Here is a 54,525-nt window from a genome sequence, read left to right as displayed (position 1 = left end):
TCCAAACACAGAGAAAAATGACTCACAGCATACAATGATTCCGGTTCTAAACAAAACCGGATTTCCATTTTTTTCTGTGTTTTCAACCGGAAAACAGCATCCGGAAGAATTATTCGGACTAAAATTTAATCCCAATAATAACCTAAAAAAACGCGACTTATCGCGTGAGCTGTCGATACTTGTATCGTTGCCTTACGTGACGTCGCATCAGCCAACGCGACAAGTCGCGTTTTTTAAGCCAACAAAGACCTTCTACAAGCCTCTAAAAAGTCATATCATCTAAAACGAAAAAGGTTTTCGAAAGATCTATTCGATCCATCGAAAACCTCCACTTGATTCGAAAAAACAATCAATTATAATTTTAATACTAATGCCTCAACCAAAGTTCAGGATTCAACTTATTGACCTCTTTACGTAACTGGAAATGAAGTACCGTATTTCCATCTTTATCAGTATGCACTTCCCCAATCATATCACCTGTTTTCAGCTGGCTACCCTTACGTATCAAGACAGAAGACAAATTACAATATACCGAAATATAATTACCATGACGCACCAACACATTCGCCAATCCGTTATACTGGAAAATAGCAGAAACCTCTCCATTGAATACGGCACGTGCCATTGCCCCTTTCTTTCCCTTAATATCAATACCTTTATTATCAAGACGTACATTCCGTAAACCACTCACTTGATACTGACCATAATGACCAACTATTACATACGCACCAGTAATAGGAACAGGCAGTTTTCCCTTATTCTGTTCGAACGTACCCGACAAACGTCGATCCTCTGAATCAATCTTATAAGCATCAATCTTACCTTTCGCAAGCGTTTTTTGGTCTTTATCCGATGATTCTGCCGATTTTTTCGAAGCTTTACCAGACTGTTTTGCTTCCGCCTCTGCCTTACGACGTGCTTCTTCTTCAGCACGCTTACGTGCTTTCTCTATTTCCTGTTCAATCAAGAAATCAATTTGTGCATTCAACTTATCGGCTGAGCGACGCTTCTTAGACAATTCCGACTGAATACTACGTTGCTTCTTTTTCAACGTACTCAATAACTGCTGTCTCTCCTTTTCTTGCTTTTCCAGCTTCAGTTTTTCTTCCTCGCCCTGTTTCAACAACTCCTCTTTCGCCTTCCGACTATCCACTAATGTCTTATGCTTAGCATTAACCTCTTCTTGTTTCTTCTGCAGTTGTATTCCCTGCACACGCTGATAATCGGCATATTCCCGTACATAACGAAGTCGACGATACATCTGACTCAGATTATCGGCCGAAAAAACAAACATCAGTTTTTCCTGCACCGACTTATTCCGATACATATAATTGACAGACTGTTCATACTTCTCACGTTTATCTGCCAATTCTTTTTGCAAGCGCTTCAACTCTACCTGCAAACGATTTATTTCCCTTTGAATTGTTTCTACATCTTTTTCTATGGTAGCAAGATAACGTTTACGCTCATCTATTTGTCCAGACAACAATGCCAAGTTATTCAACTGACTATTTACATCCTTCTTAGTGGACTGCAACAACGTCTCCGATTCGGAAATCTGCTTACGAAGCTCATTCCGTTCTTTTTCCAGTTCACGAATCTTTCGTGTACTCTGTGCCACCAACGGAAGACACATGCACACACAGAATATACCTAGCCACAGAATACGTTTCATCATTTGAGTAACATTTTCACTAATTCTTCTACTTCTATCTTCTTATATCTAGATGGAATATTCGTATGCGATTCCCAGCCGTTATCAACCGATAAACGAGAAAGTTTCATATCCAATGCCACTTCCGGTTTCACACCTCCTATCGTCAATCCCATATGCTGAGGGAAAGGACGTGCATCCAATCGTTGAAAATCATCATACTTCCAATTCAACGTATACCCTGTACCTTTCACACCAATGCGGCTCTCCTGCAACAAACCACTATCGGCAGAAGTACGGAAACTGTATGTCAATACTTTCGAAGACTTAGCCTCCAACAAAGCATTATCCCCTTCTACCGAGATACGGAACAATGAAGCATCATCAGCCGTCAGTTGAGTCCGATCCGGTAAAAACAACTCGTTAAAAAACAACGACTGCAACACATGAAAACTTAAATCCGTACGCGCCCAATTATTTACCTGTTCAAACGAAGCCTGCACATAGCGCTTATTCAACCTGTCAAGCACCAAAATACCTTGTGGCGATATCTCCATACGTACCACTTCTATACCTAAAAGTGGTGCTACCGAAAACTGAATCACTTCCCCCCGCTTCATACGAAGTGTGGCATTGACCTTTGTAGTACCTTTTGCGCCCATATCCAGCGCAAGCGCCACCTTTCCCGTCACACACTCCCAGTTGGGAGAAAGTTCAATTACCTTCTCTGTATATGCTTTTCCAGACAGTCCACCCACTCTCGGCGATCTTTCCATCCAACGGTTTGAACCACACGAAGCAAGCAGTAAGGTCACAACAACTACAAAAGTAAGTTTCAGTATATGTTTCATTCCGCAATATATTTCTTTAATGCAATTTTACGTTTCAAACGATTCAACTCCTCCTTAGTACGAGGAGTAGAGCCATCTTCTTCCTTATCATCCATCGAAGCAGATTGTTTCCAATACTCCAAAGCTTTCTCTTTTTCACCCAGCATATAATAAATATCCCCACAATGCTCGACAATGAGCGGACTCTTCTTTCCTTCCTCACTTCGCATTGCCTGGTCAATATAGATGCGGGCTTCAGTATATTTACCCTTTTCGAACAAAATCCATGCATACGTATCCAGATAAGTTGCATTCTCCGGCTCTGCCTTTACCGTACGATAACTCATTTCCTCTGCCTTATCCAAATTCTTCCGTTCCAATGATAAATAATACGCATAGTTATTTAATGAACCGATGTTATCCGGATTGTACACCAACGAAGAGTCATAAGCTGCATAAGCTTCTGCCTGCATCTTTTTAGTATGATACAAATCTCCTAAAATCGCATAAAAGTCGGATACAATATTCTTATCGCTTTTTTCGTTTACCTGCTTCACCCCCTTCGAAAACACTTCCAAAGCCTTATCGGTTTCTTTCTTCTGGAAATGCGCCAGTCCTAAGTAATAATAAAACTCCAATGCATCCGGATTATACTCCAGTGCAGGAGTCGCAATATGAATAACCTCATCCAGGTTATTGTCACGAATTGCATAGCTTAGCAACTGCAAGCGTGCCGGTTTATTCTCCGGATCGAGCTGCAGTACCTGATTCAATACCGGCACCGATTCTTTTTCCATCCGTTTCGTAATCATATACTGTGCACAAAGCATAGCCAAATCAGCATTCTGCTGTGGACATTTCAATATATTACGAAACAGATTCACAATCTGCGTACTATCTTTTGTCGTCTGCTCCGACTGCAAAATAAGCTGTCGCATAATTTCCATCTTGGTATCCGACTGCACATCACCATTCAGCAAAATCGTATCAAGCTGTACCTGATACAGGCTATCCTGCCCCATTTTTTTATAATACGAAGCCATCGAAAGCAAAGCTGGTGCATATCCCGGTTCTTCTTTCAGAATACGCTGATACGTATCGTAAGCTTCCTGTGGCTTATCATTCTCCAGATACACATCTCCCAAGATAGTCTGATAACGCATATCATAAGGATACTCCTTCGAAAGGCTCACAATCTCATTAAATGCCTGATCTTTTTGTCCCAGAAGAAGATACATACGAAACTTCTCCATACTAATCTGTTCTGACTTGCCATCAAGTTCCTCAAGACGATTCAATGTCTTCACCACCTCTCCATAACTCTGCGTCTGCGTATACAAATCAACTAAAGACATCAGCGGTTCAAGACGAGACGGGAACAAATTGGCCATATCTTCATACACCGCTATAGCCTTTGCCCACTCTCTCTTCTGCTGATAATACATAGCCAATGTCTGTTTATACCAGAAATTAGATTCATCGGAGTGTACCGCCTGCTTTAAAGCCTGCTCTCCTTTTTCCGGCAAATTCAGGAACATATAAAACTGTGATATTTCGTACAATGCCGCAGCCGACTGAGGATAGATGTCCAAACAATGCTTATACAATTCGAAAGCCGCATCATACTCTCCTTTCTGCTTCATGCGTACCGCTTCAAGGAAATAATAATCGTACTTACGGCGCTGTTCGGGAGTAAGCGGGTCTTGCTCCACAGTAGTCTGCAATGTTGATTTTCCAGTCTGCTTACCCAACGAGCCACATCCCGTGAGCCATGCAGCTCCACAGACCAGTAAAATATAGAGCCAATTTTTCATCATGTCATTCTACCTATTAATTAAACAGTTCCGGTATGACCGAACCCTCCGGCCCCCCGTTCTGTTTCATCCAACACTTCTACCGGTTGCCAGTCGATTTTCTCGTAACGTGCAATAACCATCTGAGCTATACGTTCTCCATCCTCGATAGTAAAAGGCTCTTCCGAAAGATTGACCATAATCACTCCGATTTCTCCACGATAATCTGCGTCAATCGTTCCCGGTGTATTAAGCAAAGTCACCCCCTTTTTCAATGCCAGACCGCTTCGCGGACGAATCTGTGCTTCATACCCTTCGGGCAATGCGATGTACAATCCGGTAGGCACCAAACAACGCTGTAACGGTTTCAGTACGATAGGTTCCTCCAAATTAGCACGAAGATCCATTCCAGCAGAAAGAGGAGTGGCATACTGCGGTAAACTATGTTTCGATTTATTGATAATCTGTATTTTCATTGTGTTTTTAGGTTCTAATTCATTATAAGTTGCGAATTTACATATTTCACCGAATATATAAAGGAGTTTACCATTTTTTAAATCTCAACAAACAGGCATCTTCTTTTTTAATAAAGTTTGGCATCAAAGAAAAACTTTATCTACGACCATTCTACTCCATATGATATAACAAACACAAAGCCGGACGATTTTCACAAACAGTCCGGCTTTACTACGTATTCAATAAAAAAATTAGAGTTTTTTTATCTTATGAATAACAGCTCTCTATATTTTGGAAGAGTCCACATCTGATCATCTACAATTAATTCCAGTTTATCAATATGATAACGTATCTGCTCCAACATCGGGGCTATGGTATCATGATAAGCAATAGCTTTATCACGCTCGCTCAAACATTTATTAGCCACTTTACGTGCTTCCACCATTGCATCTACATGCTCCTTGATATAGCTGGTATGCGCTGCGATTTTACGGATAATAGCCATATTTTCGGCAGAAAGCGACATTGCTTCTTCACCCAATAACGCTTTCATCTTGCAAACATTATCAAGTAACTTAGTCTGATATTCAATAGCAACCGGAACAATATGATTCATTACCAAATCTCCCAGCACCCGGGATTCAATCTGGATTTTCTTTGCATAAGTTTCCCACTTCACCTCATTGCGTGCCTCCAATTCCTTTCGAGTCATAACTCCCATATTCTCAAACATCCGGATACTTTCTGCAGCCAGATAATTATCGAAAATCAACGGGCAACTTGTTTCACAATCCAATCCACGTTTTTGTGCCTCCTGTTTCCATTCTTCACTATATCCATTGCCATCGAAACGAATAGGTTTACATTCCTTAATATATTTACGAATGACCTGAATAATAGCTGAAACTTTAGCTTCTCCAGCTTCTATCAGCGCATCCACATCCTGTTTAAAGACAGTCAACTGTTCAGCAACTGCTGTATTCAAGGCAATCATGGCACTGGCACAGTTCGCTTCAGAACCCACAGCTCTAAACTCAAAACGGTTTCCGGTAAAAGCAAAAGGAGAAGTACGGTTACGGTCTGTATTATCAATCAACAGTTCCGGAATCTGAGGGATGTCCAACTTCATACCATGCTTTCCACCCAATGTAACCAGTTCGTCAGTCGAACTTTCCTCCATATGATCTAGTACCTTGTTCAGTTGAGAACCTAAAAACGATGAAATAATGGCAGGAGGAGCTTCATTGGCACCCAAACGATGCGCGTTTGTAGCACTCATGATAGAAGCCTTAAGCAATCCATTATGTCGATATACTGCCATCAATGTATTCACCACAAAAGTAATGAAACGTAAATTCTCTTCAGAAGTTTTACCCGGTGCCATCAACAAGACTCCTGTATCTGTTCCCAAAGACCAGTTATTATGCTTTCCCGAACCATTTACACCTTTGAACGGTTTTTCGTGCAGCAAAACACGGAACCCATGATTTCGAGCCACTTTACGCATCAACGACATAATCAGCATATTATGGTCTACAGCCAAGTTACACTCCTCAAAAATAGGAGCCAACTCAAACTGATTAGGTGCAACCTCATTATGTCTTGTCTTAACCGGTATACCTAATTCCAAAGCCTGTATTTCCAAATCTTTCATAAAGGCGGCAACCCGAGTTGGAATTGCCCCGAAATAATGGTCTTCCAACTGCTGATTTTTCGAAGCTTCATGCCCCATCAAAGTACGGCCAGTGAGCAGTAAATCCGGACGAGCCGCATAAAGCCCTTCATCGACAAGAAAATATTCCTGTTCCCAGCCTAGGTATGCACATACCTTTTTTACATTCGAATCAAAATAGTGACAAACTTCTACCGCAGCCTTATCTACTGCGCGTAAAGCCTTCAGCAAGGGAGCCTTATAGTCCAGTGCTTCACCTGTATATGCAATAAAAACAGTAGGAATACACAGCGTATCATCCACAACAAACACAGGAGATGAAGGATCCCATGCCGAATATCCACGTGCTTCAAACGTATTACGGATACCTCCGTTAGGAAAAGAAGAAGCATCAGGTTCCTGTTGTACCAACAACTTGCCGGAAAACTCTTCTACCATTCCTCCTTTACCGTCATACTCTACAAACGCATCATGTTTTTCTGCAGTACCTTCTGTCAGAGGTTGAAACCAATGGGTATAATGGGTAGCCCCCATTTCTTTAGCCCATCGCTTCATACCTTCCGCCACCTGATCTGCTGCTTCCCGATCAAGAGCCGCCCCATGATCCATTGCATCTACCAACTTATGATATACTTCTGTAGGCAGATACTTAAACATTTTCTCTCGATTAAATACATATTTGGCAAAATAGCCACTCGCACACGTAGAAGGAGCCTTAACCTCCTTTGGCTTAGCTTGAAAAGCCTTTTCTACTACATTAAATCTCAATTCAGACATAAAGCTTCTCTTTTATCAACAATTAAATTTATACTTCTACTTTAACGATTATATGCAGACTCACCGTGCTCATAAATATCCAAGCCTTCCTCTTCAATACGTCCAGCTACGCGAAGTCCAAAAATCTTATCTAAAACTTTAAACAAAATATATCCCATCAAAGCAGCCCATCCACCTACTACCAATGAAGCAAAGACCTGAGCTGTCAGTAGATTCCAACTGCCTCCATACAAGACTCCTCCATCTACAGCAAATAAGCCTACCAAAACTGTTCCCAATGTACCACAAACACCATGTACAGAAGCTGCTCCTACCGGATCGTCAATCTTCAACTTTCGGTCTATAAAATCTACCGCATAAATCATTGCCGCTCCGCAAATAAGTCCTATTAACAAGGCACCCAAAGGAGAAACGACATCACATCCAGCAGTTACTCCTACCAAACCAGCCAGGATACCATTCAAAGTCAGAGAAAGCGAGGGTTTACCATACCTCATCCAACTCATAAACAATGCCATCACACCTCCTGCACAAGCAGATAAATTAGTATTGAGAAAAACTAAAGAAATAATTTTTTGGTCAGTTCCTGTCGCAGCAGCCAATTGAGAACCAGGATTAAATCCAAACCAACCAAACCACAAAATGAACACACCCAAACAAGCTAATGTCAAGCTATGCCCCGGAATAGCTTTTGATACTCCGTCTTTACCGTATTTCCCTATTCTTGGACCTAAAATCGCAGCACCAACCAATGCAATCCATCCACCTACAGAATGCACCACCATAGAACCTGCAAAATCATGACTTGCACTGCCAAAAACTTTCATCATCCACGAATCAGAAGAGCCATTCATAAGCCAGCCTCCTCCCCATGTCCAATGACCGGAAATAGGATAAATCAATACACTAATGAACAAAGTATAAACCAAATACATAGAAAACTTGGTACGTTCTGCCATGGCTCCAGAAACAATAGTAGCAGAAGTTGCACAAAAAACAGTTTGGAATATCAAGAAACCTTCTATTGGAAGACCATTATTTATATGATTGCCCACAACATCTAAATTCATAAAGTGCGGCATACCCACAAAATCTCCCAGACCAAACATCAACCCAAAACCAACACTCCAAAAGAGTAAAGCTCCAAACATAAAATCAACCAAGTTTTTCATCAAGATATTAGCAGTATTCTTCATTCGCGTAAATCCGGCCTCAACCAGAGCAAATCCCGGCTGCATAAAGAATACTAACATAGCAGCCAACAACATCCAAACAGTATTGAGCCCCACACTCAATTCATTCAGTCTGTCTGTAGTCGACATTTCACCTGTTGTCTGTGCCCACAAAGACATCGGAGTACTTACAATTATACACAAAATACATCTATGCATATACCTTACTAATAACCTATCTACTATCTGTTTCATATCTTGTCTTATTGTATTTGTATTCTGACTGTTCTTATTTCTCCTGTTCTGCATTATAAAGAGCTATATCCCCACGTTCTCCAGTACGTATACGTATAGAATCTTCTACAGGAATAACGAATATACGCCCATCACCAATTTCTCCCGTCCGAGCAGCCTCCATAATGGCCTGCACCGTTTTTTCCACATTCTTATCGCGTACTACTATTGATACTAGTATTCTTTCTATAGAACTTGTATCATAAATCACTCCTCGATAAATACGTCCTTCTCTCGTCTTTCCGACTCCTCTTACATCATAATAAGAGAACCATTCAATATCTACCTTTAAAAGGGCCTCTTTTACATCTTCAAAGCGAGTACGACGAATAATAGCTTCAATCTTTTTCATATGCAAACAGGTTTTAGTTATCCAGTTATATTTGTCTCAATCAAAAAAATGTTATCCTGTTGTTCTTTTTCTCTCCTTAAACAACTAATACCTTATACCTATTGATAAAACGTAATAAAGAACTTTCATACAATAATAAATATGATACAAAATAAACTAATTACACATCTTTATGATATTATCACAACGCAAATATAGAACATTTAGAAATCACTTTTTAAAATATAATATCAAAAAGATACTACAAGTAAATAATATTACAATCAGTTACATAAAAAAACATAATTATAACAATTCATAATACTAAAAGTGTTTTTTATTCCTTTTTATCACATAAGATAAATATTAAATATAAAACTTAATCCTAATAAAAAACCGTCTTACTGCTTTTACTGAATAAGCAGCAGACGGTTTCAACCATAATCAATAATCATCAGGTATATTAAAACTTCCAGCGGCGGATACGCTGCATAGCTTCCTGACAATCCTCTCTCTTACCAAAAGCTGTAAGGCGCAAGTATCCTTCTCCACTTGGTCCAAAACCTACTCCAGGTGTACCTACCACATTTACTTCATACAATAACTTCTCGAAAAAGTTCCAAGAAGTCATGCCCTTTGGAGCCTTCAGCCAAATATAAGGAGCATTTACTCCGCCATAAACTTTGAACCCAGCATCAGTCAAACCTTCCCGCATAATACGGGCATTCTCCATATAGTAATCAATTGTTTGCTTTACCTGCTGCTGCCCTTCAGGTGTATAAATAGCTTCAGCCCCACGTTGAGTAATATAACTTGCTCCATTAAACTTTGTACACTGTCTGCGGTTCCATAAGGAATTCAACGGAATCCTATTCCCTTTAATATCACTAGCTGTCACCTCTTTAGGAACCACAGTATATCCACATCTTACTCCTGTAAAACCCGCTGTTTTTGAGAAACTACGAATTTCAATAGCTACTTTCTTCGCTCCACGTATTTCATAGATAGAATGTGGCACATCAGGCTCTGTAATATAAGCTTCATAAGCAGCATCAAAAACAATTAACGTATCATTTTCCAATGCATAATCCACCCAAAGTTTCAATTGATCGCGTGTAAGGGTAGTGCCTGTCGGGTTATTAGGATAACACAAATAAATAAGATCCACCCGATGGTTAGGCAAAGCTGGTATAAAACCATTTTCCTCCGTACACGACAAATAAGTAACATTACTCCAACGTCCGTTTTCATCCAAAGAGCCGGTACGACCACACATTGTATTACTGTCAACATATACCGGATAAACCGGATCGGTAATAGCCATGCTGTTATCCCAACGAAGAAGCTCTCCAATATTACCCGTATCACTTTTCGCACCATCACTTATAAATACTTCCGAGGGACTGATACTAATGCCTCGTTTTGTAAAATCGTGTTTGATTATTGCATCAATCAAAAAGCCATACCCTTGCTCTGGGCCATATCCGTGAAAAGTAGAAGCATCAGCCAATTCATCTACTGCCCGATGCATCGCTTCAATACAAGCCGGAGGCAATGGACGTGTTACATCACCAATTCCAAGCCGGATAAGTTTGGCTTTAGGATAGACCACATTAAAAGCATGTACTTTCTTTGCAATATCAGAAAACAAATAACTATTAGATAACTTCAAAAAATGTTCGTTTACAAGTGCCATATCATCTATTTTTATCTATCATTGATAAGCCTCCTCGTGGACACCCTTCACCGCGCGTCCACTCGGCTCGTTCATATTCTTAAAAGAAGCATCCCAAGCTAAAGCCTCAGCTGTAGAACACGCTACACTTGGAACGCTCGGTACAGTAAGAGCTGCATTCCTACCAGGAAAATGCTCTTCGAATACAGAGCGATAATAATATTCTTCTTTATTTCTTGGAGGATTTACCGGAAAACGTTCGGCAGCATGAGCCATCTGTTCATCACTCACAGCCTGCGATGTAAACTCCTTCAGTTTATCAATCCAGCTATATCCTACCCCATCACTAAACTGCTCTTTTTGTCTCCAAGCTACACTTTCAGGTAATAAATCTGCAAAAGTTTCTCTTAAAATACGTTTTTCTATCATGCTTCCCGGACACATCTTTTCGGATGGATCAAGACTCATTGCCACATCAAGAAATTCTTTATCGAGGAAAGGAACACGACCTTCTACCCCCCAGGCAGAAAGAGCCTTATTTGCTCTCAAACAATCATACAGATACAGTTTAGACAATTTACGTACTGTTTCTTTATGAAATTCTTCAGCAGACGGAGCCTTATGAAAATAAAGATACCCACCAAAGACTTCATCAGCTCCTTCTCCGCTCAGCACCATCTTGATACCCATACTTTTAATGACACGTGCCAGCAAATACATAGGAGTAGATGCACGTACAGTAGTCACATCATAAGTTTCGATATAATAAATCACATCTTTCAGCGCATCCAGTCCTTCCTGTAGTGTGTAATGGATTTCATGATGCACAGTACCGATATGTTGAGCCACTTCACGCGCCTTCAATAAATCAGGAGCTCCTTCCAAACCTATGGCAAAAGAATGAAGCTGAGGATACCATGCCTCCGTCTTTCCTTCATTCTCCACCCGCCGGGAAGCATACTTCTTCGCCACAGCTGAAATGATAGAACTATCCAGTCCGCCAGAAAGAAGTACTCCATACGGTACATCACTCATCAACTGCCGCTTTACCGCAGCCTCAAGACTTGCTCTCAACAAAACATGTGCATCTCCTTGTGTCGGACCAGGAAGAGCTGTTTGCCATTTCCGATGATACCAGCGAACCATTTTCCCTTCCTTACTGGAATAATAATGCCCTGGCAAGAAAGTCTCATAACGTACACAGAAACCTTCCAGTGCCTTCAGTTCACTAGCACAATACACTCTTTCCTCTTCATCGTAACCTATATACAAAGGAATAACACCAATTGCATCCCTCGCAATAAGAAACTCATCGTGCTCCTTATCATAAAGTGCAAAAGCAAAAATACCATTCAAGTCTTCCAGAAAGTCAAGTCCCTTTTCCTGATACAGCGCCAGAATAACCTCACAATCGCTTCCTGTTTTAAAGGCATAACGATTCCCATACTTCTGTCGAATCTCACGATGATTGTAGATTTCTCCATTTACAGCAAGTACAAGATTTCCATCCGGCGATACCAAAGGCTGTCCTCCACTCTGTGGATCAACAATAGATAAGCGCTCATGTGCCAATATTGCCGATTCTCCACAATAAATACCACTCCAGTCCGGCCCACGATGGCGTATTCTTTTTGCCATAACCAATGCCTTATCTCTCAATTCCGGTGTTTGTTTCCGGATATTAAAAATGCAAGCTATTCCACACATAATACTTCATTCTTATCAGATTCGCGAATAAGTCTGGAAACAGAGTTGAATTACTGTTTTCCACGAAGATAGTCATCTATTTTTTGCGCTACCTTTCTACCACTATCAATACACCGCACAACCAGACTTGGCCCCGTAACCGCATCTCCTGCTACAAAAACATGTTCCGGGAAAGTTGGTAATTCCGGTTTCAGGAAGCCCATAGCCAACAATACCAAATCGGCTTTAATAATTTCTTTCCTTCCAGTAAGATGCATCTGAGGTCGTTCCCCCGGCTTTGCCGGCAACCATTCTACTTCTTCAACCTCTACTCCACACACACGACCGTTTTTTCCAAGAAAACGGGTTGATGACAAATTCCAACGTCGCACACATCCCTCTTCATGACTACTGCTGGTTCTCAAAACCACCGGCCATTGAGGCCAAGGCGTATTCGGATTATCACCAACTGGCGGTTTAGGCATAATTTCAATCTGTATTACATCTATAGCCCCCTGTCTGTGGCTTGTTCCAATACAGTCACTACCTGTATCTCCCCCTCCAATTACCAGCACATGCTTTCCGCGTGCCGAGATACGATCCTTTTCCGCAAAAGTCTGTCCAGCAAGAACCCTATTTTGCTGTGCAAGAAACTCCATTGCAAAATGAATACCTTTCAAATCTCTTCCCGGCACAGCCAAATCACGTGCCTGAGGAGTTCCTACACATACACAATAGGCATCAAAACCATCCGGAAGATGATTCAAATCAATATCTACATTAGTTTTAAACGCAACACCTTCAGCTTCCATAATTTGCAGGCGCCGGTCTATAATCGGTTTATGAAGTTTAAAATTCGGAATACCAAAACGAAGTAATCCACCAATATATTCCTGCTTTTCAAACACTGTTACTTCATATCCCTTACGGTTCAATTGATTGGCCGCAGCCAATCCAGCCGGTCCTGAGCCAACGACCGCCACCTTCATGCCATTGCGGGGATAAGACTGAGGCTGTACATATCCTTCACGGAAAGCCGATTCTATAATAGCAGCTTCATTCTCCCGAATGGTCACAGGAGCATTCAAACTAAGCTTCAAAACACAGCTTTTCTCACACAATGCCGGACAGATTCGTCCGGTAAATTCAGGAAAGTCATTGGTCAAAGTCAATATCTCATAAGCCTCTTTCCATTTTCCCCGAAACAATGCATCCTGAAATTCGGGTGAACGATTTCCCAAAGGGCAAGCCCAATGGCAGAAAGGAACCCCACAATCCATACAACGCGAAGCCTGAAGCTTGCGTTCTCCTGTATTCAGAGTCTGTTCTACCTCACCAAAATCTGCAATTCGGTCGTGTATCGGTCGATATCCCGCCTCCTGACGGGGAATTGTCAAAAACGCTTTCGGATTTCCCATATCTCTATATTCATCTTTTCGAACTCACAGTTCATTTCTTGATAGTTTTTTAATAATCACGCTGTACTTCCGCTATTTTCTCCTGCAGTTTACGCATCTGCTCTTCTGCCAACACCTTTTTATATTCAATAGGAGTCACCTGGATAAACTCATCTGCGTAATGATTCCAGTTATCCAACAAGAGTCGTGCCCGTTCAGACCCCGTATAGAGATAATGACGGCGAATCAGTTCGTGTACTTCTTTTCGTGCAGCCGTATCTTCCAGTAAAGACAATTCCACCATATCCATGTTACAGAAATAATCAAAGTTCTGTTTTCTATCCCACACATAGGCCACTCCGCCACTCATACCAGCTGCAAAGTTGCGTCCGGTTTCACCTAATACTACTACACGGCCTCCGGTCATATACTCACAACAGTGATCTCCTACACCTTCTACTACAGCAATAGCACCCGAGTTGCGTACAGCAAAACGCTCACCTACACATCCGTTGATATACACCTCACCACTTGTAGCACCATACAGCAGCGTATTTCCCGCAATCGTATTATCTTCTGCCACAAAATCACTACGTACAGGAGGATATACGGCAATCCGTCCTCCACTCAGTCCCTTGCCAAGATAATCGTTCGCTTCACCTTCCAAGCGGAAGCTCACTCCCTTTACCAGAAAAGCTCCGAAACTCTGTCCGGCAGAACCCTTGAAGCGAATCTGTATAGTCCGGTCAGGTAAGCCTTCATGTCCATATCGGGCTGCAATCTCACCGGACAACATACTTCCTACCGAACGGTCGGTATTAGCAATGGCATACTCCAACGAAACCTCTTTTTTGTTCTCCAATGCATTTTGAGCTGAAGCAAGGATAGACCGATCCAGCACCTGTTCTATTTCGTGACGCTGTGCGCTGACATTATGCAAGATACCTGCCTTACTGTTTTTATGCAACAAACGAGTAAAATCCAAACAAGCCTCTTTTGTACCCGGTCGGGACGGTGACAGTTCAATCAAATCAGTTCGTCCCACAATGTCCTCCAACTTGGTGAAACCCATATCTGCCAGGTATTCACGTACTTCCTGAGCCAGGAAGCGGAAATAATTCACTACATACTCATGATGGCCACGGAAATGAGCTCGCAAGACCGGATCCTGTGTAGCAACTCCAACTGGACAAGTATTGGCATGACACTTACGCATCATTACACAGCCCAGCACAATCAGCGCTGTAGTACCAAAGGCAAATTCTTCAGCTCCTAAAAGAGCCATACTGATAATATCGTGTCCCGTTTTCAGCTGTCCGTCGGTCTGCAGACGCACCTGTCCACGCAGTCCATTCAGCACCAATGTTTGCTGAGCCTCACTCAAACCGATTTCAGGAGGAATACCAGCATAACGCATGGAAGAAGCCGGTGAAGCTCCTGTACCTCCTTCTGCACCGGAAATCACAATCAAGTCCGCTTTCGCTTTGGCCACACCTGCCGCAATTGTACCCACTCCACTTTCGGCTACCAGTTTCACACTTACCGCAGCTTTCGGATTCACATTCTTCAAGTCGAAAATCAGTTGCGCCAAATCCTCGATTGAATAAATATCATGATGAGGGGGAGGAGAAATCAACGAAATACCCGGAATAGAATGTCTGGTACGGGCAATTACTTCATCCACCTTAAATCCCGGCAACTGTCCTCCTTCTCCAGGCTTAGCCCCTTGTGCCACCTTAATCTGTATTTCTTCGGCATTCACCAGATATTCTGTTGTCACACCAAAACGTCCGGAAGCCACCTGCTTGGTCTTGCTGCACAAAGACACCCCGTCGACCGTCTCATGAAAACGTGTTGCATCTTCTCCACCTTCTCCGGTATTACTACGAGCTCCCAATTTATTCATTGCCAGAGCCAATGCCTCGTGAGCCTCTTTACTGATGGCTCCAAACGAAATAGCTCCTGTCACGAAATGCTTGACAATTTCTTCCACCGGCTCCACCTGCTCTATAGGAATCGGATTCTTTTTAAAACGGAAAAAGTCACGTAAGAAAAGAGGATGCTCTGCCGAATTTGCCAAAGCAGTAAACTCCTTAAATTTAGTATAACTGCCCACCCGGGTAGCCAACTGAAGCAATCGGATTGTATCCGGATTCCAGGCATGACGCTCTCCATCTTTCCGGTATGAGAACTGCCCTACATGAGGCAACAAATCACCCGGTTCTGCAGGCTGGTATCCCGCCTCATGAAAAGCAAGATAATCGTGAGCAATCTCTTCCAGCCCAATTCCTCCTATCGATGAAGATGAAGTACCGAAATACTCTCTCAACAGAGGCTCTCCCAAACCAACTGCTTCGAAAATCTTTGCCCCTCTATACGAACGTATGGTACTGATCCCCATCTTACTCATAATTTTATACAATCCCTTACAGAGAGCTTTGATATAATTTTTCTCTGCCGTTTCATAATTCAGCTGAATTTCTCCCTTTTTTACAAGATCATCCAATACCGCAAAAGCCATATAAGGCACAATTGCACTTGCCCCATAGCCCAACAGCAAAGCCGCATGCATCACTTCCCGGAGCTCTCCACTTTCTACTACCAGCGCAGTCTGCACCCGCTTCTGTACAGCTATCAGATGATGATGAACCGCACTTACAGCCAGTAAAGAAGGAATCGCTGCATGTCCGGCATCCATATCACGGTCGGATAAAACCAGATAGTTCACCCCTTCGGCTACAGCTTCTTCAGCCTTACGGCACAAAGCAGAAAGCGCTTCCTGCAATCCAGTCTTACCCTTTGCCGCATCAAACAGCATAGGCAACTTGACAGTCTTGAATCCTTTATAACGGATATTACACAAAATATCCAGTTGGGTATTCGTTAAAATAGGATGAGGCAAACGCACCATCTTGCAGTGACTTTCGTCTGGCGATAATATATTATTTCCTACCGCTCCCACATATTCTGTCAAAGACATTACCAGTTCCTCACGAATAGGGTCAATAGGCGGATTGGTAACCTGTGCAAACTGCTGTCTGAAATAATTAAACAACAACTGCGGTTTATCCGACAAGACAGCCAAAGGAGTATCATTTCCCATCGAAGCTGTCGGTTCGGAACCTCCTGTACACATCGGAGTTAAAGTCCGTTCCACATCTTCGCGTGTAAATCCGAAAGCACGCAATTTGCGAGTATAGTCCGGAACTGTATTTTCTACTTTTCGTCCACTCTTCAACGTATCCAGTTCAATCCGGTTGACAGACAACCACTGACGATAAGGAAAGGCAGCAGCCAAACTCTCTTTCAACTCCCCATCATAATAAATACGGCCCTCCTGTGTATCCACCAGCAAAATCTTACCCGGTTGCAAGCGTCCCTTCTCACGTACGGTTTCCGGTTCAAAGTCAATCACGCCCGCTTCACTTGCTACTACCATCGTATCATTCTTGGTAATCAGATAACGCGCCGGGCGCAATCCGTTTCTGTCCAGCATACCTCCGGCATAACGTCCGTCGCTGAACAACAATGCCGCAGGGCCATCCCAAGGTTCCATCAAAATAGAATGATATTCATAAAAAGCCTTCAAATCTTCACTAATCGGATTCTTATCGTTGAACGACTCCGGTACCAGCATCGCCATCGCGTGTGGCAAGCTCAAGCCCGACATGACCAAAAACTCCAGCACATTATCCAGCGAAGCACTGTCACTCATATCCGATTGCAAGATAGGAGATATCGATTTCACATCACCCAGCAAAGGAGTTGACAAAACACTCTCCCTTGCTTCCAGCCAACTCCGGTTTCCACGAATCGTATTGATTTCCCCGTTATGGGCCAAGAGACGGAAAGGCTGAGCCAGGCTCCATGTAGGAAATGTATTTGTACTGAAGCGAGAGTGTACAATTGCAATTCCACTGGTAAAATAAGGCTGTGTCAAATCGCAAAAATATTCGCGTACCTGTGTAGAAGAAAGCATACCTTTATAAATAAGGTTTCTGCTCGAAAGAGAAACGATATAGAAATCCTTATGAGAAATACGCTTTTCTATTCTCTTACGAACCAGATACAACATACGCTCCAGGTCGGCATCCTCTTTTCCTCCTGTAATGAATACCTGTTTGATAGCCGGTTCTGTTTCCTGTGCACTCTTTCCAAGGATAGCCGTATTCACCGGTACCGAGCGCAGGTGCATCAGTGAAAGACCTTCCCGCTCAATTTCTTCTATCATAATCTGCAGGATAGATGCCTGTGCACCTTCATCTTTAGGAAGAAATACCAAGCCGGTACCATATCTTCCCTTTTCCGGAACAGGAATACCCTGAAGCAATATAAATTCATGAGGAATCTGTACCATAATCCCGGCACCATCTCCCGTTTTATTATCCGCACCTTCCGCCCCACGATGCTTCATATTTTCAAGCACTTTCAGTGCATCATCTACCAGTTTGTGCGATTTATTACCCCGAATATTCACTATCATACCTACTCCACAAGCATCATGCTCGTTTTCCGGATTATAAAGTCCCCTTGAAAGAGGAAAACTTCCGTCATCTTTGATATTAATACCAGTTTTCATCAGCTTTCATTTTCTTTTTGTATACTTTTACCTCAATATCCATATCATTTTGATTGTAAAAGTAGAAAATTAGCTTCATTTTTATTTAATCAAATAATAAAAAGATTGAAAAATAATTTTATCAAGTTTCAAGATATAAGAAAAACGCTCTATACAGGCCGCCCAAATAACAAATTAAAACAGACAACCCCTATTTTAAGTACAAACTATCACAACCCTTATTCACAAAAACAAAAATATTTCTCATCTTATATATATCCGTTCCACGAAGTCTCAAATTCTGCTTTCACAATACTAATCCTTGTTTTTCCGAGCTATTTCCACCGAATTTCATTAAGTTTGCAAAAACAACCTATTTCTGCATGAACTGGAAACAACTGATATCGAACAAACGCTTCGGACTGGAGTTTCTCCACGAAGCACGGAAAGAAGACCGTACCGAATTCCAACGCGACTACGACCGGCTGATTTTCTCCGCTCCTTTCCGACGTCTGCAAAACAAGACCCAGGTATTTCCCCTTCCGGGAAGCATCTTTGTACACAACCGACTAACGCACAGCCTGGAAGTTTCGTGTGTAGGTCGCTCTTTAGGAAATGAAGTAGCCACAATCCTCCTGCAAAAGCACCCGGAACTGCACGATTCGCATCTGTCCGAAATCGGTTCCATCGTATCGGCTGCCTGCCTTGCACACGACTTGGGCAATCCACCTTTCGGCCATTCGGGAGAAAAAGCCATCGGTACCTATTTTTCCGAAGGCAAGGGACTTACCCTGAAGCCGCTCCTCTCTGCCGCCGAATGGGAAGACCTTACCCACTTTGAAGGGAATGCCAACGCTTTCCGCCTGCTGACGCATCAGTTCCGGGGACGCCGCCCGGGAGGTTTCGTGATGACCTACTCTACATTGGCTTCCATCGTGAAATACCCCTTTTCTTCGCAGCTTGCCGGAAAGAAACAGAAGTTCGGCTTCTTCCTGAGCGAAGAAGACGACTACCGCCGTATTGCCGAAGAATTAGGCATTGTACGCCTGAGCCGGGAAGGAGAACCGGCACGCTATGCCCGTCACCCGTTGGTCTATCTGGTAGAAGCCGCCGACGATATCTGTTATCAGATGATGGATATAGAAGATGCCTACAAGCTGAAAATACTCACTCTACAGGAGACGAAAGACCTGTACTACCGTTTCTTCTCCCCCAAACGTCTGGCACACATCGAGGAAATCTGCCGGATGGTAACCGATGCCAACGAACAAATAGCCTACTTACGCTCCTCGGCCATCGGTGTACTGATAAAAGAATGTACCCGTGTATTTACAGAACACGAAGAAGATATTCTTGCCGGAACGTTCGAAGGAGTACTTATCAAGCACATGGAACCGCAAATCAGAGAAGCCTACGAAAACTGTTCACGTACCGCCTTCGCCAAGATATATCATTCGAAAGATGTGGTGGACATCGAGCTGGCCGGTTTCCAGGTTATCAGCACTCTGATTGACCTGATGGTGGAAGCTGTGCGACATCCCGACAAAGCTTATTCACAGCTGTTGATAAACCGCATTTCAAAACAATACGATGTGGAAGCTCCTACCTTGTACGGCAAGATTCAAGCCGTGCTGGACTACATTTCGGGCATGACCGACGTATATGCGCTCGACCTTTACCGGAAAATAAACGGCAATAGTCTGCCGGCAGTGTAACATACGCTTCACCGGTATATCTTCCTTCAAAAAACGTGACTTGTATCGCAGGCTTGCGATACAAGTATCGATCGCTCACGTGACTTGTATCGTAAGCCTACGATACAAGTCACGTTTTTTCGTTCTTCTTTTCTGCTGCATAACATTCTCTTTTCTTCTTTTATATCGAAAGTTTTCATTAAATTTAAAGCATTAATAACGAAATAGTTAAGACAGGAATATGCAATTCCTATCAGGAATTCCAAAAACGTTTATATAAAAAACTGGTAAATAAAGAATATATCACAATCAACACTTCCATGTATGAAGAATTCTCAGAGGATAAGGTCGTAGAAGTTCCGGAAATCCGCAAATTATACGAGGAAGGAGGAATAGACAAAGTATTATTAAAATATGTACACAACAGAATACTGCCCCATGAAAATCCAACAAGAGCCTACATTGTCTATCCTGCATCTTTACATAATATACTCTTTGGCTGGGATGATGAATGTGGAGATTTCTTTTTGGAATCAACTTATTCTGAGCATTTGGAAAAAATCAAAAGAAACATATCAGATAAATAAGAACAAATATTCCAAACTTCTTTTGACAAAATGAAATATTTCTTCCTCATCTGTATAATATTATTCTGCAGCTGCGGGTATAAAGAACAAAAAACAATCAAGAAATTTCTGAGTTCATTGTTGACTCAACATTGAAACGTAATTATCAAGAATGCAAAGGCTGTTACTTTATGCCCAACAACCACAACGGAAAAGATGTCCAGACTGCAAAAGAAGCTTTCGAACTTGCCCTACCTATTTTATCGGACATGAATAAAGGCAACATCGAGAACTTGATTCCCATCCATATTACATTAGTAGAAGATACAATATGGATACTATACGGATACCCTCACCCCAAAGATAATGAAATTATAATGGGCGGAGGATTATATATAGAAATGTCAAAAAACAATGGAGCCATTCTAAAAGCTATCATTGAAGAATAAAAAACCTCCAAACTTCTTGACTATCCGTCGGGCATATGATACACAGAAAGAAAAAGAGTATAATAACTCACCTAATGGAAATATAGTTTTAATGGGATGATTACTAATTTTAAAAGGTAACTACTAAATATATAAAAGAGAAATGAGAACAGTAATTTACATATTTTTTCCACTCTTTCTGTTTTGTGCAACGAACTTGAATGCTCAGCGTCAAATACAGATTGATACCTTATCATTTTGCTATTTCAATGGAATTACCGGACAAACTCAAACTATCAGCAAATACCAAATAACAAATAAATCAAACGAGGACTATTTAACCTGGATATCATTGCTTTCAATAAACAAAAAATCAAACTCTGAATTGGTGCACGATTTTTTTAAAAAGAAAAAAGGTGATTTCAGTTTTATTGAAATGATGTTTGAAGATTTATCAGACGAACATTTAATGAATGTAGGATACTCATTTATTAAAAAAATTGCACCCGGTAAAACGTTCTCATATTTCATAGCCCAAACAGATAGGAAGTCAAAATTTTATCAAGAAAGAATTGTTCTTATGAGAAAAAGAGAAGTAGAACAATATTTAAGAATACAAATTGATGAAAAATATTTTTTCAAATTACCGAGTATTTTCTTAGTTGAACAATAATACATCGAAGACAAATGGATGTACCATCTATGCATTAGGACGTGTAAACATGTTTTTGATAAACGAAGAGGCAAGAACAGTACGCATCGTGAATGACGAGGCTACCGTTTATGATTGGAATACCGGAGGAGGATTTACGAGAAATTTATTTATCAAGGCAAAAAGACTTCGCACAGGGATAAATGATACACACGGATTTAAAACATTTTATTACGGAATAGGGAGACTGATGAATATTCTAAAATACATACTGACATTCCTGAAATATACGCTGATTTTCATCGTGTCATTCTTTATTGTACTGATTGGATTCTTATTTTATGCAGACTCGTTCATGCCAGAATGGAATGGATCGTATAAATTAGGAAAAGGGCTGTTTCTGATTGAATGGGATTGGAACACCCAAAAAATTGTTTATTCAGGGGAAACAGAAAGTAATGGCTATGGAGGAAGATGCATTATACCACCATTCCCTGACTCTCCTTGGATATGTATGCATGAAGTAAATGCAAATGACCTATGGGTTATCGTAAAAGCTACAACCCTCAAAGGCAACTACCCCCGCTATTATCTGATTGACAAATCTTTCAACATAGAAGGGCTTGACTGGAAAGCCGATAACTGTGACAGCATCATACAAAGTCATATTATTGTTACTTCCGACAGCATAAGGTTTGAAGATATATTAAAAAAGAAAAATGTTGATCTGAGGTTTAATAATATACGTTACAAATATATGTACAGAAGAGAAGAGTGATGCCGAACTGACCTTTGTAGGACATTCCTTGGGAGAAGGATTGGCTGCCGCCAATTCATTAAGGACAAACAGAAATGCCATTACATTCAACCCGGTTGCCCTTACAAAGAAAACCATGAAAAACTTGGGTTTGACACCTTCTACAAGCAAAGGACAAATTATAAACATTGTTATAAAGGGAGAAATAGTATCTGTCTTGCAAAACAGTCTCGGACTGTCTCCTATAGGAGAAACACAGACCATAAGCATATCCCAGATTCCATACTCATTACTTCCATCATGGCTAAATATTCTGCAAAGGACGAGAAACCACTTTATCGATACAATAATCCAGGAATTGGAAAACGGAGGAAACCTGATAGCCATAAACGAATTTATCAGAAAGATAAAAGCAGTAAAAAGGATACAGAAACCATCCGGTAAGTTTCAAAAACGCGACTATTCACGTGAGCTCATGTGAATAGTCACGATAGCCAACGATAATAATAGCGTAAGCTTACGATAATAGTCACGTTTTTTGAGGTATATATTCATGTAAAAAAGGCTTGCCCCATCGCTGCCGGCAAGCCTTTTTATTTCATTTTCATTTTGTAGTTATCCGAGAAGAAAAAAGTCAACAAGAGACTCTGTTCTTTATACATAGCCCACTAAACATCAGACAAATAGATGTATAAAGAGCGTTTTTTAGGGAAGCATGATCAATCTTTCGAAACAACCGGATGAGCACCTGAAGTAAGCTGCAAAGCTTCCGGGTGTTCCTTGATGTACGACTCGATATGACGTACCCGCTTTTCTTCCAGAATCTCATCTACTGCAATCAAGATACCGGTTTCCTCTACATCGCCAAAACCATCGTTGATGGCTGTACCAAACATACGCATCGTAGGCGACAGACTCATATATGCATTAACCAGAGGAGGAATGTTGTAGCCCAACTTGCGTACCTCTGTATTCAGTACCTTGTAATCTTCCTTGAAAGTATCGTTGCAGAAAATCTGCTCCAACACAGCCGGATCGGTTTCTATCTGCAAAGGAATCATCGGAGTAATCAGATTATCTTTATCTGAAAAATGTTTCTTGAGGAAATACAGAATCATATCGCGCCCCAGGCGGCTATAACTGGGATACATGGTCATTTTTCCGAAGAAATACTTCACATTGGGCTTAATCACCGTCAGTGCTCCCAGACCATCCCACAGATTATCGAGTGCAAACAGTCCTTTCGAACCGGCACGGGTGGACTGATATTCCAGTGTCACAAACGAACGTCCCAATTCTATGGTTGTAGGCAGATATTCTTTCAGAAACTTTTCAGAGAAATTGAACATATGAGCTGTTGCCAATACCGGCTTTCCATGCTCGTCGAACTCCACTTCATTTCCCAACAGATAACGGTAGCCACCCAAAATTTCTTCAGCATCGGGATTCCATACTACCAGCTGCTTGTAGGGATTCTCCATCAAATCGTATTCATCCAAATCGAGTGATTTTCCGGTACCTCCTCCAGCCGCACGGAATGCAATTTCACGTAAGCGACCTATCTCCTTCAATACATTAGGGGCATTCTTCCAGGTAACCACATAGATTTCATTATTACTTCTGTTGGTGAACCGTAAACGCTTATCCTCAGTGAGTTCGGCTTTCAAGACCTCCCTATCAATCGGTGCAATAACATCTTCCATATATCTAAATTCAATCTTCTACTCAAAGTTTATATACCAACTCTTTCACATACTCAGCCCACTCTGCCGGAGTCTTCGACTTGTCGAAGGTTTGCCACGGAATAGGTTTGCCAATAGTGACCTTAAATGTTTTATGACGGTTTTTGAACATCTCGTCGGCCAAATACAACATGGCTATGTTGAACTTGATACCCAAGAACTTGCAAACATTGGCCAATCTGTAGAAAAAGTCTGAATTTCTTCCCTCGAAATGAATAGGAACCACATAGCGATGAGTTTCCACACTCTTTGTCACGAAGGTTTTCTTCCATGCCAAGTCTTTAATAACGCCATTCCGACGACGGGAACACAAACCGGCAGGAAACATAATAATGTGACTGTCCGAACAGAAACCGGCTTCTACCATACGGGGAAAATCTCTGGACTGCGAACCAGTTTTATTGATTGGAATACACAAAGGAGCCAAACCATGCAGATTCATCAGCAAATCATTGACCAAATACTTGATACGTCCGTCATAGTGTTTTCCAAGCAAATAACCTAAAGCGACTCCATCTTGTCCGCCCAACGGATGATTGGACACAAACGTACACAAGCCATCGGCCGGAAGATTTTCCATCCCCTCCACTTCCAGCTTCATATCCAGAAATTCTACACAAGCTTCCAGAAAGTCGACACCGGTCTTATCGTTTACGCTTTTCAGAAAGGCATTGATTTCCTCCTGATGCACAATGTGTTTCAAATAAGACACAAAGAAACGGGGAATACGCGCAGCCTTCTTTCCGGCTTTCTCCCGTAGAATTTTATCTATGTCAATCAAAAATATAGAATCGGCGGCCATTCTTCACTTTATGTTTTGCCTGCAAATGTAACGTATCTTTTGAAATATTGCTTACTAATACCGAAAAAAATGGCCGTTTTCTACTCAAAAAGATAGAAGTAACACAAATGAAAAAGAAATATTGCACAAGATGTAATACTGTGTGCAGAGGCTTCAATCCATACGCACAGTTTTCGCTAAAGCTGTTGATAACTTCTTCAAACATTTTTATTCAATCATACCCCCGTTTGTGAGGAAAGTTGTAATTTTACAGCTCAATTGTATATTATAAGGTGTATTATTACTAATTCGAAGAAAAGAATGAACGAAACAGAACAGATTTATCACATACCTGTATTGCTCGACGAAAGCATCAACGGCATGAACCTGAAACCCGGAGGAACATACGTAGACGTTACTTTCGGAGGAGGTGGACACTCGAAAGAAATCTTGCGCCGCATGGATAAAGACAGTCGTCTGTTCAGTTTCGACCAGGACGAGGATGCTGAACGGAACATCGTAAACGACAGTCGTTTTACGTTTGTACGCAGCAACTTCCGTTACTTGCACAATTTCCTGCGTTACTACGATGTAGAAGGAGTGGATGCAATTCTGGCTGATTTGGGCGTATCCTCTCATCATTTCGACGACTCGGAACGTGGTTTTTCTTTCCGCTTTGAAGGAAGCCTGGATATGAGAATGAATAAACGGGCCGGAAAAACGGCAGCAGACATCGTCAACACATACGATGAAGAACAGCTCGCCAATCTGTTTTACCTGTACGGAGAGCTGAAAAACAGCAGGAAACTGGCTTCGGTTCTGGTAAAAGCACGCATGCAAAATCCGATTCAAACCATTGGAGAGTTTCTGGAAATTGTGAAACCGCTTTTCGGACGGGAACGGGAAAAGAAAGAACTGGCCAAAGTCTTTCAGGCACTCCGCATTGAAGTAAATCAGGAAATGGAAGCTCTGAAGGAAATGCTTTATGCAGCTACTGAGGCATTGAATCCAGGAGGACGATTGGTAGTGATTACGTATCACTCGCTGGAAGACCGCATTGTAAAAAACCTGATGAAAACTGGAAATATTGAAGGAAAAGCAGAGCAGGATTTCTTCGGAAATGTACAGACTCCATTCAAGCTGGTCAACAACAAGGTAATTGTACCTACCGACGAAGAACAGACAAGGAATCCACGTTCAAGAAGCGCCAAACTGAGAATTGCAGAAAAGAAATAAGAAGACAATGGAACAGAAAGAACAAGATACACAGGCAACCGCACCGCACATTACACTAAAGAGCATTTTGGGTGGGGACATCTTGGCTCACGATTTTCTAAAGAGGCAGGCCAATCTGCTTATTCTGATTGTGATCTTAACGATTCTATATATCGATAACCGGTATAGCAGCCAACAAGAGCTGATAGAAATCGACCAGTTAAAAAAAGAGCTGATTGATATTAAATACGATGCATTGACCATTTCTTCGGAGCTTACGGAGAAAAGCCGACAGTCACGTATCGAAGAATATATTTCGGCAGAGGGGAATACTCTGGAAACAGCAACAACTCCTCCGTACTTAATCAGAAAGAAATAAAAAGATATGATATCCGGATTGAAAAATATTACATTTCGCTATACTTTCATCGTGGTGATTATGGCTGTTTTGGCAATATTGATTATTGTCAAAGCTGGAATCATTATGTTTGCCGAACGCCAATATTGGAAGGATGTAGCCGACCGCTTTGTGAAAGAGAATGTAGTAATTCGTCCGACACGAGGCAATATCATTTCGGCTGACGGGAAGCTTATGGCAAGTAGTCTGCCGGAGTATAAAATTTACATGGACTTCCGAGTACAGAGTAGCAAGCAAGACACCATGCTAATGAATCATTTGCAGGAAATCTGCAACGGTCTGCATGAAATTTTCCCCGACCGGAGCGCACAGGATTTCCGCAAACATATTTTGAAAGGAAGAAGAGCCAAAAGCCGGCATTTTCTGCTCTACCCCAAACGAATTTCTTATATCCAGTACAAGGAAGTAAAGAAGTTACCTTTGTTCAATCAGAGCAAAAACATAAGCGGCTTGCATGAAGAGGTGTTCAACCAGCGTAAAAAGCCATTCGGTTCACTTGCAATGCGTACTTTGGGAGATATGTTCCCCGATATGGCACAAGGAGCCAAAAATGGTTTGGAATTAACCTACGATTCTCTTCTGAAAGGAGAAAATGGTATCACACACCGTCAGAAGGTTATGAACAAATATCTGAATATTGTAGACAAACCTGCAATAGACGGATATGATGTCATCACAACGATTGACGTGGATATGCAAGATATTGCAGAAAAAGCATTGGTTGACCAACTGAAAAACCTGGATGCCGTATTTGGAGTGGCCGTCGTAATGGATGTGGCAACGGGAGAAGTAAAAGCCAATGTCAACATGACTAAAGCCGGGGACGGTAAATACTACGAAATGAGAAATCTTGCAGTCAGCAATCTGATGGAACCGGGTTCTACCTTTAAAACGGCTTCTATCATGGTAGCTTTGGAAGATAAATATATTACTCCCGACTATAAAGTAGATACCAAAAACGGTATGGTCAATATGTATGGCAGCTGGATGAAAGACTGGAACTGGTATAAGGGAGGATATGGAGAAATTGATGTAACCCGTATTTTGGAAGTATCATCCAATGTGGGAGTATCAAGCATCATCGACAAATTTTATGGGAAAGACCCACAAAAATTCATAGATGGATTAAGGCGGATGAGCATAGACAAGCCTTTGAATCTGGGATTCGTAGGAGAGGCTTCTCCTCGCATAAAAGGGCCTAAGGAACGATATTTTGCCAAGACTACATTACCATGGATGAGTATAGGATACGAAACAATGATTCCTCCTATCTATATGCTAAATTTCTATAATGCCATTGCCAATAATGGAGTGATGGTGAAGCCGAAATTTGTCAAAGCAATCGCACGTAACGGAGAAATAGTTGAAGAATATCCTACGGAAATAGTCAATCCTAAAATTTGCTCAGATGAAACCTTACAGCAAATACAGACGATTTTACGCAAGGTAGTATCGGAAGGATTGGCAAAACCGGCCGGCAGTAAACAGTTCAGCGTTTCCGGTAAAACAGGTACGGCACAAATCTCACAGGGTAAAGCCGGATATAAAGCCAATGGAGTCAGTTATCTGGTTAGCTTCTGCGGGTATTTCCCATCGGAAGCACCTAAATACAGTTGCATTGTCTCTATACAGATTCCACACGGACCGGCTTCGGGAGGTTTGCAAGCAGGTAGTGTTTTCAGCCGAATTGCAGAACGTATCTATGCCAAACATCTGGTAAAGAACATTGCGCAAGCTAAGGACTCTACCGCTGTACTAATTCCGGATGTTGCACAGGGAGATATTACAGAAACAGCATATGTACTGAAACAACTGAACGTAAAAAGCAATAGTGCATCTATTCCTTATTCGTTTAATCCAGTCTGGGGTAAAGCAAAAACCACAGACAGCTATGTAGAATTAAGTACGGCTCAACCTGACAAGAAAAGAGTACCCAATGTTGTCGGTATGGGAGCAAAAGATGCTGTATATTTATTGGAAAGCTACGGCATGAAGGTACACCTTTCTGGAGTCGGTAAGGTACACACCCAAAGTATTCCTTCGGGTAGCATGGTCCGAAAAGGAGAATATATTACATTGACACTCAAAAATTAAGCATATGAAACTAAAAGACATTATACAAGCTGTTGCAGTCAATGAGACTGCAGGCTCGACAGAAAAGGAAATCGCGGGAATCCACATGGACTCTCGATGCATCGAAAAAGACTTTTTATTCGTCGCTGTAAAAGGAACACAGACAGACGGACATGACTATATAGACAAGGCAATAGAAAAAGGTGCTACCGCTGTGGTATGTGAAGTTTTCCCAACTAATATAGTACCGGAAGTGACTTATATCAAAGTAAATAGTACAGAAGACAGTGTGGGCAAATTGGCTACAGCCTTTTATGGAAATCCTACGTCAAAACTGGACCTTATCGGAGTAACTGGAACTAACGGCAAAACAACAATTGCTACCTTATTATATAATATGTTCAGAAGTTTCGGATACAAAGCCGGACTGATTTCTACTGTCTGCAATTATATCGATGGAGAAGCAATTCCAACTGAACATACTACTCCCGATCCGATTACACTGAATAGTCTGTTGGGACGTATGGCTGATGAAGGATGCAAGTATGTATTCATGGAGGTCAGCTCCCACTCTGTAGCTCAAAAACGTATCGGAGGCCTGACATTTGCAGGTGGTATCTTTACTAATCTGACCCGTGACCATTTGGATTATCACAAAACTTTCGAGAATTATCTGAAGGCTAAAAAAACATTCTTCGACAATTTGCCGAAAAATGCTTTTGCTTTAACCAATGCAGATGACAAAAATGGGTTGGTAATGGTACAGAACACAAAAGCAAAAGTATCGACATATTCACTTCGGACTTTATGCGACTTCAAGGGAAAAGTGCTGGAAGATGGATTTGAAGGTATGCTGATGGATATCAATAACCGGGAAGTAAATGTTCAGTTCATCGGACGCTTTAATGCACTTAACCTGCTGGCTGTATATGGAGCAGCTTGTCTGTTGGGTAAACAGCCGGAAGAAGTTCTGATTGCTTTAAGCACACTGCGCCCGGTATCAGGACGATTTGATGCATTGCGTTCGCCGAAAGGATACACTGCCATCGTAGACTATGCACATACTCCTGATGCGCTGACCAATGTGCTGAATGCCATTCATGAAGTATTGAACGGAAGAGGTCAGGTGATTACTGTGGTAGGAGCCGGTGGAAACCGTGATAAGGGGAAACGTCCTATCATGGCACAGGAAGCTGTAAAACAAAGCGACAAGGTAGTAATTACTTCGGATAATCCGCGCTTTGAAGAGCCACAGGATATCATTAACGATATGCTGGCTGGTCTTTCCAAAGAAGATATGAGAAAAGTTGTATCGATTGTAGACCGCAAAGAGGCAATTCGTACAGCTTGCATGCTGGCACAAAATAGCGATGTAATTTTGGTGGCAGGTAAAGGACACGAAAATTATCAGGAAATAAAAGGAGTAAAACATCATTTCGATGACAAAGAGGTATTGAAAGATATTTTTGAATCAGAAAACTAAAACATCACATGTTATATTATTTATTTGATTATCTTGAGCAATTGAACTTCCCCGGAGCGCGCATGTTTGGATATGTATCGTTCCGGTCATTGATGGCAATCATATTGGCTTTGCTGATTTCAGCTATCTTTGGAGAATATTTCATCAATTTACTCAAACGAAAACAAATCACCGAGACGCAAAGAGATGCATCTATTGATCCTTTCAATGTCAATAAGGTAGGTGTACCGACGATGGGAGGAATTATCATCATTGTAGCTATACTGATACCCTGTTTGCTGTTAGGAAAGCTGCACAATGTATACATGATACTGATGCTGATTACTACCATTTGGCTTGGTACACTGGGCTTTTTGGACGATTATATCAAAGTATTCCGAAAAGACAAGGAAGGATTGCACGGAAAATTCAAGATTATCGGCCAGGTAGGTCTTGGGCTGATTGTAGGATTAACCTTGTATCTGAGTCCGAGTGTGGTCATCCGAGAGAATGTGGAAATCCAGAAAAACGGACAGATCATAGAGGTTATACATAAAAGTCAGGATGAGAAGTCTACTAAGACGACCATTCCATTCTTCAAAAACAACAATTTGGATTATGCCGACTTTGTAGGTTTTCTGGGAGACAAGGCACAAAGTATCGGATGGATCGTATTCGTGCTGATTACAATCTTTGTGGTAACAGCCGTATCAAACGGAGCCAATCTGAACGACGGTATGGATGGCATGGCTGCGGGAAACTCCGCGATTATAGGAGTAACACTTGGGATACTGGCTTATGTATCCAGTCATATAGAATATGCCAGCTACTTGAACATTATGTATATACCGGGAAGTGAAGAGTTGGTTATCTTTATCTGTGCCTTTATCGGTGCATTGATTGGTTTTCTCTGGTATAATGCCTTCCCGGCACAAGTGTTTATGGGAGATACCGGAAGTCTTACCATTGGGGGAATCATTGCTGTATTTGCCATCATCATACATAAGGAATTATTGATTCCTATTTTGTGTGGTGTGTTCTTGGTAGAGAATTTGTCTGTAATCTTACAGGTGAAATATTTCCAGAAAGGAAAAAAGAAAGGAGTACGTCAGCGCATTTTCAAACGGACTCCGATTCATGACCATTTCCGTACTACAATGGCACAACTCGACCCGAACTGTACCTATTTAATTACACGACCGGCTAATGTTTTTCATGAATCAAAAATAACCGTACGTTTTTGGATTGTAACCATCGTACTGGCAGCTATCACGATTATTACTTTAAAAATAAGATAAAAAGATCATGGCAAAAAGAATTGTCATTTTAGGAGCTGGCGAAAGTGGTGCGGGAGCAGCTGTGCTGGCAAAGAAAAAAGGTTTTGACACCTTTGTTTCCGATATGTCTTCCATCAAAGACAAATACAAGGAAATGCTGAATGAAAGAAACATCCCCTGGGAAGAGGGTAAACACACAGAGGAGTTGATACTGAATGCAGATGAAGTGATTAAAAGCCCGGGTATCCCTAATGATGCTCCCATGGTTGTTAAACTGAGAGAAAAGGGAACACCTATCATCTCAGAAATTGAATTTGCAGGCCGTTATACCAATGCCAAGATGATTTGTATCACCGGAAGCAATGGAAAGACAACGACCACTTCGTTGATTTATCATATTTTCAAAAAAGCCGGACTGAATGTAGGACTGGCTGGAAACATCGGACAAAGCCTAGCGTATCAGGTAGCTGAATACAACTACGATTATTATGTAATCGAATTGAGTAGTTTCCAGTTGGACAACATGTATAAGTTTCACGCAAACATTGCAGTACTGATGAATATCACTCCTGATCATCTGGACCGATATGAGCATAAAATGCAGAACTACGTTGATGCTAAATTCCGGATCATCCAGAATCAGACGGATGAGGATGCTTTTATTTATTGGAGTGACGATCCTATCATCCAAAGAGAATTACACAAATATGGCATTCACGGACATTATTATCCGTTTGCAGAACATAAGAAAGATGGACTGGCTGCCTTCGTAGACCAGAAGAAGGTTTACTTTACCGAGCCCATCGCTTTCAACATGGAAGAAGAAGAATTGGCTCTGACGGGAACGCATAACCTGTTCAACTCGATGGCTGCAGGTATTTCGGCTAATATCGCCGGCATACGCAAGGAGTGTATCCGCGAAGCACTGAAAGATTTTAAAGGAGTAGAACATCGTCTGGAAAAGGTAGCTCGTGTACGTGGAGTAGATTACATCAACGACTCCAAAGCTACAAACGTCAATTCTTGCTGGTATGCCTTACAAAGCATGAAAACAAAAACAGTGCTGATTTTGGGTGGAAAAGACAAGGGAAATGACTACAGCGAGATAGCCGGATTGGTAAAAGAAAAATGTTCGGGGCTGATTTTCCTTGGACTGCATAATGAAAAACTGCATGATTTCTTTGACGGATTCGGATTGCCTATTGCTGATGTACAAAGTATGAAAGATGCAGTTGATGCAGCTTATCAGATGGCAAAAAAAGGAGAAACTGTTCTTCTGAGTCCTTGCTGTGCCAGCTTCGACCTCTTCCGCAGCTACGAAGACCGAGGCGATCAATTTAAAGAATGTGTGAGAAATTTATAAACAAACATCCAATATGGATTTGCTAAAAAATTTATTCAAAGGCGACAAAGTAATCTGGATTATCTTCTTGTTACTTTGTCTTGTCTCTATCATCGAAGTATTCAGTGCCTCCAGTACCCTGACCTATAAAAGCGGGGATCACTGGAAACCTATAACCAATCATCTGATACTGCTGATGGTAGGTGCTTTCGTTGTATGGGTTACCCACAACATACCTTGCCGTATATTTAAAGCAGGAATTATACTCCTCCCTATTTCATGGATTCTTCTACTCATAGTATTAGGGATGTCGGCAATTAACGGAGCAAGCCGCTGGATAGATTTAGGATTCATTCAGTTCCAGCCTTCCGAAGTTGCTAAGATGGCTACCATCATTACCGTGGCCTTTATTTTGTCTAAACTTCAAGAGGAGGAACAGGCCAGCCGCAAGGCTATGAAATATATCTTGTGGATCACAGGAATTACCTGCGGACTGATAGTTTCGGAAAACTTGTCTACAGCCGTATTACTGGCAGGAAGTGTATTTTTGATGATGTTCATTGGCAGAGTCCCGATGAAACAACTTGGTTTACTTTTGGGGATAGGACTGGCTTCCATGTTCATTGCCTTCACTACCATCAAATACGTTCCGGACAATGCATGGGATAAGGTAGGACTGCATCGTATGGTAACTTGGAAAGAACGTCTGAAAGACCATAATAAGACCAATGTTCCTCCTGCTAAATTTGATATCGATAATGATGCTCAGGTCGCCCATGCCAATATTGCTATTGCAACCAGTAACATTTTGGGAAAAGGTCCAGGAAACAGTGTACAACGTGATTTCCTATCGCAAGCTTTCTCCGACTTTATCTATGCCATTATCATCGAAGAATTAGGACTGATAGGAGGAGCGTTTGTCGCCTTTCTCTATATTCTTCTGTTAATGCGTATAGGGAAAATTGCCCGAAATTGCGACAAGTCTTATTACGCCTTTCTCGTTATGGGAATCGGAATCCTATTAGTTTCTCAAGCCATGTTCAATATGCTTGTTGCTGTAGGAATTCTTCCGGTCACCGGACAGCCTTTACCCCTAATCAGTAAAGGAGGAACATCTACCCTGGTAAACTGTGCCTACATTGGAATCATATTAAGCATCAGTCGGCGCGTGTACGAAATAAAGCAGCAACAAGAGGAAGAAGAGCATAGTAAGCAAGTACAGATTCAAGAAGCCGCCATTGCTCTACTTCAAAATGCAGCACAATTAGGTCAAAACAGTCAAACCTCCGCAACCGAAGATTCGACAACAGAAAAACAACAGGATACACTAAAGTCCGAATGATAAAAAAAGTAAACAATCATTATTTTAAGAGTTTATTCATAACTTTGCAATAAAATAAAGACAATGAAAAAACAATTAAGAATCATTATCAGCGGAGGTGGAACGGGAGGACATATCTTTCCGGCTGTATCTATCGCTAACGCCATAAAAGAACAACATCCTGACGCAGAAATTCTTTTCGTCGGAGCAGAAGGACGTATGGAGATGCAACGTGTCCCCGCTGCAGGTTATAAAATTATCGGTCTTCCTATTGCCGGATTTAACCGAAAGAACCTTCTGAAAAATTTCAGCGTATTGATTAAGATTATACGCAGTCAGCTGAAAGCACGTAAAATCATTAAAGACTTCCAACCGCATGCTGCAGTAGGCGTGGGAGGATATGCCAGTGGTCCCACATTAAAGATGGCAGGAATGATGGGTATTCCAACTCTCATCCAAGAACAGAACTCGTATGCTGGTGTCACTAATAAATTACTGGCTAAAAAAGCCGATAAAATATGTGTGGCATACGAAGGCATGGAACGCTTTTTCGATAAAGAAAAAATCATATTAACAGGAAACCCTGTCCGTCAAGGATTACTGAAGTCCATCAATAAGGAAGAAGCCATCCGTTCATTCGGTCTGGATCCTCAGAAAAAAACAATACTGATTGTAGGTGGAAGCCTGGGAGCACGCACTATCAACAACTGTGTGATGAAAGGATTGGATAAGATCAAACATTCCGACGTACAATTCATCTGGCAGACTGGTAAATTCTACATCGACGAAGCTAGAAAGACAGTCAAACAAGCAGGAGAACTACCGATGCTCTATACTACAGACTTTATCTCAGATATGGCTACAGCCTATAGTGCGGCCGATTTAGTAATCAGTCGTGCAGGTGCCGGTTCCATCTCCGAATTCTGCCTGTTGCAGAAGCCGGTCATTCTGGTACCTTCACCTAATGTAGCCGAAGACCATCAAACCAAAAACGCTCTTGCTCTGGTCAACAAAGAGGCAGCTCTCTACGTTAAAGATGCAGAAGCCGAAAACGAATTGCTGGATTTGGCTATAAAAACAGTACAGCAACCGGAAGTATTGAAGAAGTTAAGTAACCACATTGCTGCATTAGCTTTCAAAGACTCTGCCAATGTCATTGCACAAGAGGTTTGTAAGTTAGCAGAACAATATCAACAGAAACATGAACATTAATACACTATCTGCAGTCTATTTTATAGGAGCCGGAGGAATAGGAATGAGTGCCTTAGTCCGTTACTTTCTGTCGAAAGGCAAGAAAGTAGGAGGTTATGACCGTACTCCAAGTGAACTGACAGAAAAATTGATAAAAGAAGGGGCTGACATTCATTACGAAGAAAATACAGCCCTTATTGCAAGTGATTTCCTAAACCCAGATACCACACTGGTAATTTATACTCCTGCCATACCAGCCACACATCAGGAGTTGGTGTATTTCAAGGAACATGGCTTCGAAATACAGAAACGTGCGCAGGTATTGGGTATGCTTACACAAACCGAAAAAGGCCTGTGTGTAGCTGGTACACATGGAAAGACAACCACCTCGACGATGGCAGCCCACCTGCTTCATCAGTCGCACATTGGTTGCAACGCATTTTTAGGAGGTATTTCCAAGAACTATGGAACCAACCTGCTGTTGTCCGAAAAAAGTGAGTTTGTGGTTATCGAAGCCGACGAATTCGACCGTTCATTCCATTGGCTGACACCGTATGCTACTGTTATCACCGCTACAGACTCCGATCATTTGGACATTTACGGTACTCACGAAGCCTACCTGGAAAGTTTCCGTAAATACACATCTCTGATACGTCCGGATGGTTATCTGATATTGAAAAAAGGATTGGAGCTTGTACCAGACGTGCAACAGGGAGTTACAATATATACCTACTCTACTACAGAAGGCGACTTCCATGCAGAGAACATAAGAATAGAAAATGGAGAAATCTATTTTGACTATGTTTCACCACTTGGAAACATCACAAATATACAGTTGGGAGTACCTGTTTATGTAAACATTGAAAACGGTATTGCTGCAATGGCTTTGGCACAGATTGGCGGAGCAACAGCAGAAGAAATACGCAATGCCATGGCAAGTTTCGGAGGAGTAGATCGTCGTTTCGACTTTAAGTTGAAAAACGAACGAGTTGTTTTACTAAGCGACTATGCACATCATCCGGCAGAAATCAAACAAAGCGTAACTTCTATCCGCACATTGTATCCGAATAGAAAAATCACTGCAGTATTTCAGCCTCATTTGTATACACGCACCCGTGATTTTTATCAGGAATTTGCAGACAGTCTGTCTCTTCTAGACGAAGTCATTCTGCTTGATATCTATCCAGCACGCGAAGCACCTATTCCAGGAGTAACCAGCGAGCTTATTTACAACAGTCTTCGCCCCGATATGCAAAAATGCATCTGCAAAAAAGAAGAGTTAATAGAATTGTTGAAGAACAAGCCCATCGATGTACTTATTACATTGGGAGCCGGCGACATAGATAATTACGTACCTCAAATTTACGATATATTAAAAGACCGATGATAAAACGAATTTTCATACTCTGCATACTTTTACTGATAGCAGCTTACCTCGTGTTGTCTGCTACCGTACTGAACAGCGAACCCAATCAGCGGGCTTGCAAGGGTATGGAATTGAGCATAAAAGACAGCATCGACTATGGTTTTATCACTTCAGATGAAATCAAAAGCATTTTGAAACGTAACAAACTCTTCCCCGAGGGTAAAGAATTGGGCAGTATCAATGTGCGACGTATAGAAGAAACGCTCACCAAACATCCGTTTATCGAAAAAGCAGAATGTTATCTGACCAGTGGAGGAAAAGTTGCCATCGAACTCTATCAACGTGTTCCTATCATCCGTATCCTCAGCAATAATGGAGATAATTATTATCTTGACAGCAAGGGAGAGATTATGACTACTCTTGGTCAACCCGTACATGTGGCGGTAGTAACAGGATTCATAGACCGGAAGTTTGCAAAAGAAGAACTTTATCCATTGGCAAAGTTCCTACAGAGTAATGAATTCTGGAAAGCACAGATAGAACAAATAAATGTGACTCCTAAACTGGAACTGGAATTAGTACCTCGAGTAGGAAAGCACATACTCTTTTTAGGAAAAGGCGGCGATTATAACGAAAAATTCAGTAAATTGCAGACCTTCTATAAGGAGGCTTTAAATCAGGTAGGCTGGAATAAATACGAACGTATCAGTATAGAGTTCAGCAACCAAATTATTTGTACAAAAAAGGAGAATTAAGATATGGCAGTAACAGATTTTATAGTAGCAATCGAGCTGGGATCAACCAAAATCACAGGCGTTGCCGGGAAAAAAAACGCAGACGGAAGCATACAGATTCTTGCCTATGCCAATGAGTATTCTGCCGACTGCATAAAGAAAGGAGTGATTTATAACTTAGACAAAACCACCCAGCGACTGAGCTCAGTCATCAAGCAATTGGAAAGCACTTTACAGGCATCCATCAAGAAAGTGTATGTGGGTATGGGAGGACAGTCTGTACGCAGCATTCATCATACAGAAGTCAAACAACTGGATGAAGATACCAAAATATCACAGGCTTTGATTGATTCTATGATGAAAAGCAACCGTGAAATTGCTTTGCCGGACAAAGAAATACTTGCCGTAGAACCACAAGAATATAAAGTTGGCAACAACTTGACAACCGAACCTGTAGGTATTCCTTCCGATCATATCGAAGGACGTTATCTCAATATCATTGCCCGCAATACTTTAAAAAGCAGCATCGAGCAATGTGTAAGACAAGCAGGATACGAAGTTGCCGAATACTTACTATCTCCTTCAGTCACTGCCGATATCGTTTTAAGCAGCAGTGAAAAGCGCTCAGGATGTGCTCTGATTGACTTCGGAGCGGATACTACCACTGTAGCAGTGTATAAAAGCAATATTCTCCGTCATTTGGCTGTCATTCCTTTGGGCAGTAATGCCATCACAAAGGATATTTGCAGCCTGCAGATTGAAGAAGAAGATGCAGAACATTTGAAGTTACAATATGCCAGTGCTTATACCGATACTGCAGAATACGAAGCAGACCCCAACAAAGAATTCATTATTGACGGGAAATATTCTATCAAGGCACGCAAGTTGGAGGATATTGTAGAAGCACGTGTGAAAGAAATCCTGACAAACGTCTGGAATCAGATCCTTCTTTCAGGCTACAGCGACAAGTTGCTTGCAGGCGTCATTGTAACAGGAGGAGCCTCCAATCTTCCCAATTTCGACAAAGCCTTTGCCCGTCTGACTCATATCGAGAAAATCCGAATCGTCCCAATTGGCGAAGTCAGCTTGACCGGAACTGTTGAAATACCTAAAGACGGTACTCATAATACACTTTTAGGACTGCTTTATGCCGGCAAGGAAAACTGTTGCAAGATAGACCCGCATGGCTACCAGCGTACAATTTTCGAAGACATCGAAGAGCAGAAACGTAAAGCAGAAGAGGCCAGAAAGAAAGCCGAAGAAGAGGAACGTATCCGCAGAGAAAAAGAGGCAGAAGAGCAGAGAAAGCGTGAAAAACTGGAAAACTGTGACAATCTTATCAAAGAAGCCAAACGGTTATTGGGTAAGAAAAACTATAAATCAGCTCTTGCCAAGGCTGAAGAGGCCAAAGCAATTGGTCTGCATGAACGTGCCGATGAAATTGGCGAACTGATAGCCGAAATCAAACGAGAGAAAGATGATAACAATCCGTTCCGTATCTTTATGAAAAAGATTAAGGAAGGGGCCGATGATATCATGAAAGATTAAAATATTCACCACATATAAGAAAAAGAAGCTATGTCTGACGAAACAATTATGCCATTCGATTTTCAAGGTGGAACACCGAGCATCATCAAGGTCATCGGTGTAGGTGGTGGCGGTGGCAACGCAGTCAACCATATGTATAGAGAAGGAATCCACGATGTAACATTCGTGGTTTGCAATACAGATAATCAGGCACTCGACGAATCGCCTGTACCTATCAAACTCCAGTTGGGAAGCGAAGGACTGGGAGCCGGAAACCGTCCCGAACGCGCACGTGCAGCCGCAGAAGAGAGTTTGGAAGATGTAAAGAACATGTTGAACGACGGCTGTAAAATGGCATTCATCACAGCCGGTATGGGTGGAGGAACCGGTACTGGTGCAGCTCCTATCATTGCAAAGACTGCCAAGGATATGGGCATCCTGACTGTAGGGATTGTGACGATTCCATTTGTATTCGAGGGAAATAAGAAAATCGACCAGGCACTCGATGGCGTAGAAGAAATGAGCAAGCACGTAGATGCACTGCTTGTTATCAACAACGAGCGTCTGCGCGATGTGTATTCCGATATCAGTGTATTGAATGCTTTCGGTAAAGCAGACGACACACTTTCTATTGCAGCAAAAAGCATAGCCGAAATCATTACGATACGTGGTAAAATCAACCTCGACTTCAACGACGTGAAAACCGTTTTGAAAGACGGAGGTGTAGCTATCATGAGTACCGGATTCGGCGAAGGGGAAGGCCGTGTAACACAGGCCATCAACGATGCCCTGCACTCTCCGTTGCTGAACAACAATGATATATTCAACTCTAAAAAGATTCTGTTCAATATTTCATACAGCAGCCAGAACGACCTCATGATGGAAGAAATGAACGAAGTTCACGATTTCATGAGCCGTTTTGGAAAAGATGTGGAAACCAAATGGGGTCTTTATATCGATGATGCACTGGAGAACAAAGTAAAGTTTACCATTCTGGCTACCGGATTCGGTATCAAGAATATTCCGGGTATGGACAATCTGCTCAACAAACGTTCGGCAGAAGAACAGCAACGCCTGGAAAAACTGGAAGAAGAAGAACAGCGCCGCGACGAACGCCGTGACGAATACTACGGCGAAAGCATCATCAAGAGCAACAAAGACAAACGCCGCTTCAATATCTATACTTTCTCACAGGAAGATTTGGACAACGACGACATCATCAGCATGGTAGAAGCGAGTCCTACTTATCAGCGTACCAAACTGATTTTGGAAAGTATCAAATCGAAGTCAACCATTGATGCTCCTGTCAGCAACCAACCGGAAACGACTGATACAAACTCAGGCATTATTACATTTTAAACTATATCAATAAAAAATACGACTATGGATTTATTCGATCAAATCAGCAATGATATCAAAGAGGCTATGAAAGCCAAAGACAAGGTAAAACTGGAAACCTTGCGCAATGTAAAGAAATTCTTCCTCGAAGCCAAGACAGCTCCGGGAGCCAACGATACACTGACAGACGATGCTGCACTGAAAATCATGCAGAAACTGGTAAAGCAGGGTAAAGACTCAGCCGCTGTATACGAAGGACAGGGACGTGCCGACCTGGCTGAAGCAGAAATGGCTCAGGTACACGTTATCGAAGCTTACTTGCCCAAACAATTGTCGGCAGAAGAGCTGGAAGCTAAGCTGAAAGAAATCATTGCCCGTACAGGTGCTACAAGTGGCAAAGATATGGGTAAGGTAATGGGTGTTGCCAGCAAAGAACTGGCTGGCCTTGCAGAAGGACGCGCCATCTCTGCCAAAGTAAAAGAACTGTTAGGATAACACTGTTATTCTTACATACTGTGGGAAAAGACAAATCTTCTTCCACACACCATACAAAGGCTCCTGAAAGGAAAACAGAATATTGCTTTCGGGAGCCTTTGCTATATCCGAACTTTTATCTTCCGAAACGGTATCCTATCCCTAACATTAAATTATTCGGATTTTTAAAGTTGTTCAACTGATATCCCACATGAAGAAAAACATGCCGGGTAAGAAAGGTTTTCAAGGCCAATATCTGATAAAAGCCACGTGTATCTTCTCCTGTAAAAAACAAATTGTGTCCGATTCCCACATTTACCGAAAAAATTGGCATATTCAGTTCAGCACGTAAGGATACCCCTACGGCAATCTGTTCACGAAACGGCGGACGATAGAATTTGATATTTTCTCCACTGGTCCCTTCCACGCGAAACTCCCGTAAATTAGCACTTTCATCATACTGTGCATCAAGCGATATACCTGTCCGGAAATATTTGTTTACAATATACATGGGATTAAAGTTAAATCCAGCTACCCCAAACGACCCGGGAATCAATTCACCATGCTCTTCATCCCACATAATCCCTCTTTTACGGGTAGAACCATACACCACAAAATCATAACAGAAACGCTGCCTGCCCGAAAGTTTCTCCCAATGTTCAGACACATGCTGCATCCCTGCTTCCTGCCCCAATGTATGCGACAAGCCGATGCGGGCTCCCACTGTATTGACCCCGGAATTAGGATAATTAGTGTTTCCATTGGAGTAATGTACAAAATCGATACCTGCCGTCAGATTCCATTTTGGAGACAATTGCCAATTCAAGAAAAAACCGGCACTGATATAAGCATTGATGGCCGACCCTACCACATCATTGTATGGATTTGTTTCCCGATTGTATTTTTTCCATCCAAACGAAGCCCCGAAATTCCATTCATAATCCAATGAAAGACGAGAAGAGAAACGGGCTATCCGAGAACCTTGAAATACATAAACAGCAACCGGATTACCCATTTCCGACGTTTGAGGAAAAGTGTTATAAGCCACTCCTACCCCTTGATAAGCATACGGATAAAGTTGTCTGAGACGAGAAGCAGGAGAAAACTGAAAAGAATATCTAAAATGTGCCGCCAGTTGGGTATTCACAGATTTGCCTTTAGCATTGTTTCCGCAGAAAAAGCCATGGGTAGGAAACACATACGCAGGACGCAAATCCATATCGATACGGTGTACCGGTCCGGTATCCAAAGTATCGGGAAGAACAGACCGCCCCCATACAAAGGATACACCTCCTGCCATCATCCCTCCCAGACAAAGTATTCTGAAAATGATATTCCATATTTTATTCGGGAATTGCTTCATAATATAAAGTATAATCTACAGGGTCAAGTCTTTCGCATACCGCATTAATCTGACGTTTTCTTCCGGTACGCGGATGGGTAACATACAGTGTACAGTCAATACTTTTCTCTTCATACCAACATTTGGCCTTAATAGTCATGCTCTGTAAAGGAGGCACCGTAACTTTCTCCGAAACAGATTTCAGCTGTTCGGATATTGCAACCGGAATATATTCACTCGAAAGAGCATACGTTCCATCCGACAGTATAAGCCAGAAGTCCGACGAAACCGGAATATGCACCAAAGGCCGATCGGTACCCAATAAATCCAACGGTTCCCGGCCTAAAGCAGTAAACTTAACCCAGGCTGATGCATTCCGAAAAGGATATATCAGACTCTGAAGAGACTGAGACGAATGGCTGTTACATACCACGACTGTTTCATCTCCGTTTGCAAACGAAAGGCTATCCCGAACTCCATAAGAATAAAGGACATAAGATATACTATCCAGCCGATAAGGCTCTGAGGGTTCTAAAGATAAATTAATAGTACGTGCCTCATACTGATTGCCTACCACAATAAAAAGCGGAAAAGCTACTCCTCCCGGATTTTCCTTTACCGTCAGCAACAGTTCATCAGTACGATTACGTTCCAATACAAAATCCACCATGGGATGACGGCTCACCATACGCACCAGCCCCTCACTACATAAAGGCTTATCTCCCGAAAGCAAATGTCCCTCTAAATCGTAAATATCACCATAAAGAGTTCCTTCATCAGTATATACAGAATTAATACTCCAGTCACCTGTTCCTAAATCGATGCACATCGTACTCCCGTCACTTTGAACACTGCTTCCATTGACCGAAGGTGAAAGCTCGTCAATAAACAGTTCCTGATTACAAGAGAACAGTAATAACTGCATGCAACAGAAAAGGAATAAGGGTATTTTCATATTGATTCTTTCATTAACAGAGAACCAAAAATACAAAATTATTTTTCCCAATTCTCTCTAATACGGGTATTTTTCCACTTTTGTCTTCTATTTGTCCTCTCGCATAAGGGGCTGTATTCCATAAAGAACAAGTTACTTTCATTCAATAGCATCGCTATACAATCCAAGTTATATCCTATCACCGACAACGCCGGATAGAGAGCCGACGGTGCTGAATGTACAGCCAACGACGTCGAATATACAGACATCGTCGCTGAATATAGCGTACTTCCAGAAGAATTTCCATTTACTTTTGTACATATACAAATCTATCCCTAAACATGAAAAAGGCTATATCAGAAAATATCCGATACAGCCTTTTCCATAAATTTATTGTCTTCGCAATATTATTTTTTCATCAACGCCTTAATTTTACGGGCTATTTCATAATTGGCATACTTACCGATAAACTTATTTGCCTGCGGGCCGTAAGTAAATACCGGAAGCATAATCGGTGTATGGTCGTCGGTCACATAAAGAGCCGTCATATATCCCGTTTCATTACTACCGTCTATCAGGGTCAAACCACCGGTTTCATGGTCGCCTGTTACAATTACCAACGTTTCTCCGTTCTTGTCGGCAAACTTCAAGGCTTCAGCCACTGCCATATCAAAACTTAAAGTCTCTACTATCGAACCCGGGAAGCAATTGGAATGTCCGGCATAGTCAATTTTTGCTCCTTCTACCATAAGGAAGAATCCCTCAGGAGAACTCTTGCTCAATTTATCGATAGAACGGGCAGTTGTTTCCGCCAATAAGCCGATGGTCTTTGCTTCTGCCGCTTTTTCCATTTCTTCGTCTATGCAGATGGTTTTCTTTCCGTCGGCCTTGATATCTGCTACTTCTGTAACTACCTGATAACCTTCTTTCTGAAGTTCAGCCAATAAGTCAACTCCGTCTTTTCTGTCTTTGAAGTTACTCATACCACTACCAGCCAGTAAAGAAATCTTTCCTTTCAGCAGTTCACGGGTAATCTCATCGGCATTATCACGCTCAGTAGTATGTCCATAAAATGCCGCCGGTGTAGCATCGGCCACATTTCCCAAAGTCACAACCCCGCACTGTTTTCCCTGTTCTACAAAGAAGTCGGTCAACGAAGGATAAGCCACTCCATCCTCACTCATACTGATATGACGATTATTATTCTGCTCTCCAGTAGCCAATGCACTTCCGGCACCTGCCGAGTCGGTAGTAAAGGCATCTTTTGCTGAAGTGGAAATCAGTCCCAGATGCTGCATATTCAATATGGTCAAGCCTTTGTTTACACGATCTGCAGCTGTAAGTTGTGCCAATCCCATACCATCACCAATAAGGAAAATGACATTCTTCACCGGACGGTCTGTTCCATCGGATTCAAATGAAGGAACATAAGTCTTCACCGGCTCTGCCAACTGCAACTTCTCATTCTTGAATCCCTCAAAATCGTGAGTAGTCTTGTCCAGACGATCTGTCTTGGTTACCCCCTGTACCGACTCTACAGCTTTTGAAGCAATCTCGTAATGCTTGTTATGCCAGTCACTGAAAAAAGCTGTACACTTCTCTACCTTATCCGTATTGATATAATCTACTCCCAACATATGAAAAGTATTCCAGGCAGTCATACCATCGGGAGCTCCCCAAAAGCGGATCTGCTTACCCTGAGCATGTGCCTTTTCAATAGCAGCAACCACTTTTTTCTTGTCTTCTTTTACCAATGAGCCTTTTCCATTCCACTTCGACAAGTCACGGAAATTGGTACTGAATACCCCTACCCGTTCAAGTTGCTTTTCTGTATAGTCTTCTGATAAATTGCCATCGAAAAGAATATAAGAAGTATACTTGTCAAAGTCTTCGGGCTCTGGCACATTACCTGTAATCACAATACGAACCGCATACGGATTGACTGACGGATTGAATACTTCCGGATACTTGTTCAGTTTACGCTGCAATGCTTTCAGAAAAGCGTCAGTATTATCCGACTTGATTTCTACCAGCAACTGCATTTTCTCATCCGATCCCTTCCACGCTCTGCCTTCATTATGACGATACAGCGACAGAATAGGATTCAGATACAAAGCATCGAAGGTTAACTCCGGATTAATATCCTCTTCGTCGTGAGCCACATAAAACTCCTTGCCTTTATAAAACAAATCAACTTCTATCGAATACACTTTCTGTGAATAAGCCTCGTAGAAAGGTACTGTTTGCTTATAATCATTATGCGAATGAATTCTGACCGGATATTGTTGCGCTACTACCGTATTGTGTCCTAATAAAGAAAGACCCGCTACAAATAAAGAAGATACAAGAAAATGTGTTGTCTTCATATGTTTCAGTTTACAGATTAATGTTTGAAAAATAATATAACCGCCAATTCTCAGACGAGCGAAATCCAGAATCGACGGTTACAAAGTTATATTATTTATATCTATTCACTTCTTAATAACCTTTATTTTGCTTCAGTTTACCATTTGAGTTCTTCACCACATCCGAAGGATAAGGGAATACTCTCATATACTGCTCATAAGGCCGTTTGTTGGTATAATCTTCATAATAAGCTTCAGTCCAGGTTGATTCCGGATTTGAACGATCGTCATACTTACGGATACGAGGACGAGCATTCAGTTCTTTTTCTGCCAAAGCCTTGATTTCTGCATTAGAAGACTGAGCCCAACGTTTCAAATCGAACAAATGGTCAGTAAACTCGAATGCCAACTCACAACGACGTTCATGATACAAGTCAGCCATTGTCGGAGTATGATCAAGTGGCTGCAAACCGACACGTTCGCGGATATCATCCAAATCTCCTTTAGCCAAATCAGCACGGTTAGTCATCAGATAAGCCTCAGCACGGAACAGTTTCATTTCTGCAAAACGCATAATCGGGAAATTCATACGTACGGTAGGCCAGTCTCCATTTGCATTCACATATCCATTCTCTACCGGATTTTTATGTTTGAACGGATCCATATACTTATTAATCATAAAGCCGGCTTCATAATCGGATGTAGAATAGAAGACTCTTGACGAACCGAAATATTCGAATTCCTGATTATACTCAAGAATTGAGCGTACAAGACGTTCGTTTCCGGCGCCATCTTTCGCCATTTCTTCGTAGATATCAAGAGTAGGCTTCAACTGTCCCCAGCCATTGTAAACACCCCATCCTTTATTTTCCAATACAGCTCCGGGGAAGTCTATTCCTCCACCAATATTTCCACCATCCGAAGGAATAGTCCAAAGATATTCCTGATTCCAGAAATCAGCATATTCTGAAGAAAACAGCTGAGAGAAAGAAGGATTCAGGTCGCGTCCATAGTCTGTTTCCAGCAAATCAACCATTTTGATTACATTCTCCCACTGAGTAGCATCCCATGTAGCCCAGTAAGCATATACTTTTGCTTTGTAAGCTACAGCTGCTGCCTGATGTGCACGACCTCTGTTATCTGTATCATACTCTTCGAATTTGGGCAGGTAACGGATAGCCTGATCCATATCTTCAATGATATATTGATAGTTATCTTCTACTGATTTCTGCTGAGGAGGAATCGAGTTATCATAATCGCCTGGCAAATCTTCGTAACGCATGAAAGGTACTCCCTGTTCGTCTGTTCCATAACGATAGGCTACATAGAAATGAGCAAAACCTCTCATAAAATAAGCTTCTCCCAAACTTCTCTGCTCTATCTCTGAAAGTCCTTTTTCTTTTTGTTTTTTCAGCAACTGCTGAATAATCCAGTTTGAACGGGAAATATTCTGATAAAGCAATTCGTATGCACTCTTCAAAGGATCTTCATCACCGGTATAAGCCATTGTAGCCAAAGTATTGAAGCTTCTGGAACGTCCCCATACCACATCACATCCGGCTCCCTGTTCCCAGAACAAGTCACGTCCGAACATGGTTTCCTTATGGAAAGGTTTATAAAGTCCGTCTATTGCATCAATGGCTTGTTGGTCGTTGGTAAAATAAGCGTTTGTGATAGGATTTCCTTCAGACTGCACATCCAGAAAATCGCTGCACGAACTAAGCAAGGCAACAGACAACGCTAAAACTGATATATATTTTTTCATGTTCATTCAATTATTAATAAGTAAGTTTAAGACCGAAAGAGAATACTCGAGATACAGGATATTTCAAGGCATCGTATCCACCTGTTTCAGGATCCATACCCGAATAATCTGTAATAGTGAACAGATTTTCACCACTGAGGTATACCATCAGGCTACTGTTTCTTTCCTTCATATGTGACCATTTACGCAGATAATCACTCAAGTCGTAAGATACAGTCAGGTTTTTCAAACGCAAGTAAGAAGCATCTTCCAAATACCAGTCGGATGGAGTAGTAAAGTTTCCATTCGGGTCGTTCTTAGACAAACGTGGAATATTAGAAGAAGTATTGGTTTCACTCCATGCATTCAAGATTTCTTTCGAACGGTTGAAGTTACCTTCTACATCGCTGAGCAACATACATTTTGCAACATACAGTGACTGAGCTCCACCTACACCCTGGAACATTGCACTTACTGACAATTTCTTGTAAGTAATACCTCCAGAGAAGCTAAAGGTTGTTTTCGGAGTAGCGCTACCACAATACTGACGGTCATCATCATCAATCTTACCGTCTCCGTTATAGTCTACAAACTTCAAGTCACCAGCTACAGCATCCGGCTGAATACGGTTTCCGTTCTTGTCTACATAAGCTGCAGCTTCTGCATCACTTTGGAAAATACCATCGGTCTTAATCAAGTAGTAAGAATTAAGAGGCTGACCTTCTGCTGTCTGATACATATAAGGCAGTGTAGAACGGAATTCTCCTTCACCAACCCATACTCCCGGTGTACCGTCTGCATTTTTCACACCTATATCCGATACCCAGTTTTTCAAGTAAGAAAAGTTACCGGCTATATAATATGAGAAATTCTTGTTAATCCGATCACTCCAGTTTGCTTGCAGTTCGAAACCACGGTTACGCACTTCACCCTGGTTTACCAACATGGCATCCAGACCAATAGTAGAAGGCCAGTTCATGGTTTGTGTCTGAATCAGATTGAAAGTACGTTTATCGAAGTAGTCCATCTGCAAAGACAAACGGTTCTGGAATAAATCAAGATCCAAACCTAAATCCCACTGTTCTGAAGTTTCCCAAGTAAGATCCGGATTTACAGCAATCGAGTTATAAATTACATTTCCCCATGAAGAGTGCTGTCCATACTGTCCATAATCAGTAGAGAAATCCTGCCCTAAGACAGCCGAGCGGTAGTTATAGTCGATAGAACCCAAGTTACCTACACGTCCCCATGACGCACGCAGTTTTACCAGGTTTACCAAATCGTTTTTCGGGAAGAATTTTTCATTCGAAATCTTCCATGCCAATGTAGCAGCAGGGAAATCACCGTAATTGTTTTCTTTTGGCAAACGTCCGGCATAGTCACGTCTCCAGGAAGCTGTGATAAAATAGCGGTCATCGTAAGAATAAGCCAGACGTGCAATTACAGAAACGTTGGCATCAGGACCTTCCAGATAATCTTCTGCAGCTACAGAACCTGCATAAGCCAAATACTGAAGATAAGCAGTTTCGTCAGAGAAATCAGTACCTGTTACTTCCAAACCACGCTTGTTGTAATGGTCGGCAGTAGTAGATACCAAAGCTCCGATGCTGTGTTTGTCGAAAATACGGTCGTAAGTCAATGTATTTTCTGTTTTCCATGTATCTGAACGGAAAGTAGTCTCGTCCAGTTCGTTGTTCAAATTAGGTTTTCCAACTTCATCGCGAATCGGAGCAAAGTTCTTATAATAATTGCTCTGCAAGTTATAAGTAAAACGGCTGGTAAACTTCAATCCCTGCAGGATATTGGCAATCTCCAAACTGGTAGTAGACCATACATCACTTGTTCTATCGTAGCGGTTGTCTGCTTCCAGCAAACGCACCGGATTCACCGCATCCCCATGGATATCGGCATAGTTTGAACCATATTTTTCAATATATGCAGGGTCTTCTGTAGTTACACCTCCATACGAACCATCCAACGGATTGTACACAGTAGCACTGGCTGGCATATATACTGCCGACAAGATAGCTCCTGTATAACCAGACTCTGTATCTGAAGAACGTTTTTCGGTATTCTTCCATATCAAATCTTCCGTTACAGTCACCCATTTGTTCAGTTTGAAACGTCCGTTATAACGCAAAGACAGATTCTTGTTGAATGTATTAATCAATACACCTTGATCGTTGTCATAAGATAACGACAAACGGCTTGAAGCATTTTCTGTACCCACGTTCATGGCCACATTATGACGCTGATAGAAAGCTGTACGGAAAATTTCATCCATCCAGTTTGTACGTGTAGTCGCAATCCATGGGTTTTTATTTACATCCCAGCCATCGGGTAAAGAAGTATTGGCATTAGCATAAGAGATTTTTCTCATTTGCAACTGCTCTTCTGCATTCAAAGGCTCAATCAGATTAGTTGCCTGACGAATACCAAATGTAGCATCGTAAGTAACAGAAGGAGCACCTTCTTTTGCTTTCTTGGTAGTTACCAAGATAACACCTCCGGCTCCCGACTGTGCACCATATACAGCAGCCGATGCAGCATCTTTCAATACTACAATCGATTCGATATCATTCATAGAAGTAATCGGTGCTCCAGGAACTCCATCGACTACCCAAAGAACTTTTTCACCGTTTTCATTCTGAGAACCTTGTCCGCGGATTACTACAGAAGGTGCAGAAGTAGGGTCTCCACCATTCGACTGTACTGTAACACCGGCTAATTGTCCTTGCAACATTCCTTCAGTAGAACTAACCGGACGTGAAGTCAGTTCTTCTGTATTGTTCAATACACCGACAGATGCCGACAAGTCTTGTTTACGAGAGTTAGCTCCATAACCCAACACAACAACTTCTTCCAGCAATTCGGTGTTTTCTTTCATAGTTACTACAATTTCCTTTTTACCTTCCGGACGTATTTCCAAAGAAGTAAAACCAATGTAGCTTACAACCAGTACGCTGTTCTTTTCTACAGCCAGATCAAACTCACCGTTAAAATCTGTAATAGTACCGTTTGTTGTTCCTTTTACCAAAACACTAGCACCAATGATTGCTTCACCTTTCTCATCAACGACACGTCCATGCACCTTTTCTCCACTCTGGGCTAAAGTACTCATGGACACATGATTCAAATCACTACTTACTGTTTCCCCTAAAACAGGATAAGGAAGTAAAACTCCCAACGAAGCAATTCCTAAGAAAGGAATGATTCTTTTTTTCATACTCTATTATATGTCTATGTTTAATGTTGATTTCTTTTTACCCGCCGCAAAAGTAATCCATTCACTCATAGTATATATAAGTACGATAATCCAAACACCTTATTGTAACAGTCTTTTCAAATCTCTGTAATTTCGTTTCAATGTAAATTAAATAGAAATGTAATATAACACCTTGTTTTATTCTTTTCCATCTTCCAACAAAAAAGGCATCTTCGCTTGCCGCACGAAGATGCCTTTTTACATTTATCTATGATAGATTATTTCACCTCACCTGTACCTGTAGAGAAATTCAAATATACTTTCTGACCAGGATTTCCTACAACAGAATATTCCGATCCTAAATCAGTCCATCCATTATTTACTGCGTTATCTTCACGATAGAATATTGTGGTTCCATCCTTCAGTGTAAACTCATAGCGATACCAGTCGTATTCAGCTTTCACACACATACGCAACTCACCACTGGCAGCAAATGCAGGTGATACAAACTCACCGTCTGGAGTTTCCGGAGTTGTAAACTTCCACTCATCTGCATAAGCCCAAACTCCCCCGTTTGCAGCTCCAAACAGATAAATCTGCGGTAAATAGAAACTCATTGTATATGCATACTCACTTCCTTTTACTTCGGCACGGATAGCAATGACATACCAGCCAGCCTTGACTTTAATATTACCTCCTTCATTACTTGGATTTGCACCGGCCTGATCATTGAAAGAAGATATATTATCGAAGCCAAGCCAATCTTGTTCGTATTTACCAAACTTAAATTGTCCCTTTTCTGCATCTATATAAACCATAGTCCAGAATTCTCCATCCATACCGTTTACCTTAATCATCTTTTGCCAGGTAGTCCATGGTGTGCCAATGGAAGAACCTACAATATACATTTCGGTAGGAGGTTCTAATGTAACAACAGGTGTACCCAACTTAAAGGTTTTAACCTCCACTGCATTCGAAGAAGATACTCCTCTACTGCTACCAGTCAGTATGGCATCCAATTTCATATAGGCCACAACTTCTTTACCAGCAACATCTTCTACATCTGGGTTGGCGGCCATATAAAGATCAGCCAATGCATTGTTCAGTTCATTTACATCAGGTTGAATCGTAGTAGATACGAATGTAGTACCCAATGTAGTAAACTGACCTTCTTCTGTCAATCCGTTTTCCGTTAAGGAAATATGAAGGGTGTAGGTTACTGCTGCCTGAAATCCATATTCCGGCTGCTGACATTGCAACTTAAAGACAGTTTCTTTCTTGCTTAAATCATAGATTTGCTCTTGAGGAGTTTCCAATACGAAACTGGATGGTTCGTACAAAACGGGATTATCGTCCCGGTCTGTATCGCATGCGCTAAGCATAGGTAAACATAGCGCAACCGCACATATTGTTGAGAAAAATATATTTTTCATAAATTCTATCATTATCAGATTAATAACCTTCGTTCTGGTGCATGTTATTGTTATTATTAATATCAGTAGCAGGTATCGGATATACATTATAAATATCACTTACCGATTTACCTTCTTTCACTCCACCTTTCCAGTCCCAAATATATTTATCGGTAGTGAAACAATCGAAACGAATCAAATCACTACGACGACGACCTTCCAGATAAAATTCACGAGCCCATTCATCCAAAATATACATTTCTGTAAGATCGTTCAAAGTAGGCTGAACTTTACATCCACGCTTGCTGCGTAATGTCTTAATATCCTGCAATGCCAGATCTTTCTTGTTTAATCTGAAATAAGCCTCAGCACGAGTCAGATAAGCTTCTGCCAAACGGATAAACGGGATATCGGTATCAGGATATTCTGTGTGACTGGTTGCAGCTCCATCCGAACGAATGTTCTGCCATTTTACAACAGATAATCCACTTTGGAAACCTGCAATTGCTTTAGGATCCATGGTACGTTTTCCACCACCTGCACCCGAATAGAACAAGGCTCTATCATCACCGGCTTTTTCAATCATGTCTACCGTGCGTACACCATATTGAGCATCCCATGTGTCAATAGCTTCGTCGGTAGGAAGATCAGCCTGTCCAGGAACTTCTACATCTGACGGTATCATAGGTACTTCACCTTCTTCAAAGAATTTATAAACCAAAGCATTGCGAGCGATCAGACAAGACCATCCATTTGTAGTACCCATACGAGGCATACCTCCTGTACGAGTTCCACATACCAAATAAGTAGAACCTCCGTAGTTACGAGTCTTCATACCATCCTGACGAATAGGAAGAACGATTTCTTTCATTGCCTTTTCATTTTGGTCATTATCTGCCATGAACATCAGCTGATAATCATCGCACAACTCGTAGTATCCGCTATTAATAGCCTTATCGGCATATTCTCTTGCTCCATCATAATTGGCAGTACCGGTATAAACTTCTGCATTCAAATACAATCTCGCACGTAAAATCCAGTTGGCAACCTTGTCAGCGCGTCCAAAAGGAGCTTGACCAGGTTCATACATATCATTTTCTATCGCATTCAGTTCACCTTCGATATAGGTATATAAATCTTGCGCCAATATTTCTGTTGGCAAATCATTGTTGAAGTGTTCCTTGAAAGGAGCTTTACCAAACAAATCGAGGAAATAATAATAGTGCAAGGCACGCAGGAAACGAACTTCCGCACGTTGGCGTATTGTTTCTGCATCCGTCATACCTTCAGTCATATCCAAAAAGAAATTGTACTGAGTTATATCATATCCCAAACGTACATATACCCATTCAGTACGAATACTGGACGAGTTCCAACTGATTCCTGTAAACTGAGGGATATCTACATTATCCTGCCATACCCAGATACATTCATCTGTAGGAAATTCCTGACAATTGAATACTGTACGATAGAATCCACTTTCTCCTTCGTCCTGTCCATCCAAATCAGGACTACCCGCAAGACCTTTCTGACCAGTAAGCCCTAAAGTTGCATATTGTTTCACAAAAACTTCATCTTTATTGAAAGATGATGAACTTTGCGGATCTATAGAACTAATGTCCAAATCATTGATACAAGAAACAGTTCCCATTGTTGTAGCCAACAAGAAGGCTGCTGAAAATATATGCGAAAGATATCTTTTTTTCATCATAGCAATTATTTTTTAAGGTTAGAATTGTAAATTAAGTCCCAAAAGGAATGTCAAAGGACGTGGATAAGGACTTCCATCAATACCACTTTGTACTTCCGGATCCAATCCATCATACTTAGTAATGATAAATGGATTTTGTACGGTTGCATAGATACGTCCACCAATTCCTTTGTATGCAGAAGTCTTACACAAATTCTTAAACGAATATCCTAATGTAATATTGTCACAACGCAAGAAAGAGGCATTACGTACAAAATAGTCACTCATATAATAGTCACCTATCCCTTGAAAACCTAACTCTATTGCTTCTGGAGTTGTATTCGACCAGGCAGTATTAGAGAACAAACCAGACTGACTTACATTAGCCTTTCCTGCTAAAAAGTCATAATATACATAGTTATTCAGACTGGCACGAAGCGAGAAGCTGAAATCCCAGTTTTTATAAGTCATTTTCGATGTAAATCCCATCAGGAAATCGGCAGCCGGTTTCTTATAAATGTATTTATCAGAGCTATTGATAATACCATCACCATTACGGTCTACGAACATATTTTCAATAGGCTTTCCGTTTTCATCATATACTTGCTGATAAACATAAAAAGAATTTGCCGGATACCCTACTTTATTTACTTGTACCTTGGTATTGTTTCCACGAGAAATCTTATCTCCTGTTTCTACATAATAATCTGCGTCATTTCCACCTGTCAACTTCGTAATTTCATTATGGTTCCATGTGAAGTTATAAGTTACATCCCATAAGAAATCTTTCGTAACAATAGGTTTCGCATTAATTGCAAATTCCACACCATAATTCTTCAATGAACCAATATTCTTCAGCATTTGGGCATTAAAGTTTGTTCCAACCGGGATTTTCACACTGTTCAGCAAATCGTCTGTTTCGCGATAGTAACCATCAATATTACCACTAATTCGACCATTCAAGAATCCAAAATCCAACCCTGCATTATAAGTGGTAGTCTGTTCCCACTTTAAATCTGTATTAAAGGCATTTGGTCTGGAAGAGTTATAGTATACATCTCCAAACGGATACTGTGCAAACGAGTCATTTGCATAATAAAGAGGCATATAAGCAAAATCAGAAGTTACATCTTGCTGACCAGTAATACCCCAACCTAAACGAAGTTTCAAATCAGACAAGAAATTTACATTTCTCAAGAA

41 protein-coding genes (1 of these 41 running past the window's edge) are annotated in these 54,525 nt (G+C 41.5%); 20 read left to right on the top strand and 21 right to left on the bottom strand.

Annotation, left to right across the window (positions count from 1 at the left end):
- Nucleotides 1–283 (top strand): hypothetical protein (locus O6P32_RS08965; protein ID WP_269878091.1); only part of this gene is annotated, 283 nt, incomplete at its 5' end.
- Between the two features lie 84 nt (nt 284–367).
- Here O6P32_RS08965 and O6P32_RS08960 read toward each other — a convergent pair.
- The 11 genes from O6P32_RS08960 to gltB form a co-directional block, all read right to left on the bottom strand.
- Entirely contained in the window at nt 368–1,675 is a 1,308-nt protein-coding gene (locus O6P32_RS08960) for a murein hydrolase activator EnvC family protein (protein WP_269878098.1), read from the bottom strand.
- The gene (locus tag O6P32_RS08955) at nt 1,675–2,505 is read right to left on the bottom strand and encodes a DUF4292 domain-containing protein (RefSeq protein ID WP_269878090.1); all 831 of its coding nucleotides are present in this window, start codon (nt 2,503–2,505) and stop codon (nt 1,675–1,677) included. The genes O6P32_RS08960 and O6P32_RS08955 overlap by 1 nt, the downstream gene beginning before the upstream one ends.
- Complete coding sequence (locus O6P32_RS08950; protein WP_456299577.1) at nt 2,502–4,301, bottom strand: tetratricopeptide repeat protein; 1,800 nt, start codon at nt 4,299–4,301, stop codon at nt 2,502–2,504. The genes O6P32_RS08955 and O6P32_RS08950 overlap by 4 nt, the downstream gene beginning before the upstream one ends.
- A 17-nt stretch (nt 4,302–4,318) precedes the next feature.
- Nucleotides 4,319–4,753: a dUTP diphosphatase gene (dut, locus tag O6P32_RS08945; protein ID WP_269878089.1), complete on the bottom strand. Its 435-nt coding sequence runs from the start codon at nt 4,751–4,753 to the stop codon at nt 4,319–4,321.
- A gap of 242 nt (nt 4,754–4,995) precedes the next feature.
- Nucleotides 4,996–7,182 carry a glutamine synthetase III family protein gene (locus O6P32_RS08940; protein ID WP_269878088.1) on the bottom strand — a complete coding sequence of 729 codons (2,187 nt, stop codon included), beginning with the start codon at nt 7,180–7,182 and terminating at the stop codon, nt 4,996–4,998.
- A 41-nt stretch (nt 7,183–7,223) separates the two neighbouring features.
- Complete coding sequence (locus O6P32_RS08935; RefSeq protein ID WP_269878096.1) at nt 7,224–8,534, bottom strand: ammonium transporter; 1,311 nt, start codon at nt 8,532–8,534, stop codon at nt 7,224–7,226.
- 109 nt (nt 8,535–8,643) lie between these two features.
- Nucleotides 8,644–9,000 carry a P-II family nitrogen regulator gene (locus tag O6P32_RS08930; RefSeq protein WP_269878087.1) on the bottom strand — a complete coding sequence of 119 codons (357 nt, stop codon included), beginning with the start codon at nt 8,998–9,000 and terminating at the stop codon, nt 8,644–8,646.
- A gap of 442 nt (nt 9,001–9,442) precedes the next feature.
- Nucleotides 9,443–10,675, bottom strand: a complete 1,233-nt coding sequence (locus tag O6P32_RS08925) for an LL-diaminopimelate aminotransferase (RefSeq protein WP_269878086.1) — start codon at nt 10,673–10,675, stop codon at nt 9,443–9,445.
- Nucleotides 10,676–10,693: 18 nt separating this feature from the next.
- Nucleotides 10,694–12,361, bottom strand: coding sequence for an asparagine synthase B (gene asnB, locus O6P32_RS08920; protein ID WP_269878085.1), 1,668 nt, complete (start codon nt 12,359–12,361; stop codon nt 10,694–10,696).
- Nucleotides 12,362–12,411: 50 nt separating this feature from the next.
- Complete coding sequence (locus O6P32_RS08915) at nt 12,412–13,758, bottom strand: glutamate synthase subunit beta (RefSeq protein WP_269878084.1); 1,347 nt, start codon at nt 13,756–13,758, stop codon at nt 12,412–12,414.
- Nucleotides 13,759–13,807: 49 nt separating this feature from the next.
- Complete coding sequence (gene gltB / locus O6P32_RS08910; RefSeq protein ID WP_269878083.1) at nt 13,808–18,316, bottom strand: glutamate synthase large subunit; 4,509 nt, start codon at nt 18,314–18,316, stop codon at nt 13,808–13,810.
- Nucleotides 18,317–18,678: 362 nt separating this feature from the next.
- Between gltB and O6P32_RS08905 the strand changes: the two genes are divergently transcribed.
- The 6 genes from O6P32_RS08905 (at nt 18,679) to O6P32_RS08880 (ending at nt 22,873) form a co-directional block, all read left to right on the top strand.
- Entirely contained in the window at nt 18,679–20,010 is a 1,332-nt protein-coding gene (locus tag O6P32_RS08905) for a deoxyguanosinetriphosphate triphosphohydrolase (protein WP_269878082.1), read from the top strand.
- A gap of 299 nt (nt 20,011–20,309) precedes the next feature.
- Nucleotides 20,310–20,576, top strand: a complete 267-nt coding sequence (locus O6P32_RS08900; RefSeq protein ID WP_269878081.1) for a hypothetical protein — start codon at nt 20,310–20,312, stop codon at nt 20,574–20,576.
- 170 nt (nt 20,577–20,746) lie between these two features.
- Nucleotides 20,747–21,004 carry an NTF2 fold immunity protein gene (locus O6P32_RS08895; protein ID WP_269878080.1) on the top strand — a complete coding sequence of 86 codons (258 nt, stop codon included), beginning with the start codon at nt 20,747–20,749 and terminating at the stop codon, nt 21,002–21,004.
- Between the two features lie 142 nt (nt 21,005–21,146).
- A complete protein-coding gene (locus O6P32_RS08890; RefSeq protein ID WP_269878079.1) occupies nt 21,147–21,656 on the top strand; it encodes a hypothetical protein in 510 nt (169 codons plus the stop codon).
- Entirely contained in the window at nt 21,646–22,413 is a 768-nt protein-coding gene (locus O6P32_RS08885) for a hypothetical protein (RefSeq protein WP_269878077.1), read from the top strand. The genes O6P32_RS08890 and O6P32_RS08885 overlap by 11 nt, the downstream gene beginning before the upstream one ends.
- 28 nt (nt 22,414–22,441) lie before the next feature.
- The gene (locus tag O6P32_RS08880; RefSeq protein ID WP_269878076.1) at nt 22,442–22,873 is read left to right on the top strand and encodes a hypothetical protein; all 432 of its coding nucleotides are present in this window, start codon (nt 22,442–22,444) and stop codon (nt 22,871–22,873) included.
- 238 nt (nt 22,874–23,111) lie between these two features.
- Here the strand turns inward: O6P32_RS08880 and O6P32_RS08875 are convergent, their stop codons facing one another.
- Entirely contained in the window at nt 23,112–24,095 is a 984-nt protein-coding gene (locus O6P32_RS08875; protein WP_269878075.1) for a GNAT family N-acetyltransferase, read from the bottom strand.
- A 22-nt stretch (nt 24,096–24,117) separates the two neighbouring features.
- A complete protein-coding gene (locus tag O6P32_RS08870) occupies nt 24,118–24,936 on the bottom strand; it encodes a 1-acyl-sn-glycerol-3-phosphate acyltransferase (RefSeq protein WP_269878074.1) in 819 nt (272 codons plus the stop codon).
- Between the two features lie 300 nt (nt 24,937–25,236).
- Here O6P32_RS08870 and rsmH point away from each other — a divergent pair, with 300 nt between their 5' ends.
- The 13 genes from rsmH to O6P32_RS08805 all read left to right on the top strand — a co-directional run bounded on the left by rsmH (nt 25,237) and on the right by O6P32_RS08805 (nt 40,674).
- A complete protein-coding gene (rsmH, locus tag O6P32_RS08865; protein WP_269878073.1) occupies nt 25,237–26,151 on the top strand; it encodes a 16S rRNA (cytosine(1402)-N(4))-methyltransferase RsmH in 915 nt (304 codons plus the stop codon).
- Between the two features lie 7 nt (nt 26,152–26,158).
- Nucleotides 26,159–26,509 carry an FtsL-like putative cell division protein gene (locus O6P32_RS08860; RefSeq protein ID WP_269878072.1) on the top strand — a complete coding sequence of 117 codons (351 nt, stop codon included), beginning with the start codon at nt 26,159–26,161 and terminating at the stop codon, nt 26,507–26,509.
- Nucleotides 26,510–26,515: 6 nt separating this feature from the next.
- A complete protein-coding gene (locus O6P32_RS08855) occupies nt 26,516–28,642 on the top strand; it encodes a penicillin-binding transpeptidase domain-containing protein (protein ID WP_269878071.1) in 2,127 nt (708 codons plus the stop codon).
- Between the two features lie 4 nt (nt 28,643–28,646).
- Nucleotides 28,647–30,104, top strand: a complete 1,458-nt coding sequence (locus tag O6P32_RS08850; protein ID WP_269878070.1) for a UDP-N-acetylmuramoyl-L-alanyl-D-glutamate--2,6-diaminopimelate ligase — start codon at nt 28,647–28,649, stop codon at nt 30,102–30,104.
- Nucleotides 30,105–30,112: 8 nt separating this feature from the next.
- Nucleotides 30,113–31,381, top strand: coding sequence for a phospho-N-acetylmuramoyl-pentapeptide-transferase (gene mraY, locus O6P32_RS08845; protein WP_269878069.1), 1,269 nt, complete (start codon nt 30,113–30,115; stop codon nt 31,379–31,381).
- 7 nt (nt 31,382–31,388) lie between these two features.
- Nucleotides 31,389–32,723, top strand: a complete 1,335-nt coding sequence (gene murD, locus O6P32_RS08840) for a UDP-N-acetylmuramoyl-L-alanine--D-glutamate ligase (protein ID WP_269878068.1) — start codon at nt 31,389–31,391, stop codon at nt 32,721–32,723.
- Nucleotides 32,724–32,736: 13 nt separating this feature from the next.
- On the top strand, nt 32,737–34,044 hold the full coding sequence (locus O6P32_RS08835; RefSeq protein ID WP_269878066.1) for an FtsW/RodA/SpoVE family cell cycle protein: 1,308 nt from the start codon (nt 32,737–32,739) through the stop codon (nt 34,042–34,044).
- Between the two features lie 63 nt (nt 34,045–34,107).
- Entirely contained in the window at nt 34,108–35,235 is a 1,128-nt protein-coding gene (gene murG / locus O6P32_RS08830) for an undecaprenyldiphospho-muramoylpentapeptide beta-N-acetylglucosaminyltransferase (protein WP_269878065.1), read from the top strand.
- Nucleotides 35,225–36,601, top strand: a complete 1,377-nt coding sequence (gene murC, locus O6P32_RS08825) for a UDP-N-acetylmuramate--L-alanine ligase (RefSeq protein WP_269878064.1) — start codon at nt 35,225–35,227, stop codon at nt 36,599–36,601. Before murG ends, murC begins: the two co-directional genes overlap by 11 nt.
- A complete protein-coding gene (locus tag O6P32_RS08820; RefSeq protein WP_269878063.1) occupies nt 36,598–37,335 on the top strand; it encodes a cell division protein FtsQ/DivIB in 738 nt (245 codons plus the stop codon). Before murC ends, O6P32_RS08820 begins: the two co-directional genes overlap by 4 nt.
- A gap of 3 nt (nt 37,336–37,338) precedes the next feature.
- A complete protein-coding gene (gene ftsA, locus O6P32_RS08815; protein ID WP_269878061.1) occupies nt 37,339–38,862 on the top strand; it encodes a cell division protein FtsA in 1,524 nt (507 codons plus the stop codon).
- 30 nt (nt 38,863–38,892) lie between these two features.
- Nucleotides 38,893–40,200, top strand: coding sequence for a cell division protein FtsZ (gene ftsZ / locus O6P32_RS08810; protein ID WP_269878060.1), 1,308 nt, complete (start codon nt 38,893–38,895; stop codon nt 40,198–40,200).
- 24 nt (nt 40,201–40,224) lie between these two features.
- Nucleotides 40,225–40,674 carry a GatB/YqeY domain-containing protein gene (locus tag O6P32_RS08805; protein ID WP_269878059.1) on the top strand — a complete coding sequence of 150 codons (450 nt, stop codon included), beginning with the start codon at nt 40,225–40,227 and terminating at the stop codon, nt 40,672–40,674.
- Nucleotides 40,675–40,789: 115 nt separating this feature from the next.
- Here O6P32_RS08805 and O6P32_RS08800 read toward each other — a convergent pair whose 3' ends face one another.
- The 8 genes from O6P32_RS08800 to O6P32_RS08765 form a co-directional block, all read right to left on the bottom strand.
- Nucleotides 40,790–42,016, bottom strand: coding sequence for an acyloxyacyl hydrolase (locus O6P32_RS08800; protein ID WP_269878057.1), 1,227 nt, complete (start codon nt 42,014–42,016; stop codon nt 40,790–40,792).
- Nucleotides 41,997–42,950 carry a hypothetical protein gene (locus O6P32_RS08795; RefSeq protein ID WP_269878055.1) on the bottom strand — a complete coding sequence of 318 codons (954 nt, stop codon included), beginning with the start codon at nt 42,948–42,950 and terminating at the stop codon, nt 41,997–41,999. The genes O6P32_RS08800 and O6P32_RS08795 overlap by 20 nt, the downstream gene beginning before the upstream one ends.
- Before the next feature lie 386 nt (nt 42,951–43,336).
- The gene (locus O6P32_RS08790; protein ID WP_269878054.1) at nt 43,337–45,295 is read right to left on the bottom strand and encodes an alkaline phosphatase; all 1,959 of its coding nucleotides are present in this window, start codon (nt 45,293–45,295) and stop codon (nt 43,337–43,339) included.
- A 112-nt stretch (nt 45,296–45,407) separates the two neighbouring features.
- On the bottom strand, nt 45,408–47,039 hold the full coding sequence (locus O6P32_RS08785) for a RagB/SusD family nutrient uptake outer membrane protein (RefSeq protein ID WP_269878052.1): 1,632 nt from the start codon (nt 47,037–47,039) through the stop codon (nt 45,408–45,410).
- 13 nt (nt 47,040–47,052) lie between these two features.
- On the bottom strand, nt 47,053–50,139 hold the full coding sequence (locus O6P32_RS08780) for a SusC/RagA family TonB-linked outer membrane protein (protein ID WP_269878095.1): 3,087 nt from the start codon (nt 50,137–50,139) through the stop codon (nt 47,053–47,055).
- Nucleotides 50,140–50,501: 362 nt separating this feature from the next.
- The gene (locus O6P32_RS08775; RefSeq protein WP_269878051.1) at nt 50,502–51,656 is read right to left on the bottom strand and encodes a SusF/SusE family outer membrane protein; all 1,155 of its coding nucleotides are present in this window, start codon (nt 51,654–51,656) and stop codon (nt 50,502–50,504) included.
- Nucleotides 51,657–51,675: 19 nt separating this feature from the next.
- A complete protein-coding gene (gene susD, locus O6P32_RS08770; protein ID WP_269878094.1) occupies nt 51,676–53,343 on the bottom strand; it encodes a starch-binding outer membrane lipoprotein SusD in 1,668 nt (555 codons plus the stop codon).
- A 21-nt stretch (nt 53,344–53,364) separates the two neighbouring features.
- A protein-coding gene (locus tag O6P32_RS08765; protein ID WP_408636058.1) for a SusC/RagA family TonB-linked outer membrane protein crosses the window boundary here: on the bottom strand, nt 53,365–54,525 show its final stretch. Its footprint extends 1,860 nt past the window's final position; the window shows 1,161 of its 3,021 coding nt (coding positions 1,861–3,021); its start codon lies beyond the right edge, outside the window; the stop codon is at nt 53,365–53,367.

The organism is Phocaeicola acetigenes (assembly GCF_027529745.1).
GTDB lineage: Bacteria > Bacteroidota > Bacteroidia > Bacteroidales > Bacteroidaceae > Phocaeicola > Phocaeicola acetigenes.
Note: the sequence above shows the minus strand (reverse complement) of the source record. Positions and strands in the feature narration are given on the sequence as shown.

Bases quoted from the DNA above. Each gene is read 5' to 3' on its own strand.
- murC (WP_269878064.1), top strand. From the start codon at position 35,225: ATGAACATTAATACACTATCTGCAGTCTATTTTATAGGAGCCGGAGGA.
- O6P32_RS08900 (WP_269878081.1), top strand. From the start codon at position 20,310: ATGTATGAAGAATTCTCAGAGGATAAGGTCGTAGAAGTTCCGGAAATC.
- O6P32_RS08950 (WP_456299577.1), bottom strand. From the start codon at position 4,301: ATGATGAAAAATTGGCTCTATATTTTACTGGTCTGTGGAGCTGCATGG.
- rsmH (WP_269878073.1), top strand. From the start codon at position 25,237: ATGAACGAAACAGAACAGATTTATCACATACCTGTATTGCTCGACGAA.
- O6P32_RS08775 (WP_269878051.1), bottom strand. From the start codon at position 51,656: ATGAAAAATATATTTTTCTCAACAATATGTGCGGTTGCGCTATGTTTA.
- O6P32_RS08905 (WP_269878082.1), top strand. From the start codon at position 18,679: ATGAACTGGAAACAACTGATATCGAACAAACGCTTCGGACTGGAGTTT.
- O6P32_RS08925 (WP_269878086.1), bottom strand. From the start codon at position 10,675: ATGGCACTTGTAAACGAACATTTTTTGAAGTTATCTAATAGTTATTTG.
- murD (WP_269878068.1), top strand. From the start codon at position 31,389: ATGGCAAAAAGAATTGTCATTTTAGGAGCTGGCGAAAGTGGTGCGGGA.
- O6P32_RS08875 (WP_269878075.1), bottom strand. From the start codon at position 24,095: ATGGAAGATGTTATTGCACCGATTGATAGGGAGGTCTTGAAAGCCGAA.
- O6P32_RS08930 (WP_269878087.1), bottom strand. From the start codon at position 9,000: ATGAAAAAGATTGAAGCTATTATTCGTCGTACTCGCTTTGAAGATGTA.
- O6P32_RS08850 (WP_269878070.1), top strand. From the start codon at position 28,647: ATGAAACTAAAAGACATTATACAAGCTGTTGCAGTCAATGAGACTGCA.
- ftsZ (WP_269878060.1), top strand. From the start codon at position 38,893: ATGTCTGACGAAACAATTATGCCATTCGATTTTCAAGGTGGAACACCG.
- O6P32_RS08820 (WP_269878063.1), top strand. From the start codon at position 36,598: ATGATAAAACGAATTTTCATACTCTGCATACTTTTACTGATAGCAGCT.
- O6P32_RS08860 (WP_269878072.1), top strand. From the start codon at position 26,159: ATGGAACAGAAAGAACAAGATACACAGGCAACCGCACCGCACATTACA.
- O6P32_RS08870 (WP_269878074.1), bottom strand. From the start codon at position 24,936: ATGGCCGCCGATTCTATATTTTTGATTGACATAGATAAAATTCTACGG.
- O6P32_RS08805 (WP_269878059.1), top strand. From the start codon at position 40,225: ATGGATTTATTCGATCAAATCAGCAATGATATCAAAGAGGCTATGAAA.
- O6P32_RS08890 (WP_269878079.1), top strand. From the start codon at position 21,147: ATGAGAACAGTAATTTACATATTTTTTCCACTCTTTCTGTTTTGTGCA.
- O6P32_RS08800 (WP_269878057.1), bottom strand. From the start codon at position 42,016: ATGAAGCAATTCCCGAATAAAATATGGAATATCATTTTCAGAATACTT.
- murG (WP_269878065.1), top strand. From the start codon at position 34,108: ATGAAAAAACAATTAAGAATCATTATCAGCGGAGGTGGAACGGGAGGA.
- O6P32_RS08780 (WP_269878095.1), bottom strand. From the start codon at position 50,139: ATGAGTACTTTAGCCCAGAGTGGAGAAAAGGTGCATGGACGTGTCGTT.
- O6P32_RS08790 (WP_269878054.1), bottom strand. From the start codon at position 45,295: ATGAAGACAACACATTTTCTTGTATCTTCTTTATTTGTAGCGGGTCTT.
- O6P32_RS08960 (WP_269878098.1), bottom strand. From the start codon at position 1,675: ATGAAACGTATTCTGTGGCTAGGTATATTCTGTGTGTGCATGTGTCTT.
- susD (WP_269878094.1), bottom strand. From the start codon at position 53,343: ATGAAAAAAAGATATCTTTCGCATATATTTTCAGCAGCCTTCTTGTTG.
- O6P32_RS08835 (WP_269878066.1), top strand. From the start codon at position 32,737: ATGGATTTGCTAAAAAATTTATTCAAAGGCGACAAAGTAATCTGGATT.
- ftsA (WP_269878061.1), top strand. From the start codon at position 37,339: ATGGCAGTAACAGATTTTATAGTAGCAATCGAGCTGGGATCAACCAAA.
- asnB (WP_269878085.1), bottom strand. From the start codon at position 12,361: ATGTGTGGAATAGCTTGCATTTTTAATATCCGGAAACAAACACCGGAA.
- O6P32_RS08955 (WP_269878090.1), bottom strand. From the start codon at position 2,505: ATGAAACATATACTGAAACTTACTTTTGTAGTTGTTGTGACCTTACTG.
- O6P32_RS08795 (WP_269878055.1), bottom strand. From the start codon at position 42,950: ATGAAAATACCCTTATTCCTTTTCTGTTGCATGCAGTTATTACTGTTC.
- O6P32_RS08855 (WP_269878071.1), top strand. From the start codon at position 26,516: ATGATATCCGGATTGAAAAATATTACATTTCGCTATACTTTCATCGTG.
- gltB (WP_269878083.1), bottom strand. From the start codon at position 18,316: ATGAAAACTGGTATTAATATCAAAGATGACGGAAGTTTTCCTCTTTCA.
- O6P32_RS08785 (WP_269878052.1), bottom strand. From the start codon at position 47,039: ATGAAAAAATATATATCAGTTTTAGCGTTGTCTGTTGCCTTGCTTAGT.
- O6P32_RS08935 (WP_269878096.1), bottom strand. From the start codon at position 8,534: ATGTCTTTGTGGGCACAGACAACAGGTGAAATGTCGACTACAGACAGA.
- O6P32_RS08940 (WP_269878088.1), bottom strand. From the start codon at position 7,182: ATGTCTGAATTGAGATTTAATGTAGTAGAAAAGGCTTTTCAAGCTAAG.
- mraY (WP_269878069.1), top strand. From the start codon at position 30,113: ATGTTATATTATTTATTTGATTATCTTGAGCAATTGAACTTCCCCGGA.
- dut (WP_269878089.1), bottom strand. From the start codon at position 4,753: ATGAAAATACAGATTATCAATAAATCGAAACATAGTTTACCGCAGTAT.
- O6P32_RS08915 (WP_269878084.1), bottom strand. From the start codon at position 13,758: ATGGGAAATCCGAAAGCGTTTTTGACAATTCCCCGTCAGGAGGCGGGA.
- O6P32_RS08895 (WP_269878080.1), top strand. From the start codon at position 20,747: ATGCCCAACAACCACAACGGAAAAGATGTCCAGACTGCAAAAGAAGCT.